Origin of the sequence: Acidisoma sp. S159, from assembly GCF_009766125.1 — a bacterium.
Taxonomy (GTDB): Bacteria; Pseudomonadota; Alphaproteobacteria; order Acetobacterales; family Acetobacteraceae; genus Acidisoma.
Genome location: NZ_LMUG01000096.1, coordinates 89,349 through 144,111 on the forward strand (window position 1 = coordinate 89,349; position 54,763 = coordinate 144,111).

56 protein-coding genes, 1 tRNA gene and 6 pseudogenes (2 of these 63 only partly in view) are annotated in these 54,763 nt (G+C 60.0%); 39 read left to right on the forward strand and 24 right to left on the reverse strand.

The features are described from left to right. Positions 1-446 carry the 5' end (the start) of a transcriptional regulator FtrA gene (gene ftrA / locus GSQ92_RS28760; protein WP_159014781.1) on the reverse strand. 556 nt of this gene lie to the left of the window's left edge, so 446 of the gene's 1,002 nt are visible here — the first part of the coding sequence; it begins with the start codon at positions 444-446; its stop codon lies beyond the left edge, outside the window. An 84-nt stretch (positions 447-530) separates the two neighbouring features. Here ftrA and GSQ92_RS28765 point away from each other — a divergent pair, with 84 nt between their 5' ends. From GSQ92_RS28765 to GSQ92_RS28785, 5 genes and pseudogenes are all read left to right on the forward strand, one after another. Then, on the forward strand, positions 531-938 hold the full coding sequence (locus tag GSQ92_RS28765; protein WP_159014782.1) for a rhodanese-like domain-containing protein: 408 nt from the start codon (positions 531-533) through the stop codon (positions 936-938). Then, positions 898-1,278 (forward strand): annotated as a pseudogene (locus GSQ92_RS32025) (N-acetyltransferase family protein); the annotation flags it as partial. The gene GSQ92_RS28765 and the pseudogene GSQ92_RS32025, both read left to right, overlap by 41 nt. A 31-nt stretch (positions 1,279-1,309) precedes the next feature. Continuing rightward, positions 1,310-1,663, forward strand: a pseudogene (locus GSQ92_RS31305) (HlyD family secretion protein); the annotation flags it as partial. Positions 1,664-1,670: 7 nt separating this feature from the next. Next, positions 1,671-2,333, forward strand: coding sequence for a maleylacetoacetate isomerase (gene maiA / locus GSQ92_RS28780; protein WP_159014785.1), 663 nt, complete (start codon positions 1,671-1,673; stop codon positions 2,331-2,333). 83 nt (positions 2,334-2,416) lie between these two features. After that, positions 2,417-2,758 (forward strand): cupin domain-containing protein, encoded by a 342-nt coding sequence (locus GSQ92_RS28785; protein WP_159014786.1) that lies wholly within the window; start codon positions 2,417-2,419, stop codon positions 2,756-2,758. Between the two features lie 59 nt (positions 2,759-2,817). On the opposite strand, the gene GSQ92_RS32030 is transcribed toward GSQ92_RS28785, so the two are convergent. The 3 genes from GSQ92_RS32030 to GSQ92_RS28795 all read right to left on the reverse strand — a co-directional run bounded on the left by GSQ92_RS32030 (position 2,818) and on the right by GSQ92_RS28795 (position 4,314). Continuing rightward, entirely contained in the window at positions 2,818-2,997 is a 180-nt protein-coding gene (locus GSQ92_RS32030; protein ID WP_371418616.1) for a hypothetical protein, read from the reverse strand. 90 nt (positions 2,998-3,087) lie between these two features. Further along, on the reverse strand, positions 3,088-3,246 hold the full coding sequence (locus GSQ92_RS30625; protein ID WP_216857017.1) for a hypothetical protein: 159 nt from the start codon (positions 3,244-3,246) through the stop codon (positions 3,088-3,090). Positions 3,247-3,423: 177 nt separating this feature from the next. Then, complete coding sequence (locus GSQ92_RS28795) at positions 3,424-4,314, reverse strand: LysR substrate-binding domain-containing protein (RefSeq protein WP_254066732.1); 891 nt, start codon at positions 4,312-4,314, stop codon at positions 3,424-3,426. Between the two features lie 95 nt (positions 4,315-4,409). On the opposite strand from GSQ92_RS28795, the gene GSQ92_RS28800 reads away from it, so the two are divergent. Next, positions 4,410-5,159 carry a sulfite exporter TauE/SafE family protein gene (locus GSQ92_RS28800; RefSeq protein WP_159014788.1) on the forward strand — a complete coding sequence of 250 codons (750 nt, stop codon included), beginning with the start codon at positions 4,410-4,412 and terminating at the stop codon, positions 5,157-5,159. 162 nt (positions 5,160-5,321) lie between these two features. Here GSQ92_RS28800 and GSQ92_RS28805 read toward each other — a convergent pair whose 3' ends face one another. Further along, positions 5,322-5,972 (reverse strand): CGNR zinc finger domain-containing protein, encoded by a 651-nt coding sequence (locus tag GSQ92_RS28805; RefSeq protein ID WP_159014789.1) that lies wholly within the window; start codon positions 5,970-5,972, stop codon positions 5,322-5,324. A 72-nt stretch (positions 5,973-6,044) separates the two neighbouring features. Between GSQ92_RS28805 and GSQ92_RS28810 the strand changes: the two genes are divergently transcribed. From GSQ92_RS28810 to GSQ92_RS28845, 8 genes are all read left to right on the forward strand, one after another. Beyond that, entirely contained in the window at positions 6,045-6,386 is a 342-nt protein-coding gene (locus GSQ92_RS28810; protein WP_216857018.1) for a hypothetical protein, read from the forward strand. A gap of 72 nt (positions 6,387-6,458) precedes the next feature. Further along, positions 6,459-6,959 carry a GNAT family N-acetyltransferase gene (locus tag GSQ92_RS28815; RefSeq protein WP_256367147.1) on the forward strand — a complete coding sequence of 167 codons (501 nt, stop codon included), beginning with the start codon at positions 6,459-6,461 and terminating at the stop codon, positions 6,957-6,959. Between the two features lie 56 nt (positions 6,960-7,015). Continuing rightward, positions 7,016-7,930, forward strand: a complete 915-nt coding sequence (locus tag GSQ92_RS28820; protein WP_159014791.1) for a PhzF family phenazine biosynthesis protein — start codon at positions 7,016-7,018, stop codon at positions 7,928-7,930. 20 nt (positions 7,931-7,950) lie between these two features. Continuing rightward, positions 7,951-8,337: a VOC family protein gene (locus tag GSQ92_RS28825; RefSeq protein ID WP_159014792.1), complete on the forward strand. Its 387-nt coding sequence runs from the start codon at positions 7,951-7,953 to the stop codon at positions 8,335-8,337. After that, a complete protein-coding gene (locus GSQ92_RS28830; protein ID WP_159014793.1) occupies positions 8,334-9,224 on the forward strand; it encodes an NAD(P)-dependent oxidoreductase in 891 nt (296 codons plus the stop codon). The genes GSQ92_RS28825 and GSQ92_RS28830 overlap by 4 nt, the downstream gene beginning before the upstream one ends. Positions 9,225-9,282: 58 nt before the next feature. After that, complete coding sequence (locus tag GSQ92_RS29905; protein ID WP_174247860.1) at positions 9,283-9,570, forward strand: pyridoxamine 5'-phosphate oxidase family protein; 288 nt, start codon at positions 9,283-9,285, stop codon at positions 9,568-9,570. 219 nt (positions 9,571-9,789) lie between these two features. Beyond that, on the forward strand, positions 9,790-10,698 hold the full coding sequence (locus tag GSQ92_RS28840) for an alpha/beta fold hydrolase (RefSeq protein WP_159014794.1): 909 nt from the start codon (positions 9,790-9,792) through the stop codon (positions 10,696-10,698). A gap of 79 nt (positions 10,699-10,777) precedes the next feature. Beyond that, positions 10,778-11,563, forward strand: coding sequence for an Asd/ArgC dimerization domain-containing protein (locus GSQ92_RS28845; protein ID WP_254066734.1), 786 nt, complete (start codon positions 10,778-10,780; stop codon positions 11,561-11,563). Positions 11,564-11,817: 254 nt separating this feature from the next. On the opposite strand, the gene GSQ92_RS30630 is transcribed toward GSQ92_RS28845, so the two are convergent. The 5 genes from GSQ92_RS30630 to GSQ92_RS32035 all read right to left on the reverse strand — a co-directional run bounded on the left by GSQ92_RS30630 (position 11,818) and on the right by GSQ92_RS32035 (position 14,385). Continuing rightward, the gene (locus tag GSQ92_RS30630) at positions 11,818-12,027 is read right to left on the reverse strand and encodes a glutathione S-transferase C-terminal domain-containing protein (protein WP_216857019.1); all 210 of its coding nucleotides are present in this window, start codon (positions 12,025-12,027) and stop codon (positions 11,818-11,820) included. Between the two features lie 32 nt (positions 12,028-12,059). Beyond that, positions 12,060-12,446: a glutathione S-transferase family protein gene (locus tag GSQ92_RS30635; RefSeq protein ID WP_216857020.1), complete on the reverse strand. Its 387-nt coding sequence runs from the start codon at positions 12,444-12,446 to the stop codon at positions 12,060-12,062. A 118-nt stretch (positions 12,447-12,564) separates the two neighbouring features. Next, entirely contained in the window at positions 12,565-13,302 is a 738-nt protein-coding gene (locus GSQ92_RS28855; protein ID WP_159014795.1) for an NAD(P)-dependent oxidoreductase, read from the reverse strand. 87 nt (positions 13,303-13,389) lie between these two features. Beyond that, positions 13,390-13,872: an acetyltransferase gene (locus tag GSQ92_RS28860; protein WP_159014830.1), complete on the reverse strand. Its 483-nt coding sequence runs from the start codon at positions 13,870-13,872 to the stop codon at positions 13,390-13,392. Between the two features lie 207 nt (positions 13,873-14,079). Further along, positions 14,080-14,385 (reverse strand): winged helix-turn-helix transcriptional regulator, encoded by a 306-nt coding sequence (locus GSQ92_RS32035; protein WP_159014796.1) that lies wholly within the window; start codon positions 14,383-14,385, stop codon positions 14,080-14,082. Between the two features lie 10 nt (positions 14,386-14,395). On the opposite strand from GSQ92_RS32035, the gene GSQ92_RS28870 reads away from it, so the two are divergent. Beyond that, positions 14,396-15,025, forward strand: a complete 630-nt coding sequence (locus GSQ92_RS28870) for a hypothetical protein (protein WP_159014797.1) — start codon at positions 14,396-14,398, stop codon at positions 15,023-15,025. A 612-nt stretch (positions 15,026-15,637) separates the two neighbouring features. Here the strand turns inward: GSQ92_RS28870 and GSQ92_RS28875 are convergent. After that, positions 15,638-16,546, reverse strand: coding sequence for an AraC family transcriptional regulator (locus GSQ92_RS28875; protein ID WP_159014798.1), 909 nt, complete (start codon positions 16,544-16,546; stop codon positions 15,638-15,640). A gap of 92 nt (positions 16,547-16,638) precedes the next feature. Between GSQ92_RS28875 and GSQ92_RS31310 the strand changes: the two genes are divergently transcribed. Both GSQ92_RS31310 and GSQ92_RS31315 read left to right on the forward strand, forming a co-directional pair. Beyond that, positions 16,639-17,115: an SDR family NAD(P)-dependent oxidoreductase gene (locus tag GSQ92_RS31310; protein WP_254066735.1), complete on the forward strand. Its 477-nt coding sequence runs from the start codon at positions 16,639-16,641 to the stop codon at positions 17,113-17,115. Then, a complete protein-coding gene (locus GSQ92_RS31315; RefSeq protein WP_254066736.1) occupies positions 17,078-17,419 on the forward strand; it encodes a hypothetical protein in 342 nt (113 codons plus the stop codon). Before GSQ92_RS31310 ends, GSQ92_RS31315 begins: the two co-directional genes overlap by 38 nt. 365 nt (positions 17,420-17,784) lie before the next feature. Here the strand turns inward: GSQ92_RS31315 and GSQ92_RS28885 are convergent, their stop codons facing one another. Next, positions 17,785-18,675, reverse strand: a complete 891-nt coding sequence (locus GSQ92_RS28885; RefSeq protein WP_159014799.1) for a LysR family transcriptional regulator — start codon at positions 18,673-18,675, stop codon at positions 17,785-17,787. A gap of 100 nt (positions 18,676-18,775) precedes the next feature. Between GSQ92_RS28885 and GSQ92_RS28890 the strand changes: the two genes are divergently transcribed. Then, the gene (locus GSQ92_RS28890; protein ID WP_159014800.1) at positions 18,776-19,570 is read left to right on the forward strand and encodes an SDR family NAD(P)-dependent oxidoreductase; all 795 of its coding nucleotides are present in this window, start codon (positions 18,776-18,778) and stop codon (positions 19,568-19,570) included. Between the two features lie 220 nt (positions 19,571-19,790). Continuing rightward, positions 19,791-20,024, forward strand: a complete 234-nt coding sequence (locus tag GSQ92_RS31320) for an NAD(P)-binding domain-containing protein (protein ID WP_254066744.1) — start codon at positions 19,791-19,793, stop codon at positions 20,022-20,024. A gap of 496 nt (positions 20,025-20,520) precedes the next feature. Here the strand turns inward: GSQ92_RS31320 and GSQ92_RS32040 are convergent, their stop codons facing one another. The 3 genes from GSQ92_RS32040 to GSQ92_RS28905 form a co-directional block, all read right to left on the reverse strand. Continuing rightward, positions 20,521-20,913, reverse strand: a complete 393-nt coding sequence (locus tag GSQ92_RS32040; RefSeq protein WP_371418617.1) for a DUF6429 family protein — start codon at positions 20,911-20,913, stop codon at positions 20,521-20,523. Between the two features lie 148 nt (positions 20,914-21,061). Continuing rightward, the gene (locus GSQ92_RS28900; RefSeq protein ID WP_159014801.1) at positions 21,062-21,472 is read right to left on the reverse strand and encodes an OmpA family protein; all 411 of its coding nucleotides are present in this window, start codon (positions 21,470-21,472) and stop codon (positions 21,062-21,064) included. 533 nt (positions 21,473-22,005) lie between these two features. Next, positions 22,006-24,216, reverse strand: coding sequence for an ATP-dependent RecD-like DNA helicase (locus GSQ92_RS28905; RefSeq protein ID WP_159014802.1), 2,211 nt, complete (start codon positions 24,214-24,216; stop codon positions 22,006-22,008). A 430-nt stretch (positions 24,217-24,646) separates the two neighbouring features. Between GSQ92_RS28905 and GSQ92_RS28910 the strand changes: the two genes are divergently transcribed. From GSQ92_RS28910 to GSQ92_RS28925, 4 genes are all read left to right on the forward strand, one after another. Then, entirely contained in the window at positions 24,647-24,925 is a 279-nt protein-coding gene (locus tag GSQ92_RS28910; protein ID WP_159014803.1) for a hypothetical protein, read from the forward strand. Positions 24,926-25,687: 762 nt separating this feature from the next. Continuing rightward, a complete protein-coding gene (locus tag GSQ92_RS28915; protein ID WP_159014804.1) occupies positions 25,688-26,140 on the forward strand; it encodes a (2Fe-2S)-binding protein in 453 nt (150 codons plus the stop codon). Between the two features lie 10 nt (positions 26,141-26,150). Then, complete coding sequence (locus GSQ92_RS28920) at positions 26,151-28,340, forward strand: molybdopterin cofactor-binding domain-containing protein (protein ID WP_371418618.1); 2,190 nt, start codon at positions 26,151-26,153, stop codon at positions 28,338-28,340. Further along, on the forward strand, positions 28,337-29,581 hold the full coding sequence (locus GSQ92_RS28925) for a cytochrome c (protein WP_159014805.1): 1,245 nt from the start codon (positions 28,337-28,339) through the stop codon (positions 29,579-29,581). Before GSQ92_RS28920 ends, GSQ92_RS28925 begins: the two co-directional genes overlap by 4 nt. Before the next feature lie 968 nt (positions 29,582-30,549). On the opposite strand, the gene GSQ92_RS28930 is transcribed toward GSQ92_RS28925, so the two are convergent. Then, positions 30,550-30,984 carry a hypothetical protein gene (locus tag GSQ92_RS28930; protein ID WP_159014806.1) on the reverse strand — a complete coding sequence of 145 codons (435 nt, stop codon included), beginning with the start codon at positions 30,982-30,984 and terminating at the stop codon, positions 30,550-30,552. A gap of 209 nt (positions 30,985-31,193) precedes the next feature. Further along, on the reverse strand, positions 31,194-32,177 hold the full coding sequence (locus tag GSQ92_RS28935) for a GlxA family transcriptional regulator (protein ID WP_159014832.1): 984 nt from the start codon (positions 32,175-32,177) through the stop codon (positions 31,194-31,196). A gap of 59 nt (positions 32,178-32,236) precedes the next feature. On the opposite strand from GSQ92_RS28935, the gene GSQ92_RS28940 reads away from it, so the two are divergent. The 4 genes from GSQ92_RS28940 to GSQ92_RS28955 all read left to right on the forward strand — a co-directional run bounded on the left by GSQ92_RS28940 (position 32,237) and on the right by GSQ92_RS28955 (position 36,742). After that, a complete protein-coding gene (locus GSQ92_RS28940; RefSeq protein ID WP_159014807.1) occupies positions 32,237-32,959 on the forward strand; it encodes a DJ-1/PfpI family protein in 723 nt (240 codons plus the stop codon). 34 nt (positions 32,960-32,993) lie between these two features. Next, positions 32,994-33,383, forward strand: a complete 390-nt coding sequence (locus tag GSQ92_RS28945; RefSeq protein WP_159014808.1) for a nuclear transport factor 2 family protein — start codon at positions 32,994-32,996, stop codon at positions 33,381-33,383. A 364-nt stretch (positions 33,384-33,747) separates the two neighbouring features. After that, positions 33,748-34,632 (forward strand): MBL fold metallo-hydrolase, encoded by an 885-nt coding sequence (locus tag GSQ92_RS28950; protein WP_159014809.1) that lies wholly within the window; start codon positions 33,748-33,750, stop codon positions 34,630-34,632. 790 nt (positions 34,633-35,422) lie between these two features. After that, positions 35,423-36,742 carry an MFS transporter gene (locus tag GSQ92_RS28955; protein ID WP_159014810.1) on the forward strand — a complete coding sequence of 440 codons (1,320 nt, stop codon included), beginning with the start codon at positions 35,423-35,425 and terminating at the stop codon, positions 36,740-36,742. A gap of 82 nt (positions 36,743-36,824) precedes the next feature. On the opposite strand, the gene GSQ92_RS28960 is transcribed toward GSQ92_RS28955, so the two are convergent. After that, positions 36,825-39,686 carry a winged helix-turn-helix domain-containing protein gene (locus GSQ92_RS28960; protein WP_159014811.1) on the reverse strand — a complete coding sequence of 954 codons (2,862 nt, stop codon included), beginning with the start codon at positions 39,684-39,686 and terminating at the stop codon, positions 36,825-36,827. Positions 39,687-40,361: 675 nt separating this feature from the next. Here GSQ92_RS28960 and GSQ92_RS28965 point away from each other — a divergent pair. The 10 genes and pseudogenes from GSQ92_RS28965 to GSQ92_RS29010 all read left to right on the forward strand — a co-directional run bounded on the left by GSQ92_RS28965 (position 40,362) and on the right by GSQ92_RS29010 (position 48,321). Further along, the gene (locus GSQ92_RS28965; protein ID WP_159014812.1) at positions 40,362-40,778 is read left to right on the forward strand and encodes an organic hydroperoxide resistance protein; all 417 of its coding nucleotides are present in this window, start codon (positions 40,362-40,364) and stop codon (positions 40,776-40,778) included. 92 nt (positions 40,779-40,870) lie between these two features. Next, positions 40,871-41,938: an alpha/beta fold hydrolase gene (locus GSQ92_RS28970; protein ID WP_159014813.1), complete on the forward strand. Its 1,068-nt coding sequence runs from the start codon at positions 40,871-40,873 to the stop codon at positions 41,936-41,938. Positions 41,939-42,084: 146 nt separating this feature from the next. Further along, positions 42,085-42,501: pseudogene (locus tag GSQ92_RS28975) on the forward strand (thiamine pyrophosphate-binding protein); the annotation flags it as partial. Between the two features lie 112 nt (positions 42,502-42,613). Then, a pseudogene (locus GSQ92_RS28980) lies at positions 42,614-42,895 on the forward strand (IS110 family transposase); the annotation flags it as partial. A gap of 61 nt (positions 42,896-42,956) precedes the next feature. Beyond that, the gene (locus tag GSQ92_RS28985; protein ID WP_159014816.1) at positions 42,957-44,486 is read left to right on the forward strand and encodes a DDE-type integrase/transposase/recombinase; all 1,530 of its coding nucleotides are present in this window, start codon (positions 42,957-42,959) and stop codon (positions 44,484-44,486) included. A 781-nt stretch (positions 44,487-45,267) separates the two neighbouring features. After that, positions 45,268-45,341, forward strand: a tRNA-Gly gene (locus tag GSQ92_RS28990). Between the two features lie 298 nt (positions 45,342-45,639). After that, positions 45,640-46,044 (forward strand): response regulator transcription factor, encoded by a 405-nt coding sequence (locus GSQ92_RS28995; protein WP_159014817.1) that lies wholly within the window; start codon positions 45,640-45,642, stop codon positions 46,042-46,044. Positions 46,045-46,641: 597 nt separating this feature from the next. After that, on the forward strand, positions 46,642-47,190 hold the full coding sequence (locus GSQ92_RS29000; RefSeq protein ID WP_159014818.1) for a carboxymuconolactone decarboxylase family protein: 549 nt from the start codon (positions 46,642-46,644) through the stop codon (positions 47,188-47,190). Positions 47,191-47,338: 148 nt separating this feature from the next. Then, the gene (locus GSQ92_RS29005) at positions 47,339-47,695 is read left to right on the forward strand and encodes an SDR family NAD(P)-dependent oxidoreductase (protein WP_159014819.1); all 357 of its coding nucleotides are present in this window, start codon (positions 47,339-47,341) and stop codon (positions 47,693-47,695) included. A gap of 356 nt (positions 47,696-48,051) precedes the next feature. Next, a complete protein-coding gene (locus GSQ92_RS29010) occupies positions 48,052-48,321 on the forward strand; it encodes a GFA family protein (RefSeq protein ID WP_216857021.1) in 270 nt (89 codons plus the stop codon). Positions 48,322-48,775: 454 nt separating this feature from the next. Here the strand turns inward: GSQ92_RS29010 and GSQ92_RS29015 are convergent, their stop codons facing one another. From GSQ92_RS29015 to GSQ92_RS29025, 4 genes and pseudogenes are all read right to left on the reverse strand, one after another. Further along, entirely contained in the window at positions 48,776-49,174 is a 399-nt protein-coding gene (locus GSQ92_RS29015; protein WP_305782237.1) for a winged helix-turn-helix domain-containing protein, read from the reverse strand. Next, positions 49,160-49,303: pseudogene (locus GSQ92_RS31515) on the reverse strand (response regulator); the annotation flags it as partial. The gene GSQ92_RS29015 and the pseudogene GSQ92_RS31515, both read right to left, overlap by 15 nt. A 106-nt stretch (positions 49,304-49,409) precedes the next feature. Beyond that, on the reverse strand, positions 49,410-50,747 hold the full coding sequence (locus GSQ92_RS29020) for an FAD-binding oxidoreductase (protein ID WP_159014820.1): 1,338 nt from the start codon (positions 50,745-50,747) through the stop codon (positions 49,410-49,412). 303 nt (positions 50,748-51,050) lie between these two features. Then, positions 51,051-51,797, reverse strand: a complete 747-nt coding sequence (locus GSQ92_RS29025; protein WP_158802861.1) for an SDR family NAD(P)-dependent oxidoreductase — start codon at positions 51,795-51,797, stop codon at positions 51,051-51,053. 196 nt (positions 51,798-51,993) lie between these two features. On the opposite strand from GSQ92_RS29025, the gene GSQ92_RS29030 reads away from it, so the two are divergent. Then, positions 51,994-52,629, forward strand: coding sequence for a TetR/AcrR family transcriptional regulator (locus GSQ92_RS29030; protein ID WP_158802860.1), 636 nt, complete (start codon positions 51,994-51,996; stop codon positions 52,627-52,629). A gap of 576 nt (positions 52,630-53,205) precedes the next feature. On the opposite strand, the gene GSQ92_RS29035 is transcribed toward GSQ92_RS29030, so the two are convergent. Next, positions 53,206-53,412, reverse strand: coding sequence for a hypothetical protein (locus GSQ92_RS29035; protein ID WP_159014821.1), 207 nt, complete (start codon positions 53,410-53,412; stop codon positions 53,206-53,208). Between the two features lie 178 nt (positions 53,413-53,590). Here GSQ92_RS29035 and GSQ92_RS29040 point away from each other — a divergent pair, with 178 nt between their 5' ends. Beyond that, a complete protein-coding gene (locus GSQ92_RS29040) occupies positions 53,591-54,418 on the forward strand; it encodes a helix-turn-helix domain-containing protein (protein WP_159014822.1) in 828 nt (275 codons plus the stop codon). A 149-nt stretch (positions 54,419-54,567) separates the two neighbouring features. Here the strand turns inward: GSQ92_RS29040 and GSQ92_RS29045 are convergent. Beyond that, a pseudogene (locus GSQ92_RS29045) lies at positions 54,568-54,763 on the reverse strand (SDR family oxidoreductase) (it continues 610 nt past the right edge of the window).

Here is a 54,763-nt window from a genome sequence, read left to right on the forward strand (position 1 = left end):
ACCGTCACGTTCGGATGAGCTGCTCCCAGCCGTTCCGCATAGCGCCAATGCGTAGTGGCGCGGCGGCCGTCCAGCAGCCCGATCGCCGCGAGCAGGAAGGCTCCCGAGCAGATCGACACCAGCCGCGCGCCGCGCGCGTGAGCGGAGAGCAAGGCGTCACGAACCGCGTCGGAAGGAACTGCGCCGTCCGAACGCCAGCCGGGTATGATGATCGTCCCGGCCTTATCCAGCGCATCAAGGCCCGCTTCCGCTTCGACCTTTAGTCCGACGTTGGTCGCGAGCGGTCCCTGATGCTCAGCGCAGGTTATGAACGTGTACCAGTCCGGTCCCATCTCAGGCCGCGAAAGACCGAAGACTTCTGCCGCAATACCGAACTCGAACGCGCACAGCCCTTCGTAAGCGAGCGCTGCGACGAGGCGATTGGGTGCGTGATCCGGATTTGGCATGATACTTTCGATATACGGCAATCCTGCCGATAGCGAGGGGGCAACGATGTAGGGCAACACAGTGGCACCAACAGGAGCCAGTCAATGCCCAATCCCGTCACCGATGTTCCCGCTGCAACCTCGCCCGAGGCAGAGGCCCATTTTGCCGCCAGCTTTGGCTTTGAAACGGATTGCTGGGATACCCACGAGGCGCTGTCGCTCCCCGATCCCGGTTTCGTGCTGCTCGACGTCCGCGGTCCAAATCAGTTCGCGAAAGGCCATGTACCAGGGGCGATCAACTTGCCGCATGGCAAAATCATCGCCTCCCGGATGGCGGCCTGGCCGGTGGACACACTGTTCGTCACATACTGTGCCGGGCCACATTGCAACGGCGCGGCACGGGGCGCCCTTCGGCTCGCGCGACTTTCCCGTCCGGTCAAGATCATGGCCGGCGGCGTGACCGGCTGGATAGATGAGGGGTTTTCGCTCGAAACCGGCCGCGTCAGTGGCTGAAGCCAGCCAGCCGGTTGTTTGTGGGAGAGACAGAATTCGCATCCGCGTCGCTTGCGGAGCGGACGCGGATACGTTGCTGCCGTTGATCCAAGCCCATGCCGGCTACGAGAAAGGCGAGGCGAGCACGAGCGCGGCTGCCCTGCAGGCCGCATTGGACGCGCCGCAACGTCGGCTATGGGCATGGATCGCTGAGCAGGCAGGCAGACCGATTGGCTACGCCACCGCCACGCAGGATTTCGCGACATGGACCGGCTTGCCATTCCTCCATCTCGACTGCCTGTTCGTACAGGACGATCAGCGAGGAAACGGAGCCGGGGCACGCCTGCTCGACGCCGTGCGCGATCATGCAATGGTGATCGGGGAATTATGTCCAGTCCGGCACGCCGCTCTCCGCCGTGGTGCCGGTGCGGCTGGCCTATGTCGAGGCACGTTACCGCGAGACGCAACTCGCCCGGATTCGGCCGGGGCAGCCGGCGAGCTTCCGCCTGGATGCCGCGCCGGACCTGACCTTCACCGGCCATGTCGAGAGCATAGCGCCCGCCTCGGGTGCCTCGTTCGCGGTCATCGCACCCGAGAATGCGACGGGTAATTTCACCAATATTACTCAGCGCCTCGCCGTCCGCATCGCCATCGACTCCGGGCAGGCCGGGCTCGACCGGCTGCGCGTGGGCATGTCGGTAGTCCCGACCGTGCGGACCGGGGTCGAAACAGGAAGCGAAAGGTAAGTCGACGATGATGCAGCTTTATGGCTTCTGGCGTTCGAACGCGGCATTTCGCGTTCGGGTCGCACTCGCGCTGAAGGCGATACCCTTTGAAGAAACAGAGGTGGATCTGCTTTCTGGAAGCCAATTCGATCCCGCTTATGTCATGATAAACCCCGAGTATGTCGTGCCGACGCTCGTCCATGACGGCCACCGCATTTCCCAATCCCTGGCGATCATCGAATATCTCGACGAGGTTCAGGCAAATCCGTCCCTCCTGCCGCGCGACGCCCGAGAGCGAGCCTATGCGCGCTCGCTCGCAATGATTCAGGCAGCAGACTCCCATCCCCTGACCGTACCGGGGGTCCGAGAGCATCTCAGAGAAGCCTTCGGCGCCGACCCGGACACAATTGAGGCATGTTGTCGGCACTGGACGGGCAAAGGGCTAGCGACTTACGAACGGTTGCTCGAACGGCGGCCGGCCTCGCCGTTCGCCCTGGGCGCGACAATTTCAATCGCTGACATAGGCATCGCCGGCCAAGTCGCCCTCGCCGACGTCTATCAGATGGATTGGTCCGAATTTCCCGAAGTGGCCCAGTTAGCGCGGCGGTGTTTCGACGTGCCGGCGTTCGCAGATGCCCACCCGTTCGCGCAGCCGGGCTATCGAACACGTCCAGCTCCTTTAAGCGTTTAGGAGATTGCGCTGAGGTAGTGCCGCAAGCGGGCGCGAACAGCAGACCCATCTGAAAAGCGGCTCAGGTTGACTGAAGGATAGAAATGAAGCGCGGTATCGACAATTCAGAGCATTACCGTTGGGGCGATGGGTGCGACGGATGGGTGCTCTCGCCTTCTCCAGACATGATGATCATCCAGGAGCGAATGCCACCCCGGACCGCGGAGAAGCGCCATTTCCATCTAACGGCGCGCCAGTTCTTCTATGTGCTCGCAGGCGAATTGACGATGGAATTGGAAGGAGAACATCATCTCCTTCCGCCCATGACAGGCATAGAGATTGTGCCGGGCGCGAGGCATCAAGCCCGGAATGACAGCGACAGCGACGTCCATTTCATTGTCGCGTCCAGCCCCAGCACGCGCGGAGATCGTACGGACATCGGCTGATCCGGCGATCGGGTTTGCTCGCGGACCGTATCGGGCGGCAGTCGTCGCGACAGTCATATTCAAGTCGTACTTATTGGGGCCCGAAGCCGAGAGTCATCAAGTGCTCCACGCGGCGTTTGAATGACGACCCGATATCCGTCAGGGTCTTCGTAGGTCCGGCCAAGCTGATCCCAGTAAGGATTGAAGGATGCAACCGCCGGGAACCCCCATCCTCCATCCGATCCACTGTTGCCTGCCACTCTGCGACGTCCGGCAGATAAAAGATTGTAAGATTATCCTGCGTCGGTGCTCGCCCGGCACAGTGTCCGAGTGCCTTCGTAAACTCGAAGTTATGGGGCACCCGCACGCCCGATCATGACGCCGTTAAAGCCGTCATGGTCCGCAAATCGATACAGCACGTCCAAACCGAGGCCCTCCCGATAAAACGGAAGCAGGGCCTCGATGTCGTCGGTGGGGCGGACGACGCGGACCGTCGGGAAGGTCGTCATGGTGGCAGACTAAGCCCAGGCCTCACCGGCCCGCAACCGTACCGTGCAGAGACATCTGCGGGTTTGTCGCATCTCGTGTGCCAGCTACGTTCGCCACCGCATTGCGCTGGCGTCGGTTGCCCAATTCGTACCGCCTCCAGGAGTGGACCTGCGGGCAGCTCGGCCTCTCCAGCAGGGTCAAACGAACCGGTGTGTCACCTGCTCCGCCTGCTTCTTGATGTGATCCACGAACAATCGCGCATGCCCGCTCAGCGCTGCGAAGTCCGGGGCGCAGATCAGCAACCTGCGGTTCGCCCAATCGTCGGCGAGTGGGACAATCCCGATGCCGCTCACGGCACATGTAGCAATGGCCGCCATCGGTAGTATGCCCAAACCAACGCCCGCCTCGACCAGCCGTGCAACGGCATCGAAGCTGCGCAATCGCACCCGATAGTTGATCCGGCGCCCAAGACGCGCGGCGTGATCGGCGAGGTGCGAATGGAGGGCGCCGGCACTCAGCCCGACGAACGGCTCACCGACGACCTCGGCAAAGCGGATGGCGTTGCGATGCGCCAAGGGGTGTGCGCAGGGCACTATCAGCACCAAGCGATCCATGGAGAGCGGGATAGTCGCCAATTCGCCCAGGTCTGTCGTGTTCGCGACTACGCCGAATTCGACCCGGCCATCCGCCACGGCCCGTACGATGTCCGTGCTGGTTCGCTCCTCGATATCGATGTCGACGTCCGGATGGGCAGCCAGGAACGCACGGAGCGCCATCGGCACCAAGTCGACCAGCCCGGCCGTGTTCGAGAGCATGCGGATTTCGCCCTTGAGGCCCGTAGCGAACCCGCGCAGGTCGCCGCGCATCTGCTCCACGGCGGCGCCGATCGAGCGCGCATGGTGGAGCAGCGCTCGGCCCGCGGCCGTCGGCACCACCCCGCGACGCCCGCGATCGAGCAGCGATACGCCGAGCGTCGCCTCCATTCCGCTGACCCGCGCGCTTGCCGAAGCGAGCGCCAGATGCGCCGCTTCCGCACCTTTGGAAATGCTGCCTGCTTCGACGATCGCCACGAACAGGCGTAAGTCCATTAAGTCGAACCGCATCGCCACCCTTCGGATCACACGAACGCTGAACTCGCATAATCCGCATTGTGAGCGATCACCAGCGGCGTCATTCCTAGCGGATGGACGAGCCTCTGTTTCTACTGATAGCGGGCCTGATCGCCGGAGCCATGAACGCGCTCGCCGGTGGTGGCTCTTTCGTCACGCTGCCGGCGCTCATCGCGACTGGCGTCCCTTCGGTTTCGGCGAACGCTACAAGCAGCGCGGCGCTCTATCCGGGCGGCGCGGCCAGTGCCTGGGTCTATCGCGACGGCCTCGGCACGGTTTGCGGAGTGCCGTTGGTGCCCACTCTTCTCGCCACGTTGCTGGGTGGCCTTGTTGGCAGCATGCTCCTGTTGGCGACGCCGAGCGCGCTGTTCGATCGCGCGATGCCGTGGCTGCTCCTGCTGGCAACGCTGACGTTGATGTTCGGACCGCGCGTCGGTGTCCTGCTGCGACCCCGGTTGGTGTTGGGCGCATCTGCGATCCTCACACTCCAGTTCCTGCTGGGCGTCTATGGCGGCTATTTCGGCGGTGCCGTCGGACTGATGATGATGGCGGCGTGGAGTCTTCTCGAGGGCGCCGATATCAAGGCGCTCAATGCGCCACGTACCCTGATGGTCACCGCCGCCAACACGGTCGCGATCCTCTGCTTCGCAGTCGCCCGCGCCATTCAATGGAAAGCGGCTCTCGTCGTTGGCCTGGGCGCGATTGCAGGAGGCTATGCGGGCGCGCATCTCGGGCGCCGTCTCAATCCGAAATTGGTACGAGGCGCGACGCTTATACTCTCTGCGGCGATAACCGTGCGCTTCTTCATCCTTGCCTACTTTTGAGCGACACCGATGCTCGCCTCCGACGACGCCGCGTCTCGCAGTATGCGCCGCCGGTGCAACCCTGCGTGATGGACACCGCAACTTGCGGGCTTGAGCGCCCCGAGGCGGTCGCCGGCAAGCAAGTACGTGGTGCAGGTTGCAAAGGAGTGCCGCGAAGAAAGCTCACTTCCCGGTCTTACGACGATAGTGACGCGTCGCCTTGGCGCGATTTCCGCATACCGTCATGTCGCACCAAATGCGATTCATGCGCCGACTATTATCTAGAAAGACCCAATCACAGTCCGCCGCTGCGCAGATACGGGTGCGCGCTCTCTTGTCACCGTCAACAAACAGCTCGATCGACGCCCTCGCAACAGCAAGTGAAATACTGTCCAGTGTTTCGAAATCGCTTGTATCCTGCCATTCGAGACCTTGATGACCGGCCGCAAGTCGGCGGCTCGATTGCACCCGTTCGAGCCAAGCGTTCCAGCGACCGACCACGCGTTCGGCGAGTGGAGAACGGCCGGCGGCGGCCTTTGCAGATTCAAAGATCAGCTCGCGCAAATCGATGGCCTCTTGGTGGGCCCGGCCCGCTTCGCCGGGGTTCTCCGATGAAGCCGCCTCCAGTTTGGCCACCTGTTGCTCGGTAAGCATGCCGGCCTGGGTCGTCCACCGGATCAACGCGCCATAATCCGGCAATCGTTCCCGGCCGCCTTTCGAACGCTCACTGATCGTGTTCGCAAACTCAAGCGGAAGAGCGCCGCCACTGAGTTCGAACAGGAACCCGTCTGGCGTGTCTTGGCCGCGGTAGCGGATTGCACGGGTATCGATCACGCTATAACCCGTATGAGTGGTCGAGTCGGTTATATAGCACCGTCCGCCAGAGCGCTAGGGAGACCGTTAACGATGGAAGCCGAGCCCTTGATTCTACGCCGCTGGTCGTCCCGCATTCGAACGGCGGATCGCGAGGAGTATGTCAGCTACATCAAGGGCACGGGCGTGGAGGACTATCTGGCCACGCCCGGCAATGTCGGGTGCGAGATGCTGTTGCGCGATTGTGGTGACGGGTCGACCGAGGTTTCGACCCTGAGCTGGTGGCGATCCATGGAGGCCATTCGCGCCTTTGCTAGCCACGACGTTGATCGCGCGCGCTACTATCCGCTGGATGACCGCTACCTCATCGAGAAGCCGGAGCATGTCGAGCATCATATCGTCGTTGTGGAAGGCCTTGGATTGCCACATGCCTAGCGCTCCGCCCTTCAAGATCGGGGCGAATAGAAGCTTTCGTTACGCCGCCACGTTCGAGCTGTGTGCAGTCTGATGGTCACAGAGCCCTTTGCCGCGCGCTCGACGAACAGGCTGCGATTGCGGTGCGTGACCGCGGATGACGCCTTGGCAACCTCACGGTTGATGACCCCGGCGGTCAGTCGCTGGCTCGCCTCATGGCCGATGCCGTTCACCTTGAAAATGGCCCAACAACGGATCGCCGACCTGCGCGAACAGGCCTATCGCGGGGATGCTTTGCCGTTCGCCATCGTCGCCAGGCTCAACGAGGAATTAGTCGGTTGGGCGACAATCGTGCGCAACGAACGGGATCGAGCGTCCGCGGCGTTGGGATTTTGGCTGGGGGAACACCACCACGGCAAAGGCTATATGCGCGAAATCGCGCCGATCGTCTTGGCTGCCGGCTTCGCGACCCTAGGCGTAAACGTCATTGAGGCGGGAGCGCAGATCGCGAATGCGGGGTCATTTGCCGTCATGAAGGCATGCGGCATGACGGCGGTAGGCGAACGAATGGTCTATGCCGCCGCACGCCGCTAGGACGAGCCTTGCTGCTTTTACGAGGTCAGGCGCCCATCATCACTCGGTGCGACACAATGATATCCAATGCTCCCGAAGCCGAATTCATTCTGGCCGACGTGTTCGGCACCGGACCGTATAGCGGCAACAGCCTCGCGGTCTTCCACGATACCGAGGGCCTCGATCCCGGCCAGCGACAGACGATCACCCAAGAGCTTCGTCATTTTGAATCCGTCTTCCTTCATGCGACCGACGATCGGACCCGCTATCGCGCATATATCCATACTCTGGAGGAGGAACTCGACTTTGCCGGTCATCCATTGATCGGTGCTGCCGCCGCTTTGCATGCGAGACTGGCTACACCCGATGAGCGTAGCTGCTGGACGTTCGATCTCAATCGCAAGCCCGTTACGGTCGTGACTGAACGGCGCGATGAGGGTTGGTGGGCGGAAATGGCCCAAGGTCGTCCCGAGTTCCTGGGCGCTGTTGCGCTATCCCGTCATGCCGAATTGCTGGCGGCGCTCAATTGCCGGGAGGATGATCTCTACGAAGATCTGCCGCTCGAAATTGTTTCGGTGGGATTGCCCTATCTCATTGTCCCGCTTCGACGCGGTCTTGAAAGCGCACGGATTGTCCGCAGCGATTTCGGAGCCTTGCTGAGCGTGGTGGGCGCGCAGTTCGTGCACGTGTTCGATGTCGGCGCTTCCGAGGGGCGCACCTGGGACAATGATGGCATTGTCGAAGATGTTGCGACGGGCAGCGCCGCGGGTCCGGTCGGCGCCTATCTGACGCGGCACGGTTACCTTGAGCCGGATCGGACCTTGACCATTCACCAGGGCCGCTTTGCCGGGCCGAGTGAGCTGCTGGTCCGGACCGCAGGATCGCCCGACGACATTCAGGGCGTATTCGTCGGGGGCAGCGTGTTCATCATTGGGGCCGGGGCATTGCACGTTTTGTACCACGCCCGTCCACAGATTCAGCTTGATTGCTGACGTACTGAATGGAGCCGGTCTTGCTTTCACACACCACCCTCGGGGTTGCCGATGTGCATGTCGCACGACGCTTCTACGGCCCGCTTCTCGAAGCGCTTGGGCTGACATTGAAATTTGCCGACGAGACATGGGCCGGTTGGAAGCACCCGTTCGCCGAAAGGCCTTTGTTCATCGTCATGACGCCTTGCAATGGCGAGGCGGCCTCGGCGGGTAACGGACAGATGACCGCTTTCCTGGCGAGCAGCCAATCGCTCGTCGATGAATGCCATGCGCTCGCGCTTGAACTCGGCGCTACAAGCGAAGGAGAGCCGGGCCTCCGGCCCGCTTATCATGCCGACTATTATGGCGCCTATTTCCGTGATCCTGACGGGAACAAGGTCTGCGTTTGTTGCCACGAGGCCGCGTGAGCGCCGCCCCGCCTTTGGGCTTCATTGGCCTCGGCACCATGGGTGAGCCCATGGCGCTCAATCTGCTGAAATCGGGCCAGCCTTTGATGGTCTGGAATCGCTCAGACGCGAAGCGCCACATATTGGGCGAAGCGGGCGCGTCCGTCGCGGAGAGCCCGGCAGAGGTCTTTGCGCAGTGTGATAGTATCATCCTCATGCTCACCGATGCGACCGCAACCGACGCGGTTCTTGGGCGTGGCAGCGGAGCCTTCGAAGACCGGGTCAGGTCGCGAACGATCATAAATATGGCGACGGTTGAACCCGGTTATTCCAAGGGGCTGGAGGTCGACATCCGCGCGGGAGGCGGCCGCTACGTCGAGGCGCCCGTTTCCGGCTCGCGCAAACCAGCCGAGGCGGCGGAACTCGTGGCGATGCTGGCGGGCGAAGCCGAAGACGTTGCGGCCGTTCGCCATTTGATCACACCAATGTGCAAGAGCACCGTTCCGTGCGGTCCTGTGCCCCAGGCGCTTCTCATGAAGCTCGCGGTCAACCTGTTCTTGATCACGATGGTGACGGGGCTCGCGGAAGCGATGCACTTCGCCAAACGCCAGGGCCTGAACGTGGCCCTCTTCGCTGACATTCTCAGTGTCGGTCCGATGGCGAGCGACGTATCACGGATCAAAACCGCTAAAATGGTCGATGGCGATTTTGCCCGGCAAGCCTCGATCACCGACGTCCTGAAGAATAACCGTCTGGTTGTCGAAGCCGCACGTGAGGCCGGCATTGCCTCGCCGCTTCTCGATGCGTGTTTCGCGCTTTACGGAGAAACCCAGATGCTGGGCCTTGGTGACGAGGACATGATCGCCGTGATCCGCGCGATCGAACATCGTACGTCCGCTGTCCTATGACCGAATTTGTACTTGTCAGCGTCCCGATCCTGGCCGCTCAGCATCGTCGGAGCCGGCGATGACGATCGATCCGGAGTTCAGGACAGAAGCGGAGGGTGCCGTCCTTTGCTGGCTTGCGACCGTTGACTCGACCGGCACGCCCAATGTCACCCCTAAAGAGATATTCGCCTTCTATGGAGATGAGCATCTGGTCATCGCGGATATCGCGTCATCCAATTCGGTCAGGAATATCCGCAGCCATCCGTCAGTCTGCGTGAGTTTTGTCGATGTTTTCCGGCAGCGGGGTTTCAAGCTGGTCGGCACGGGGACCATCGTGGGAAGGGAAGATGAGGACTTCCCCATTTAGGCGCCGAGCTGCTTCGCATGGCGGGAAGTAGCTTTCCAATCCGCCATGTGATTTCCGTGCGGATCGATCAGACTTCGCGAATCTGGGCACCGAGTTACCGACTGCTACCGGATCAGACGGAAGGCCAGCGGATGCGGCAGGCCTACCATGCCTATGGCGTTGAGCCTGTTGAAGGACCGAGAACGGATGAAAACTCCGCACGGTGAAAGGAAGGCAGCCATGAACGTGGCAAAGGCCAACGGCATCGAACTTGCCTGGGACAGTTTCTGCAATGCCGAAGCTGAGGCGATCCTGCTGATCTCCGGGCTTGGAACGCAGATGATCCGATGGACAAAGCCTTTTTGCGAGGCATTGGCCGCCAAGGGGTATCGCGTGATCCGCTTCGACAACCGGGATGCTGGTTGCTCGACGCATTTCAGCGCCTCGGCCGAGCCGGATTTTGGCGCGCTCGCAGCAGCGCTCATGGCCGGATGCCAGCCTGACGTGCCTTATACGCTTTACGACATGGCGGCCGACGCGATTGCCCTTCTTGATGCACTTGGGATCGAGCGGGCGCATGTCGTCGGGCGGTCAATGGGCGGCATGATCGCGCAAGTTCTGGCGAGCGATCACGCAGACCGGGTCCTCTCCCTGACGTCCATCATGTCCAGCACCGGGAATCCGGCACTGCCGCAGGCAGCACCGGACGTCATGGCGATGATGATGCGGCCTGCTCCTGATCCAGTTCTCGATCCGGAGGGTTTCTTGACAGCGCGTCTCGTACTCGCCCGCAGGATCGCAGGTACAGGCTATCCATTTGACGAGGAGAGCCATCGTTCCTTTCTCCTGGAAGAAGTGCGACGCTGCTATTATCCGGCAGGCGTGGCGCGGCAGATTGCCGCCATGGAGGTGGCAGGGGACCGGCGTGCGCGTCTAGCGACGATCAAAGCGCCGACGCTCGTCATCCATGGAACTGATGACGCGCTAATTCCACTTGGCTGCGGACAGGACACGGCTCTCTCGATCCCGAATGCGATCTACCTTCCGATCAAAGGCATGGGGCACGAAATGCCAAGTGAGCTCAATCGGACGGTTATTGAAGCGATTTGCGGAGTTGCGAAGGTACGATCACGTTTTACAGGAGCATGACCTTCGTCGCGTTCCTGAACCCCCGCAGCCCTCGGCTCCGGGGGTTTTATTTTGCCCGAACCCTAAAAAGGACAGCACCATGAGCATTCGAGTCGGCATTAGCGGTTTCGGCGGCGGCGAAGCGATGCGCTTGATCGCAAGCCATCCGTCTTTCGAATTGCTCTACGCTGCAGGCGAGAGCAGCGCCGGCAGCCGGTTGGTGGATCGCTTCCCCGGTGTGCCAGCTAAGCTGGCCGAATCGGTAATTGAGAAGTGGGACCCTGCAACCCTGCCGAAGCTCGACGTGCTGTTCGCGTCGCTCCCCACAGGTGCCTCGACCGACGCACTTGCTCGCGTCCCCAACGACGTGAAGGTCGTCGATATCGGCGGCGACCACCGCTACGCCGAGGGGTGGGCTTACGGCCTGGCGAACGTCTGGCCCGCCCGGATTGAAGGTCAGACCCGCGTTGCCAACCCCGGTTGCTTCCCCGCGGCGACGCTGACCGCGCTGGCGCCGCTGCTGGTCAACAAGCTGATCGAGCCGGCCAACATCGTGATCGACGTGAAGACAGGTATCTCTGGCGCCGGTCGGGGCGGCGCCGACAGCAAGTTCGGCTACGCCGAGAGCAACGAGAACCTGGTGCCCTACGGACTACTTGAGCACGTCCACATGCCCGAGATTGCCCGGACGATCGAGCGGTTAAATGACGGCAACGCGGACGGACTGGTATTCACGCCACACTTGGTGCCGATGACACGCGGCATACTCGCCACCATTTACTGCCGCGGCCGCGCCACCACGGGCCAGTGCGTGGACGCGGCCCGGCAGTTTTACGCCGGACGGTCGTTCGTCCGGGTGACCGAAAAGCCGCCGCAAACCAAATAGGCTACTGGCTCGAACCTCGCGTTCGTCAGCTATGCGGCCGATCCAGGGCGCAACTTGGTGATCGCGATGGCCGCGATCGACAATCTCGGCAAGGGAGCTGCCGGCCAGGCGGTGCAGAACGCGAACCTGATCTGCGGGCTGCCGGAAACCGCGGGGCTGGACGGTGTGCCTGTTTGGCCATGATGAGGGCGGCCTACCGGCCGCCATTCAAACCGCTTGTACGTCCGCTCACGGCCGGGAGCCAGCACGCGCTATCAGATCAGTTTGTCGCTGGCATGCTTAAGAAAGTGAGGTCGGGTTCGGAGGCGGTTGTAGTAAGTGGCGACGTTCTCCAACTCGGGGCGTTCCATTGGCGTTCCAAGCCATCGATGGACCGAAAGTCCCAGCACAATATCTGCCAAGGTAAAGGCGTCGCCCGTCGCGAATGGACCATTCTTTCCAAGGTGGGCGTCAAGAATTGTCATCTTGTTGTTCCAGGCTTCGCTGCTGGCCCGGATCAACATCGTATCGCTATACTCAACCTTCCTGCGCTGCAAGCCATAAAGGCATACCGCCACGAATCGTTGAGGTCAGTCGCCTGCCAGTCCATCCAGTGCTCGACCTCGGCCCGTGCGCGGTGGGCTTCGGGGAACAAGTCACCTCGGCCTGCTTTGGCGGTGACATACCGGCAGATTGAGTTAGACTCCCACAAAGGTCCTTCGGCCTCAACGAGGATCGGAAACATAGAATTGGGATTGAGCCGAGCCAATTCTTCGAGGCGGGAGGCCGAGGGATTTACCTCCCACTCGTCAAAGACATACGGGACGCCGACCTCATCCAGCGTCCATAACGCCTTGCGGACATTTATAGAGGGGGCTCGACCTAAAAGACGTATCTCGGTCATTTGAAGTTCCTCACGCATTCGTTCGAAATCGTTCGGATTTGAGACTGAAGGGACGTCAAGCCGACGCGTTCAGGCGTCAGCGCTGCCACCTTCGAGGGCGCGATGGTGCCTAAGTGGGCTATGCCTGATCATGCCGACGATAGTCACGCCGCCAGCCCAGTTCGCGGACCGCCCTGTCGATCGCGACTGCACCGCCCGGATCTGCGATATTGTAGGCTCCCGGCCGGCCATGATCGACTGCAAGGAACGCGGCATAGGCGGCAGCCTCGACGTGCACCGGCGCTGAGCCGTCAGGCTCTGCAGACCAGGTACCGGGTCCGTAAAGCTGCCCGTAGCGGAGCACGAAGCCTTCAAAGTCATTTTGATCAAGAACCGCGTTTTCGAGGGGCACGATACCGTCCAAAATCGAGATCGCGCGCGAACCAGTGGCGTTCACGTCGAGCGGATCACTTTCGATGAACGGCAGCGGCTTGGGCGCGTAGGCCCATGCGATACTTTGGGCGATCATTCGCTTCACCCCCGCAGTTCGGGCCGCCGCCACTACATTGGCGGTTCCTTCCCGACGAAGGTGGGCGTTTCGGCGTATCGCCTCTTCTGGCGCAGCGGGATCGATGCCGGCGGCCAGATCCGTGAGCTGGTGTATTAGAACGTCGGGTGCGGCCGCCGTGACGGCTGCTCTAAGAGCCTCGGCGTCAAAAACATTGATGATGACCGCGTCGATGCCCATCGCTTCCAACTTGGCTTTGCCCTCGCCGGATCGCGTCGTTCCGACCACGAAGTGGCCAGCACCTCGAAGAAGAGGGACAAGAGATTGGCCGATTATGCCGGTCCCCCCGGCCAGGAATATTCTGCTCAATGTATTTTACTCCAAAGGCCTGCGGCACGCCGGCAGCGCAGGCGGTCAAAGAATTTGTCTCTAAGTCCATCACGTTGAGCGATCGGATCACTGGCAGCTGCCCTCACGATCGCGCCGAATTTCCTCGGCGAGCACGGGTTCTTGGCGTCTTAGATGGAGGAGCGGGTAAGGGCGGCCCTGGCTGTCGCGATCTGATTGGCCGATCTCCACAAAACCGTGTCGCCAATAGAACTCTGCCGCTTGCGTATTCGCCTCGTTCACATCGACCGATATGATGCCATGCAAGCTCCACGCATGCGTCAGCAGACGACTCCCTATGCCCTGACGATGGTACGCTGGGTCTACGAAAAGGGCTTCCAGATGAGAGCCGTCCAGTAGCATAAAGCCGAGCCCGCGGTCATCGTCATCCGCCGCAATCCAAAGCGGAGCCTGAGGCAAGAAACTTCTAACCTCCTCTTCGATCGCGGATCTGTCCGATGGCGCAAGAAAGTCATGCGTGGCTTCCACGGCTCGCTGCCAGATTTCGATGACCCTTTCTGCGTCGTCGGGTCTGGAGGCTCGGATTGTCAGGCTCTTCTTCCGTCATTTTGCCCGGCGGAACCCGCCGAATAACCCCTATTGGCGCGTCGATCAGACGATCTGCGCGCGAGCCGCTCGATACGGGCTGTGCAAACGATGCTCATATCGCGACCGAGCGGACCATGCGCGCGGTACCGCCCGCGCACTAGACGTGCCGTCTCAAGGCGCGCTCGCTTTCGCCTCGCATCATCCGCCATTTCATCGACTCGTCCGCCCCGCGCCCGGCTCCGCGAGTATGTTGCACGCGTCGACCAACTCTCCGGTCCCAGCATCGACTGGCGAGAGACTAAGATCATGGCCCGTTTGAGAATGGAAAAAACGCAGCGGTCGTTCGCCGCCGCCATCCGCCCGCCATTTGTCGCCTATTTGGACCATGGCCAGCATCAGCAGTCCGATGTCCCGACCTTTTTCAGTTGGCACATATTCGTGTCGTTCGGGACGAAGCTGATACCGCCGACGTTCCAGCAAGCCCGCCTGCTCCAAAGCTTTGAGGCGGTCCGACAAAGTGGCGTTGGTGCATCCGGTCGAGCGGCGCAGGTCGGAAGAGGGGTGGGTTCATGATCTCGCGAGCGCCAGTGGTCGTCAGCGTCACGCCATAGTGGAGGCTGCGGCACTCGATCCGAGAGATGGTCTCGCTCTCTCAGAACTGGTCGGCCTTCAACTGAAGGATGGAAATTTTCCAGCGGCACGGCAAACGGTCGAGCTTGCCTTGGCGGCTGGCGCTAATCACGCCGATACTCTGGCTCTCACGGCTAAATACGTATCAACGTTTTTGGGCCGCCCCGACGAGGCGTTGAGCCTGATGCAGCGTGCCTTTGCACTCAACCCGCATGCCCCTTCATGGTACGCCCTTGGCGAAGTTTACGTCTGCTACTATTCGAGGCGGTTCGAGGCGGCAATTGAGGCCGCACCGCGTGCGACAGCAGGCAGAAGCCAAACATTCTGCAGCGTACTCTCGCTGGCTCAACTCGGCCGCGACGCGGAGATGGCGGCGGCGAGATCAGAGCTCTACGCCTTGGATCCTGAGCTTCAGATCGCTAACGACTTCGCCACTCTAGCTATCGCTCCCGCGGCCAAAGAATTATTGCACGAAGGCATGCTGAAGGCAGGCTTACTTAGCAACGCCGTGGTCTTGCCGCTCTAAGCAGCGGCGGTCGGCGTCGATGGACTAGAAAGAAAGGAACAACCCCGTCTGATGGCCGCAGGCGTGACACACAACTCGCCTTGGTGCTCCCGGCGAGCTATCAAGCCACGCTACCAAACGGCCTCCTCGAGCACGAGCGTCATGCGGCGCAGTGTAGCGGATATGCCCCGCATTCCCGGACTCAGCGATTTCAAAAGCTGAATGCGAAAACGAAACACTCAGTATTCAACACGCGAAGACTAACTGAGCGATGACCGACAGGTCCCAGGCTCAGCTCGGACCATCGAATAGCTCGCGCTGTATCAGACTTCCTCGCGGAACAAATAGCAGGTGAAGCTGAGCTGTGATGTCCTCGACAGTCTCTCCAGCAAGGTGGCGATGTTACCGGTTAGTGTCACGAGGGCTTGATCGGCGGGAGTGAAGTCCTCATCCACACCCTACCGATTGGCAAATAGGGAGTACGTCCATGAGCAACCAGACTCATCTTTTCCGGCGCAACTAAGCTCGCCGAACTGATCCGCATCAAGGAGGTCTTACCAGTCAGGTCGTGCAGGCGCACGCCGCTTGATTTGGAATATAGAATAGACACGTCTCCAGTGGAGACAGAGAGGCTCAAGCGCTCGCCGAACCTTCCCTTGCATACCGTGCCGGTGCCATCCCGACATGCCGCGCAAAGGCCACGCTGAAGGCGCTGGCAGAGCTATACCCGACCTTCTCCGCCACCTCCGCCACCGCGCCACCGCCGCGCCGCAGCAAGCCTTTCGCGAGAGCCATCCGCCAGGTCAGCAGATATGCCATCGGCGCCACACCTACCTGCCGGCCAAACCGCTCAAAGAACGCCGAGCGTGACAAGGCCGCCTCCCGCGCCAGTTCCGCCACGCTCCATCCCCGCCCCGGTGCCTCATGCATCCGCCTGATCGCGGCTGCTAACCGGTCATCCGCCAACCCGCGCAGCAGGCCCGGGGATGCGCCGAGGCTGGCCGCTGACCGAAGCGCCTCGATCAGCATCACCTCCAGAAGATGGGCCAACACCACCTCCTGCCCCGGTTTGGCCGTTCGGGCCTCCTCCCCAACGAATGCCACGAGCGTCGCCAGCCTCGCCTCACCCCGCACAAGCACCAGATCAGGCAGCAGTGAGACCAGGAGCGCAGCGTCGGGCGAGGCGAAGGCGCAATGCCCCACGAGATTCCGCACGTTGACGGGCCCTTCCAAATCCCCAAGCCTGAACTCGCCTGACGGCAGGCGCGTCGGTTCGGACAGCGCCATGCCCTCTGCCCCGGGGTGCAAACTGGTCATGATGAAATCCGCTGCTGCCGGGATGAGCACGAAATCATTGGCCTCTAGCGTCAGTGGCTCCCGCCCCTCCACCTGCAGCCGGCAACTGCCCTCGACCACCGCGCCATAGAACAGATGCCCATCCCCCTCCTTGCGCAGCCGCCACGGCCCTGCGCCGCTGGCGATCTTCGAGAACTTCATCCGGGGCCGGAGCAGCGTGACGATTTCGGCAAGAGGATCAGCCATCTGGACTCATTCGATAGGAATTAGGATTTCCTATCATAGTTCGTCCGATTCCGCCGGTCTATGCTGTCCGCTCACGCACAGGCAGGACCCTCATGCAATCCATCCTCATCACCGGTTGTTCCTCGGGCTTCGGCCTGGAAACCGCGAAATACTTCGCTGGCCGCGGTTGGCGCGTGATCGCGACCATGCGCACCCCGGACGCAAGCATCATTCCCACTGCCCCGAATCTGGAACTGCTGCAGCTGGACGTGGCGGACCCCGCCAGCATCGCCCAGGCCGTCGCGGCTGCCGGTGAGATCGACGTGCTGGTCAACAATGCCGGCATCGGGTGGTTGAATGCCCTGGAAGGCACACCGATGGACATGATCCGCCGCATCTTCGAAACCAATACCTTCGGCACCATGGCGATGATCCAGGCTGTTCTGCCGCAATTCCGCACCCGCAAGTCCGGCACCATCATCAACGTGACCTCAACTGTTACGCTGCGCCCGCTGCCCGCTGCTCTCAATCTACACGGCCAGCAAGGCTGCGGTGAACGCCTTCACCGAATCCTTTGCGCTGGAGCTTGAACCCTTCAACATCAAGATCAAACTCGTGCTGCCCGGTCTGGCCCCCGAGACCCGTTTTGGAGAGAACGCCCGCGCCTTGGCTCCGGGCGCATTCGACTTCCCCCCCTCCTATGCCCCGCTGGGACAGTCGGTCATCGCGGGCCTTATGGGTGAGCACGAGGAGATCACCCGGCCTTCGGATGTCGCGGAAGCCGTCTGGCGGGCTGTCACGGACAATGCCGCCCCGACCCGCATTCCTGCCGGTGCGGATGCCGTCACCTGGTTCAAGCAAGCCTCAGCGGCGGGACAGCGGACCGGGAGCTAATCACCACCTGCAGTCACCCTGGTCGCAGAGTCTGCCTCCGCGGACGTCTGCTGATTGAACGCGTTTAGGTGGCGCTCGCATGAGCCCGCCTCCCCGCCGTCAGCGAGGAGCCGGGGCGCTTGCGGCGGGGCTGGCCGCAAAAGAAGGCTGGCCGATAGCGGACCGGCTGCTGCAGAGCAGGAAATGCGGGAAAGCTGACATTGAGCAGGCAGTCGGGTCCGCCCTCTCTCGACAAGAGACCGTCGTTCGCAGGGTCGATCGCCGTTTTTGGAACCGGCTGTTCTCTGGAAGCGATCCAGACGCTAAACCGTAAGCTCGCGTGGTCGAGCCTAGGAGGCCGTTCAGACAATCGCTGAACATCTTTCTTAAGTTCGCCGCGCAATGGCCTCTGCGAAGAAATCAGTCACTTGGCGCACACGAGTCGGAACGAACCGGCGTTTGGGCCAGACGAGGCTAATATCCCTCACGTCGCTCATAAAATCATCAAGGATGGTGATGACATCGGGATGACCAAGTTCATCAGCAAGAGAAACCTTGGCGAACAGGCCAATTCCGACACCGGCCAGAACCGCAGCCCGTATCGTTTCGACACTGTTAGACGAGAGATTCCCCTGAACTCGCACGCTGAATCGACCTTCTCGCCCCAAGAAAGGCCAATTTGCCCCCTCTGTTATGCCGCCATACAGGAGGCAGTTGTGGTCAACGAGCTCTGCGGGGATCTTTGGTAACCCGTGGCGCTCGAAATAAAGACGGGACCCAACGCATACAAGCGGGGTAATCGCGACGCGCCTGACAACCGCGTCGGGTTCGTCGACGGGGCCCACGCGTATCGCCAAGTCGATCCGATCTTCCACCATATCGCGCACGATGTCTGAGAGAACGAGATCCACCCGAAGGCCAGGATTGAGTGACAGCAGGTCGGGGATAAGCGGCAAAACGTGAAGGCGGCCGAAAGTAGCAGATACGGCGACCCTAATTAGACCTGAAACACCCAGTGTAGTTTTGGTCAGTTCGCTATCAGCGTCCTGGATCTCGTCGATAAGTGGCTTTGTCCGATCATAGTATCTCCGCCCCTGATCCGTCAGGGTCACCCGGCGTGTGCTTCGGTTGAACAGCATCACGCCCAGGCGTTTCTCCAACGCACCGATGGCCTTGCTGATGGCGGACTGCGAATCCCCCGTTGTGCGCGCTGCGGCGGAGAAGCCGCCTGTTTCAACGACGGCTATGAAGGCATTCAACTCGTGAAACCGATCCAAGTTATTCCTCTGGGGACTTAATTATATGGCAGCTTAGGCCATTATCGTTGGTCCTGGCATCACCTACATCCGGTTCAGTCGCAAATTGAGGATTGGTGTCATGATTATCGATCTTACCGGCCGTACGGCGGTCGTCACTGGGTCAACGGCGGGTATCGGCCGAGCCATTGCAGAAGGGCTGGCGCGCGCAGGCGCCGCGGTCGTGATCAACGGCCGCACAGAGAAGCGCGTCTCCGCGGCGCTTCGGGAGCTTCGCGGCCTCTTGCCGAAGGCGGAGTTTACCGGCGTCGTCGCAGATCTAGCGACACCGGAAGGCGCGGCAGACTTGTTCGCGCAGGCGCCAGACGCGGACATTCTCGTGAACAATGTGGGCACAGGGCGCCCCAAGTCCTTCTTCGAAATCGAGGACAGCGAGTGGATCGATCTCTTCCAACTCAATGTCATGAGCGGTATTCGCGCCTCCCGCCACTATGTGCCGAAGATGGCGAAGCGCGGCTGGGGGCGCGTCGTCTTCATCAGCAGCGAGTCCGCGCTCGCCATCCCCAAGGACATGATCGACTACGCGATGACCAAGACTGCTCAGCTCGCCATTTCTAGGGGCTTGGCCGAGGGGCTCGGCGGAACGGGCGTCACCGTCAATTCGGTGCTTCCTGGGCCGACGAATTCGGAGATCATGGGTGGTTGGGCTCAGGCGAATGCAGAGGCGCAAGGCATTACGCGTGAGGAGGCCGAGCAGCAGTTCCTGAAGACGATGCGCCCGACCACGCTCCTCAATCGCTTCGCAACAACTGAAGAAGTCGCAAACCTCGTCGTCTATGTCTGCTCAGAGCAAGCGTCGGCGACAACAGGCAGTTCCTTGCGTGTCGATGGTGGCGTTGTTCGGACGATAGCGTAGGGGACGCTTCGAAGCGCGCATGACGCGGCTCCGCGAAGGGCAAGGCTTATTGGTTCCCTCGCGGGGTAGACTACAGCTCAAGTCGAGCGCGCCTGCGCTCACATAGGTATTTCCACGTTAGAAAGCGATCCGGAGGATTTCATGAGCTCTGCGATTATTGGTTTTGGCGCCATTGGCCAAGCGATTGCCCGCGCGTTCGCGCAAGAACCTTCAAGTCGCCGTGGCGGCCCGACGGCCACCAGAGGCTATCGCACCGCGAGCGACGGCTATCGGGCCGACGGTGACCGCGCATTCGCTGCAGGACGCGCTCAGGGCCGAGATTGTTATCTTGGCTGTCCCGTTCGGGTTGTACGATGAGCTCGCCCAGGCCCTGGACTGGCAAGGCAAGATCGTGATCGACGCCACCAACGCCTACCGCGTGTCGCTGGATGAACTCGGCGGTCTTCCGTCGTGAACGCCCAAGCTCTGATCGGTTCGAGACTGGTGAAGGCCGTCAACCATTTGCCGGCCCGGACCTTGCGCAGGACCCAGACGTAAACGGCGGCCGACGGGTCACTTTCCTGTCGAGCGACGACGACGGCGCTTGCCTTGCAAGTCGCAGCCTTGGTTGAACAACTCGGATTCGCGCCCGTTAACCTCGGCAAGCTCGCAGAGGGCGGTTTGCTCGTCCAAGCGCGCGGGTCCACTTGGGCTCATTTGATCTTCCAGGATTTGGTCAAGTTCACTTAGCGCCATCGCGCGGTAGCGTCACTTCCTGTCCGACCTGTCTGTTGAACAATGCCCGCTCCCGAGACGCTGATCAATCCATTTGAACGTTTTGGACTGGCGCAAAGCTGTCGTGCTCCCCGGTAAGCGAATGACCGCTTCCGAGTTTGGACGCCACGAAGCGCGCGATGAGCCCGCCGATCCGCGCCTCCCGCTCCCCTCTGAACCAAAATAGTAAAAGCAGTTTACTCTCCGAATAAATTGAAGCTAGCGCATTTTCTGAACGCCTCAGAGCGACAGGTCTTCGTCGCGTCACTACGCGAGAAGCTCCGTTCTCGCGCCCTAGCGAATACCGCCTCTGCGCTGCGTGTTGGACCGACGGGGTGATGCCGACACCTCCTAAAATAACCATTCGCTCGCAGCCAAGCTCTCATCCGTGAGCGCGACAGATTTTGCTTTCCCACTGGATCATAAATCATCTCCTTGCGGCGTAGACGGTGGAGCGCCCTCCAATCGTGGCCCTTCCATGCCCCAGCTCCGTCGTCTAACTTCAGATGCAGCAGCGCCAGCACCACGTTATCGATTTTGCCAGTCGATCTCCACCGCCAAACTTCAAGAGACTCTCCCCAGCGGATCATTGTCCGCTGGGGTTTACCGCGTCAACTGTGTCGATTGGCCGACGCTTAAATGCGCTCCGCCTGACCTCCAACTCCGACTTGTTTTCGGCTAGCGCTATCCGGGTGCCGAATGGGGATGACAACCCGACTATACATTCACCACTCCTCGTCATCTGCTTACATTGATCTCTACGCGTCGACTCGCGACACCAGGATCATTGCCGGTCTGTCCGTTTCCGTGCCGTGAGATGCGACTTGATGCCACACCATCGGCGACCAATGCATCTGCCACGTGCTGGGCGCGTTGCTGCGACAGCAGCACATCGGCTTGCGCACTCGCGGCGCTGTCCGTATACCCGCGCACTATTACGGCAGCATCAGGCATTGTCCTCGCCTTTGCTGCCGCGCGAGCAATAATCGCCGCGGCGGTAGGGTCGACAGTCACGGAATCTTGCTGGAAAAAGACTATGTAATCCGGCTTGGCAACAAGCCCTAGAATTGTGCAAGAAGACAAAAACATATTCCCAAGATGATGCAAGAATGGCGCACGGATAAAGCTCCTTATTTCTAAAGCCAGCATTCTCGAACAGTAGCTGGAAAGCTCTAAAGGCTGGGAGAAAGAAAGTTGTCGCGCTATGAACTCGCTGTGCAAAGCATGGATAGCGGAACGAATAATACGCGTTTTCGTAGCTCGGGGACACCAACTCTCGGTCCCGTCGGCCTGCCGTCAGCTCGCCGCATCGATCGCTCGCTGATAGGGATCAGTGGACTTCTTGGGCCCGGTCACACCCGCCTTCGGATTAGAAGACCGAATGTCACACGTCATTCTTGAAAGGATGCTTGCATCGCAGCACGGGCTATGACCTCATCGTCGGCCCGAACAAAAAAGACGACGCCTCATGGACGCTGCCAAGTTTAGGAAGGAAACGTCCGCAGCACGCGCCGACCGGCAGTGCTGCGACTGTTACCATTTCAGCGGGTTTAAGCAGGTCGCAAGTCTTTAATTGTGCGCCGCACAAATGGTTGATTTGCCTGCGGAGGGCTGCTGCCCTTTCAGCCGCGGACATCGGATCGCCACGCCGCGGATCTCAGCTGTGTAACATCACGTTTCGCTCACGGGGAAGTTCGACCCTTAATGCGATCCCCGGCCTCAAGCCAATCCCGCAGCTTGGACCAGCGGCGCCCCGCGCCTTCGTTTCGGACGGCAATGGCCAGCGCCTTACGTTGCCCCACCAGCACGACGAGCTGCTTTCCTCGAGTGACGCCGGTATAGAGAAGGTTGCGCGCCAACATTGTGTAGTGCTGCGTCGTCAGGGGGATCACGACGGCCGGATACTCCGAGCCCTGACTCTTGTGAATCGTCGTCGCATAGGCCAGCGACAGCTCGTCTAGCTCGCCGAACCTATACGTCACGTCTCGGCCGTCAAAGGTTGCCACCAATTCGCCCTGCTCGACGTCGATGCGAGCGACAATGCCGAGATCGCCGTTGAAGACATCGCGGTCGTAGTCGTTGACTACCTGCATGACCTTGTCGCCGGCCCCATAGGTCGACCCGAACCGCTCGACTTTCACCCCGCCCGGCGGGTTCAGCGCATCCTGCAGAGCAATGTTCAACGATCGCGCTCCGACGCCGCCGCGATTCATTGGGCACAGCACCTGGATGTCGCGAACCGCATCCAACCCGAAACGCGCCGGGATGCGATCGCGCACCACGGTCACCAGCTTGCGCGCGGCTTCCTCCGGATCGGCCGCATCCACGAAGTAGAAGTCGGACCCCTCGACAGCGGCCAGTTCCGGCATTTGTCCCCGGTTGATGCGATGCGCGTTAACGATCACCCGGCTGGTGGCTGCCTGACGAAAGACCTCGGTCAGCCGGACCACTGGCACCGCGTCCGAGGCGATGATGTCGCCCAAAACCTGTCCCGGGCCTACTGACGGAAGCTGATCGACGTCCCCGACGATCACAAGCGCCGCCTTGTCCGGCAGAGATGCGAGAAGCGAGCGCATCAGCATCACGTCCACCATGCTCGCCTCATCGATCACCAGCAGGTCGCAGTCGAGCGGATACTCCTTGCCCCTGCGAAAGCCTCCGTTCTTCGGATCGATTTCCAGCAGGCGATGGATGGTCTTTGCTTCGAGGCCCGTGCTCTCGCCCAGACGTTTGGCCGCCCGGCCAGTGGGTGCACAGAGGGCGACATTTACGCCTTTGGCTCGCAGTATCGTCAGGATTGAGTTGACCAGCGTCGTCTTGCCGACGCCCGGACCACCAGTAATTACCAGAACCTTCGACGCCACCGCCAACCGGAGAGCCTGCATTTGGCTCTCGGCGAGGCGCAGACCCGTCTTACGCTCGACCCACGGGATGGCCCTGGCTACGTCGATGAGCGGCCAGGATGGCCGGCCAGCGGATAGGGTGTGCAGACGGTCCGCGATACTCCGCTCGGCTCGGTAAAGGCCCGCGAGGAAGATACATCGTTGCCCGTCCAAAGTATCCGCGATGACATCTCCCCCCTGCAGCTCCAGATCGAGAGCGGGGCCGATCAACTCCCCGGGGACCTCAAGCAGTTTGACCGCGAGTGTCGTGAGTGCTTCTTGAGGGAGCCCGCAATGACCGTCACTTGTTGCCTCATAGAGGGCATAGCTGATCCCTGCCCTCACCCGGATGGTGGCCGTGAGCTCAATTCCGAGCTTCTGGGCGATGGCATCGGCAGTCCGGAAGCCGATACCGCGTATGTCCCGCGCGAGGCAATACGGATTTTCGCTGATGACCTGAACCGCATCGACGCCGTAGGTTTTGTAAATGCGAACCGCCCGAGAGGTGCCAACTTCGTTAGCGTGGAGGAACAGCATGATCTCGCGGATCACCTTCTGCTCCCTCCAGCCGGCAATGATCTTCTCGGCACGCTTGGGTCCGATCCCGGTCACCTCCCGCAAACGAGCCGGTCGCTGCTCGATCAAGTCGAACACTGTCGCGCCAAAAGCCCGCACCAGGTGCTTCGCATAGATCGGGCCGATGCCGCGGATCATGCCCGAGCCGAGATAACGCTCAATGCCTTCTAGCGTCGTAGGGGGACTCGCCTTGAGGAAGTGAGCTTTAAACTGCAAGCCATGGGTGCGATCGTTGACCCAGCTGCCGCTGATCTGCACCCACTCACCGGCCGCGATGGTGGCGGCATGCCCGGTCACCGTCACCAGATCGCGTTGTCCCCGAGCCTTCACGCGCAGGACGCAGAAGCCGGTGTCTTCGTTGTGGAACGTGACCCGCTCCACCAGCCCGGCTAGGGCCTCGGCCGGCTGGTGCGGGGGGACGACGCGGCCAATCATGTCGCAACCTACGCCGGCTGACGATATGAGGCGACGTCAAACGGATCTGTCGGTACTCGCGGCAGGAAGCATGAACCGGTCCATAGGCGCGGAAACTCCAAGCGATAGGCATCTCACCACCCGCGTCGCTGAGACGCTAATCAGGGTTGTCGAACTGCTGCGCTCGGTCAGTCTTCGGCTGGCGTCAACACGCGAGAGGGTTTTTTATTGCGTATTGACCTGTCGGATCATCTGAAAAATAGAATTAGAAGGTTTTATCTGGCCTGAGGTAGAAATTACGATGTCTTCCACCTCAAGCTCGCATCGGGGAGCATCAATGATCGGCGTTCAGCCGCGACGAATCCGGGTTGACCAGTGCGAAGCCAGCGTGACAATCTGCGCTCGTTTTGGACTGCGATCAGCGTTTGGCTACCTCGTGCTGTAGAAATTAATGAACTTTGCTGAGGCTGCAGAGCGGCACCCTGAGTTCGCGCGCGAGCTGCCGGCGTTTGTCGTCGCCGTCCGTGAGTTTTTCACATCATCCGAACTCCACGCTGAGTTTGCCAGATTGGAACTCGAGCCTGCTCAGCCCGGTTTTGACACCACAGCGACCCATTCAGATCTCGAAGACGATGTTTTTATAGACTCGCCTGAGGTAGTCCTCGACCAAGCGGCCCGCTTCGAGACAATCAGGCTGCTGCTTCTGGCCGACCACTTGGGTATCTCCTAACTAGCCGAGCGTCCCGAGCGATACGGTTCCGGGGTTAGGCCAGAGGTCCTTCATCTAAACTCACTCCACGACCGGCACTAGACGAAGCCTCGGACCGGATCTGCGGCAAGCGGTTGCGGCCATTGGTTCCGGTGATGCTCGAGGCGATGGAGAGCAATGGGCGTCTCGAACAGATCTCCGCAGGCGCACGGGTCTACTGGCAATGAGCGCTGCGACCATGGATCGCGCGTTACGCGAGGCTAAGGGGAAATCCGGAAGAATAATTACACGGGATAACGGTTCCGCACACCGCGGACCATTAGGTCACGAACCGAAGCTTCTCCGTGGAGCAGCCCACCTGCCAGATTCCTTTTGCCCTAATCTATCTGAGTTCGCAGTCGTTCGATCGCAGGTGAGGTTGAAGGTTTTCCTCACGTCCGCTCCGGGGGATCCGCCTCCGGAATTCTGAGCAAGTCGGTACGGCATGAGCAGCCTTAGTGTCTGTGCTTGGCTGCGGACTACTCCCGGATTCGCAATTGTGAACCAAGCACCACAACCTGAAAACCGTCTGTTCGTAGCGCAACGGCAAGTACAGCCGCTTTACGGTATGTCCAGAAACACATAACGCCGCAAGGCTTCCATGAGCCGCAAGTTCACGAGGATTAATTTCCGCATTTTCTAATTCCGTGAGCAGGAAGTGAGTTTCCCCTCGTCGGGAAGTGCGTGTAATGTCTGATGGCCGGCCCATTGCCATAAATGAGCCTAGCCAACGTGGAGAGCTCAATGACCAGCCTGCTCGTGAATGGTCACCGATATGATGTTGATGTTCCGGAAGACATGCCTCTGCTCTGGGTTCTTCGCGACGTTCTTGGAATGACCGGGACAAAGTTTGGCTGCGGTATCGCTCAATGCGGCGCGTGCACCGTTCATGTTGAGGGAGCGCCAGTACGGTCGTGCCTGCTGCCAGCGAGCAGCGTGGACGGAAGACACATCACGACCATCGAGGCAATCGGCGCCACCACTAACGGAGCCAAGATCCAGAAGGCCTGGCTTGATCACGAGGTCATTCAGTGTGGCTACTGCCAGTCCGGCCAGATCATGGCGGCAACGGCGCTCCTCGACACGACGGCGAAGCCGACTGACGCGGACATCGATATGGCGCTCTCCGGCAATATCTGCCGCTGCGGGACCTACGTCCGGATCCGCGAAGCTATCCACGCCGCCGCAGCAGCCTGAGGCCGGGACAGTGGGACACCAGGGCTTCTCCCGCCGCAGCCTGCTTAAGACAAGTCTCGCCGCGGGCGGCGGGCTGCTTATTGGCCTGTGGCTACCGAGCGCGGCTGAGGCTGGCCCGATGATCCAGGCGACGCCGATGACGCCCGACAACGTAAACGGCGACTTCGAACCTAACGCCTTCATCCGCATCGACCGGCAAGGTGGCGTGACCTTCATCATGAGGAACACCGAGGTCGGCCAAGGCGTCTACACCGCCGTTTCACAGCTCATCGCCGAAGAGCTGGAAGTCGGACTCGACCAGATCACTGTAGAAGCCGCGCCACCCAACCTGAAGCTCTACAGCGACCCGCTTCTTGGTGATCAAGCCACGGGCGGCTCGGCAACTATCCGGGGGAGCTGGATGCCGCTGCGGCAGGCAGGGGCAGCAGGCCGGATGATGCTGATAGCTGCGGCAGCCGATCAATGGGGTGTTGATCCGGCGAGCTGCAGCGCCGCGCGCGGTGTCATCACTCATGGTGCCACAGGCCGAAGCCAAGGCTACGGTGCGCTGGCCGAGGCCGCGGCGAAGCAGCCCGTGCCGACTCACGTGCCACTGAAACCCGCCAGCGCCTTCACGCTGATAGGGACGCCGGCCCGGCGGCTCGATACCCCAGCCAAGGTGAACGGCAGCTCGGTTTTCGGGATCGACATTAAAGTTCCAGGGATGAAGATTGGCACAGTCGCTGCCAGCCCCGTTAAGGGTGGCCGGCTGGTCCGGATTGACGAGGTAGCGGCCCGGCAGGTTCCGGGGGTCCGGGACATTGTGAAGCTTGATGACGTGGTCGCGGTTATTGGAGACCATATGTGGGCGGCCATGAAAGGTTTGCAGGCTGCGAACCCGGTCTGGGACGACGGACCGAATGCAGTCAGTGACACAGCTTCGATGATTGCCGACCTGGATCGCGATTCTCAACAGGAAGGATATGTCGCAGTCAGCCATGGCGATGCTGCCTCAGCCATCGCCGGCGCCGCGAAGCGGTTTGACGTTGTCTATCAGCTGCCTTTCCTAGCCCATGCTCCGATGGAGCCCATCAACACGACGATCCATGTCCGGCCCGATGGCGCCGATGTCTGGCTTGGCACCCAGGTCCCGGTGCGTGCGCAGAAGACTGTCGCCGAAGTAACTGGCCTGCCGCAGGAAAGCGTTCACGTCTTCAACCAGTTTATGGGCGGAGCTTTCGGGCGCCGTCTGGATATCGACAGCGTCACTCAGGCGGCACGCATCGCGAAGCATGTCCCTTATCCCGTAAAGCTCATCTGGACCCGCGAAGAGGACATCCAGCACGATCTTTACCGACCATACTATTATGACCGGATCTCGGCCGGCCTCGATGCCAGTGGCAATGTCACCGGCTGGTCGCATCGCGTGACGGGATCCTCCGTCATGGCGCGCTGGGCACCCCCGGGCATGAAAGGCGGCGGCAAGCTCGATCCCGATGCGGTGGAAGCGTCTGCCGACACGCCCTACGAGTTTCCAGCTCACAAAGTCGCCTATGTAAGGTCGGAACCTGATGCACTCACCACACTCTGGTGGCGTGGCGTCGGGCCCACGCACAATATTTTCGTTATCGAAAGTTTCATGGACGAACTTGCCGCGGCCGCCGGCCAGGATCCGGTGGCATTCCGACGCAAGCTGCTCGGAAAGAACCCACGTGCTCTTGGTGTTCTCGATCTCGCCGCGCAAAAATCTGGCTGGGGTGGCGCACTTCCGTCCGGGCAAGGACGCGGCGTTGCGCTGCAATTTGCTTTCGAGACCTATATGGCGACTGTTGTCGAGGTAAAGGTCAACAGCAGTGGCGAAGTTCAGCTGCTCAAGGCTGATGTTGCCGTCGACTGCGGGCCGGTGGTGAACCCGGATACGCTCGCGGCTCAGGTGCAAGGCGGGCTTATCTTTGGCCTCTCCATGGCCCTTTACAGCGAGATCACGATGACGAAAGGCCGCATCGATCAAAGCAACTTCCACGACTACCGTGTGATGCGCATAAACGAAGCTCCGCGAATCGCGGTGCATATCGTGCATAATCCAACGGCCCCTATCGGTGGCATCGGAGAGACGGGGACAGTCGCCGCTGCGCCAGCCCTCGCAAATGCGATATTCGCCGCCACAGGACGACGCTTGCGGCGTATCCCCTTCGGCACTGGCCAGCTTGCCTCTGTATGAAGAACTTCAGGCCCAATCTTGTGCTTCTTGCGGCGCTTGCCCTGGCCGCACCCTTTGCGGCCCATGCTCATGCATCGGAAAGCCTGGTAGAGCGTGGCGAATATCTCACCCGTGCCGCCGATTGCGCGGCCTGCCACTCGCTGCCGGACGGCACGCCCTTCACGGGCGGCCGTCAATTCAAACTGCCGTTCGGCGTGTTGTACTCGCCCAACATCACGCCAGATAAGGAGACGGGCATCGGTCTCTACACCGACGCGCAGTGGCTCCGCATGCTACGCCGCGGCATCGCGCGTGGAGGCAAGCATCTCTATCCCGCGATGCCTTATCCATCCTATACGCAGCTGAGCGACGCCGACGCGCTCGCGATAAAAAACTATCTCTTCAGCCTCAGTCCTGTGCATGCCGTACCGCCTGCCAATCGCATGGCTTTTCCGTACAGCCAGCGCTGGCTGATGGTTTTCTGGAACCTCTTTAACAATCCTGACGCAAGGCTACAGCCGGATCCGTCCAAGCCGGCGGATTGGAACCGGGGAGCTTATTTGGTCGAGGCACTCGGTCACTGCCAGGAATGCCATACGCCGCGTAACTTCATGCAAGGATTGAGTAGCCGTCGCTTCGCCGGGACCGTTCAGGTTGGATGGCTTGCCTACAACATTACCAGCGACCCGGACCACGGCCTCGGCGCCTGGTCTGAACCTGCGCTCGCTGAGTATCTGTCGACTGGGCAGGCGCCAGGACACGGTCCGGCTTCGGGCCCAATGGCAGAGGCGGTCGAATACAGCCTGCGATACATGACACCCGCAGACATCGACGCGATGGTGACCTACCTCCGTAGCATTCCGCCAAGGCAGGAAGGACCGAACACTGTCACCGCTCCGGTCAGGCCGGTCGAGACGGGAGAGCTAGGCGCCAGGATCTTCGCGCAGGCATGTGCGGGCTGCCACCTTCCGGACGGAGGGGGACGCCAATCGCCATGGGCAGCCCTAGGTGGTTCACAGACTGTCGGCGACGTGACAGGGACCAACCTCGTCGCGATATTAGCCTCCGGTAGCCAAATCAAGACGAGCCAAGGGCTCATGTTCATGCACCGCTTCACGGGTGCTTACACGGATCAGGAACTTGCCGCTGTCGCAAACTACGTCATCGGACAGATCGGAGGCCGCCAGGGTCAGGTAACAACGGAACAGATTTCCAAGGCTCGTCCCGGAAATGACAGAGCTACGGCCAAGGCAGGTAGCTAGCCTTACGACGTTCATCAATAGCCGATGGATCTGCGTCTCGCCGGGCCATCGCGCGGTTCCCGTTGCTTTGTGGGTCTTCGGGACATCATTTGCCTTCAGAAGCCCTCGGCTCTGAACGAGATTCATCATTGCTCAATCGCTCTGGTTAATGTTTCCTGTGCGCCCAGGTCTCAAGACGTGAGTAGGATTCAACACGCGTTAAAATTCGCTAGGTCCCCGGTTCCGAAAGAACTTCCTATGGTCGAATTTTGTGAAGAGCGGACATATGTTTGTTTATGCGGGCCTTCGGCGTCAATGCCAACCACCAACCTTAAAATTGTCGACCGATCTCGTCCCCGACCTCCAGCATCCTGACAATCCAGTTCCCTTGTTGCAGGCCCATCAAAGCCTCTAATCCGTGGACGCTGGCGGCGACCAATACTTGCGAAGCGCGAAAGAGGGCATGGTGTTGCCTCGCCCTCTTTTCTGGGTGCGCGTGCCGGGGGACTTGGCTTGGCCCTGCTCGCCGCGCCGCGGACTTACTAAGCCTGCAATGTTCACTGGAGCCGAGCAGTTGGCGGGACAGCCCCGGCAGTGCCCTCAGAACAGGACCGCTAGACAACCCGCAAGGAGATCATCACCGCAACGCCTGCGTCCTCAGCCGCAAGCCGGCGTTTCATGCTGGCCGTGCTCGCAGCTCTCCCCACCCTGCCCGCTCGGTTCGGCGTAAGCACGGCGCAAGCGGGGACCGCATCGCCACCTCCGACCAGGATCGCACGCGTGGGTGGAGCATTTGCTCTACGCACAGGCTTTTTTTGCGTTGGATCAAATGGTCCCGCTTCATCCTGAATGAAAGTCGCATAAGCCGTTCAAAGCGCTCCTCGCCAACGATCTGCCCGCGCTGGCGCATGAGGCGACGTCCCTCCTTTTGAAGTTGAACATATTCAGATCGCCCGGTCAGCCATCGAACGTCGAATGTTGTGGAAGATTTAAGATGCGGGTGCCTCCCTTGCCAGTAGGACTCGATGGATTTCTAAAGTCAGGTTGTTATTGATCTCAATGAGCTGATGGAGTTCATCTTGGACTCTCAAGAGCGCCTCGGCGTCTCTATACGTCTGAAGTGCCTGTTTGTCGGAGGCAGCTGCCGACACCTTTTGGCCAACCATAATCACTGACAGCAACACAAGCTGTAAAAATGTCTGGGCGATCCATGCAATGAGCGTTGCTGTCCCCCCTGTGATAGCCGCGGGCAAGCTCACGAGGGCAATCGCTGCAAAGACGTAGGCGCACCACATCGTACCAACGGCATCGGTGATGACGAGCGCAATTCGCCCATTCGGTCCTAAGCGCTCATCCTCCGTGAGGTGGGGCCCAGTTTTTTCGCGCTCTTTGAGTCGCAGATGGAGAAAATTTCTGGCTTCCATGGCTTGGATCACTTTGCAGATCAGGAGTTTGCTGGATGCCCGCTTTCCAGGCAGACCGCATCAAGCGTCCGCCGTGCGAGGCTAGACGGTCAACGCATGAACGACTAGTGGCTGGCGCGAAGACGTCGCGGGCGTGGGCCGCCTAACAACTACATGCGGTCTGAGTAGTCACCGAACCGGCGTCAACTTCCAGCCGTTGAGGCTAGCCATCAAGACCCGAACCGAGCGCGATATTCTTGCGGGGTTGCTGCGAGCAGCCGAAGGAAGCTGCGCCGCATCGTCTCTTCCGAGCCAAATCCGCAACGCCGTGCAACGCGTTTCACCGGCAACTGCGAGTCCAGCAGCAGGCCCTGCGCGGCCTCGACACGGAGGGTTTCGACGGCTCGTGCGGGTGTTCGCCCTGTGGCCTCCAGGTAGTGCCGACTAAAACTGCGCGCGCTCATTCCGGCTTGATCGGCCAGCATAGGGAGAGATAGATCGCCAGATAAGTGCGCGCCGATCCAGCTGTGCAGCGCATCGAACCTGCCTTCATCTTGCAGGGCCAGCGCAGCGCTGAACTGGGCTTGTCCACCGGGGCGCTTCAGAAACACCACCAGGTAGCGCGCCACGGCCAGCGCAATCGTCCGGCCGAGATCTTCCTCGACCAAAGCCAGGGCCAGGTCGATGCCGGCGGTGACCCCAGCTGACGTCCAAGCCGGGCCATCATGCACGAAGATCGGATCGGGCTGGACCCGCACTAACGGGAAGCGTTTGGCCAATTCAGCGCAGAGCGACCAGTGGGTCGCGGCCCGGCGACCATCTAGCAAGCCGGACATCGCCAAGAGGATCGCTCCGGTGCAAACGGACGCGAACCGGCGTGCTTGACCCGCACGTCCTCGCACCCAGTCGACGAGTGCTTCATCCGCAGCCGCGGCCTCGATCCCAGGGCCCCCGGCAATAATCAGCGTATCCAGTGTGGAATCGTGCGGTGGAAGCGCGTCGGCCAGCAACCCGACCCCCGAAGAGGAGGTGACCGCGCCGCCCGCCTGGGACACGACATGGATTGCGTAGGGCAGAATCTTGCCGCCCGCGATATCGTTCGCCGTAGCGAAAACCTGCAGCGGCCCGGTGACGTCCAGTATCTGGACCTCAGGAAAGGCGAGCAGCTCGATAAGCCTGGGCAGCTTTGGCTGAATTCGAGGGTAAATTGGCATGTTCGCCAATCCTGTCAGCCCTATCTTCCGTGTCAAGGCAACCAGGCACGAACGCAGCGATGATCCCGCCCGACACACATCTCGAGATTGGCTCCCTCCTGTTCGAGGGACTCGATCAGATCGACCTTACCGGGCCGTTCGAGGTGCTGTCGCGAATTCCGAACTCGACCTATCGCATCTACGGCAAGACGGCGGAGCCGGTTCGAGACCTGAAAGGGCTACGCTTGACGCCCGATGCGACGCTTGCCGACGCCCCGCAACTGGATGTGCTGCACGTGCCCGGCGGTTTCGGGCAGGAAACGCTGATGGAGGACGAGGCTGTTCTCGGCTGGATCCGCGAGCAGGCAACCGGCGCCCACAGTGTTTTCTCCGTCTGCACCGGTGCGCTGTTGTGCGGCGCCGCAGGACTGCTGAAGGGGCGCCGGGCAACCACCCATTGGGCGTCGCTCCATCTGTTGCCTTTCTTCGGGGCAATCCCCGTAAACGAACGGGTCGTCATCGACGGCAACTGGATTTTCGCGGCCGGCGTCACGGCAGGGATCGATGGCGCCCTGCGCCTTGCTGCTGAATTGCGCGGTGAAGCAGCGGCTCAGGCGATCCAGTTGTACATGGTTTATGCGCCCGAGCCGCCCTTCAACAGCGGCACGCCCGAGACCGCTCCTCCTGCAATTCTGGCGGAAGCTAGGCGGGCGGTGCAGCACATGACCACCCAGCGGGAGGCGACGGCTCGACGCATCGCTGGCCGGCTCGGTGTCCACGTCGCGGACGACGCGACCGTCTGATCGCCGATCACACTCGCACAACAAGGAACACAGCATGAGCACGATCACGTTTACCAAGACCGACCCGCCGGCCTGGCTGCTGGCCATGTGGAAAGAGATCGACGACAAGACCTTCGGAAAAGGCTTCGACTGTTTCGCCGATGACGCGGTATGCAACCTCGGCGTCGCCGACTGGCACGGCCGCGAAGCCATCCGGCAGAACCTGCGCGACTTCATCGATAAAGGCCTCACCGCCCACCACGACGTGGTCGAATACCTCGACAGCCCGCTGCTCAAGGTCTTCCATGGCAAGGTCCGAATGACCTTCGATGATCCGGCCACGCCTTCCGTCCGTCCTACGATGACCCACTTTTTCTACATGGACGACCAGGATCCTACGAAGGTGAGTCGCTGGATCGGCTCGGTCGGCCCGACCGGCTTTTGAACAAGCGGAGGATCGGACTTGCGACTGGGCGGTTCCCCGCCTGAAGCAACGAACAACCGGCGACGGTGTCGTCGCCGGTGGTCAGCAGGTCCAGCCGGCAAGCCAAAACGAAATCGGTCTGGCTCGGCAGGGGGCCAGGCGCGGTGCTTCACAACGCAGGCTACGACGTCGACGCGATCATGCCGGTCGGCAGCGCGTTTCTTGCCAGCATGGTGAAACAACGCACCGCTGTCAGAGAAGACTGGGAATCTGCCGTTGGGCAGGGCCACTCCTGGCTTGCCAACACATCTGCCGGACGAAGCAGCGGGCAAACAATCAGCATTCGCACGACCGCTCCCCGTTCGCGCGCAACTTGGAGCTTTCCATGATCAGAGCCAACGTAGGCACTTACTCGCGCCAAGTCGGCGATGTCACCGTGACCGCCCTGCTCGATGGCCAATTCGAGGGCACAACCTCAATGATCCTCGGCCCCTCTGAGGCGCAGTCCGAGCAGTGGCTGCGCGAGACATTTCGCCACGTCCCTCCTCGCCTTTCCATCTCGTGCTTTCTGTTGGAGTTCACCGACGGGTCCAAGGCGCTGGTCGACGGCGGCTGCGGTCACGCACTCGGCCCGGTTGCCGGCCTCGCCCCCAAGGCTCTCGCCTCTCTGGGAGTCAAGCCGGAGGAGATCGCCACGATCCTGTTGAGCCACGCGCACCCGGATCACGTCGGCGGCCTGATCGAGACGGACGGCAGCGCACGGTATCCGAACGCCGAGATGGCCATCACGGAGGTCGAGCACGCCTACTGGATGAGCGACGTCCACCGTGAGGACGCGGCCAAGCAATTCTTTGACGGCGCGCGCGCCGGCTTCACCGCGTACGCTGCTAAGACGCGCCACTTCAAGGACGGCGAGGAGGTAATGCCGGGGATCGAGGCAGTGTTCCTGCCCGGCCATACGCCCGGCCACACTGGTTTCATCCTGCGGTCAGGGTCGGACGCGCTGTTCCTATGGGCCGACGTCGTCCACGTACCCGCCATCCAATACGCACACCCGGAGGCCGCGGTCAGCTTCGACGTTGACCCGGCTGCGGCGCGCGAAAGCCGCAAGCGGGCGTTCGACCGGGTCAGCACCGATAAAATGCTGGTCGCCGGCTTCCACCACGACTTCCCACCGTTCGGCCGTCTGCGCGGCCATGGCCAGGCGTTCGTATGGGACGCGGAAGTTTGGTCGCCCATGGCGATCGGCCTAATCGGCTCGGAGGAGTAACCCGGTCGGCTTCTGTCGATGGTATGGCGACGTGGATTCTGAATCCCGTCCTATCGGAAGCCGCGCCGATACCATCATCGGCAATTACGTCATTCCTGGCAGCTGCAACACCGGCGGCCTGCTCTACAATTTGACGACCGGCGCCTGGACCGCCTTTCCGCAAACCGCCGCCAATGGCGTGTCCGATCCCGGCTCCGTCAGCTCCTCGCCCTACGGGCCGAACTTCGGCTCCCAGGGCGGCTTCCGAATGCCGTCGGTAGCTATAAGACGTCCGGATCGCCCTATGACCTCAGCTATATCTATAATGGCTCGGCCGCGCCCAGCGCCCAGCTCACGACCTCGCCTATCGGGCACGCCCGCAATCTTACGCTGGACACGATTGCCCACAGCACCTTCGGCGATCGGGTCGTCAGGCTATCGAGAGCCCAAGGATCCTATTAGTCCGAACGGCTTCCCGGGCTCTGCGTCCAACATCCAATTCTCATTGTTCTGACTTCAATTGGGAGATTGGGTGAAAATTTTGCTCTGCCAGGCACTTTTGGGAAGCTCGAGTGCTCCCTGGCACGGATGATGCTTGCCGCCACAGGCGACCCTGACGAGGGTGATGATGAGACATATCCGGCTGCTCGCCGTCGTTCCGATTGCTGGGATCTTCATCGGGCCGATCGTCTACAACAGCGTGACGCCCTTGTTGCTCAGAATGCCCTTCATCCTCGCTGGATCGTGCTCTGGATTCTTCCAAGCTTCTCAATCGCGGTAACTGGTTCGGCAGCTTCACGGGGACTAGGAAATGTCTGGAAGTTCAACGCCGGATTTGGCCGCAGCATTGTCGAGCGGCATACGAATGCGGCGCCGCGCTATACTGGGATGTTTGCTGGGTAACTTCCTGGAATTCTACGACTTCACGCTTTACGGTTTTTTCGCAATCTTCATTGGCCGGTCTTTTTTCCCTTCCAGCAACCCGACATTGTCTTTGCTCAGCAGCTTAGCCACCTTCGGCGTAGGTTTTGTCATGCGACCGGTCGGAGGACTGGTCATGGGCGCCTACGCCGATCGTTACGGGCGCAAAGGTGCTCTGATCCTGACCATGGCAATCATGGCCGTTGCAACGGGCGGCACGGGTCTAATCCCTAGCTTCAAGACGGCGGGCATTTGGGGGCCCGCGGTCTTGGTGGCCTGCCGACTCGCTCAGGGATTCTCAACCGGTGGCGAATGGGGCAGTGCGGTCGTGTTTATGGTTGAATACGCTACACCGGGGCGCCGTGGCTTCTACGCGAGTTGGATGCAAGTTGGGGTGGCTCTCGGGTCCTTGATCGGTTCAATTTGCGCGCTACTGCTGACGGTTTCTTTAGATGCTGCGAGCCTTAACTCCTGGGGCTGGCGTATTCCATTCGTGGCCGGCTTTCTTTTGCTACCGATCGGCCTCTACCTTCGAAAACATGTAGACGAAACGCCTGCCTTCGAACGTCTCGTCTCAAAGAACGAGGTCATCAAAACGCCCATATTTTACGCCTTCATGCTGCAGAAACTTGCCATTTGGCAGGTTTTCGGTACGTCGATCATCTGGAACGCCGGCAGCTATGTCATGTTAATTTACCTGCCTACTTTCGCAGCGCAAGTTTTGAAGGTTGACCTGAAGCTAGCGCTTGCCGCCACAGCCATCGGCACGGTCGTGCGGGCATTCCTCACTCCCGTTTTCGGATATTTGTCCGACCGGGTTCGCCGAAAACCGATCATTCAATCGCTGAATTTCGCTTTCTTGTTGTTGGCGTATCCCCTCTTCCTTTGGATGATGGACGACCCGGGGTTTGTGTCGCTGCTCGGAACCTCATTTATCGCGGGAATCTTGGCGGCAATGGTCGCTGGCGCCGGCCCGGTCATGCTGTCAGAAATGTTTCCTACAAGGCTGCGTTCTACGCCGATCGGAATTGGTTACAATTTGTCGGTCGCCATCTTCGGCGGATTTGGACCATTCATTTGTACCTATTTGATACGGCAGACAGGCCAATCTGTTGCGCCGGCCTACTTTTTATTGGTCTGCAGTCTTGTGAGCATGCTGTGTGTCGCGCAGCTGAAGGATCGCACAACTATTCCGTTGGACGAGCTTTGACAGTGTGCGTATACGGTCCATCCGCTCACGCATGTCAGCCTGAGCGCATAAACTTGCTATGATACGGTGATCGAGACATTCTTTATGGGTTCAAGGCGGCCAAGAGACGATCCGCAGCTCTGAGGTCCTCAGTCTCGAACCCTTCTTCGAAACGTTTGAATACGGGCTCTAGAAGGGCTCGGGCACTATCTTGTCGACCTTGTGCAGCAAGTAGGGATCCAAGGTCCACCGCGGTCCGCAACTCCCAAGATTTGGCGGACTGACCACGGCTCCATTCAAGCGACTGTCTGAGGCAAGCTTCGGCACGGACAACGTTGGGTTCAGGCGTCGACAGGATGGCAGCACCCTTCAGGCGAAGTAGCTCCGGCAGATAACAGAGATCTCCATTCGCCTCCACTCGTTCGATCATTTTGTTGACCAATGCGATGCTTTGGACGAACTGACCAGTTGCCGTGAGGCCCTGGATCAAGGAGATATTAAAGGGTGTCACAAGGAGTTCATGGCGCGCAATGCACAAGTCCTCCAGCGACTGTCGGAGAATATCAATTCCGTCCCTTACATTGCCTTCGCGGATTGCGATCTGTCCCCTGAAGCCGCGCCCTATCGCCAAATACGGGCCGAGAGAGTGAACTTCGGCGCGTGAGATAAACCAATCTATGTGCTGAACGGCGCTCTGGAGATCACCGGTCCAGAGGAAGACCGAGATCGCCCAAATCAAAGCGACCGACAATGTTACCGGATGGTCCGTCGACGCTGCGTCGGTAACGGTTTGCCGGGCACGGTCCAGTGCCTGAGCTGGATGGCCCTGCAACCAAAGCGTTCGCGCAAGAGCTCCTCCAACAAGGATATGGCCATTAAAGCCGAAATGCGTAGTACTGGTACCTTTTGAGCCCGGACCGTAGTTTAGGGCAGCCTCCAGTTCTTGCCGAGCGCCGCTCAGGTCGCCCGTAAAGTGAAGCGACATTCCCAGCAAGGAGTGACCTAATGCAAGAGCTGAAGGCTCCGCAATGACTACCGAGACGCCGACGCAGCGCTTGGCAATTCCCAAGGCCGTAAGAGAGTCACCGATACGACCATAATACATGTGCAACATACTGAGCACCTGAAGTTGCGTTCGGGCGTCCCCTCGCTCTTCGGCGATGGCAAGGCTTCTATTAAATGCCGCATGCACAGGGTCGCTACCACCGCGCGTGAGCATCATAGATATGCCCAGCGCCGCTTGGAGAAGCATCTCCGCGCTGCCGCCGCGCATGGTTTCGTCAAGGTCGAGAATCGCTCGTTCGGACCATCGATGGCATTCAATGGGCAATGACATCGCTAAGAAAACACCGGCGGCGGCGGCGGCTAGCTCAAATCCGATCTTTCTATTGCCGTTGACGCTAAAGCACCACTCGAGGGCCGCGCGGACATTCCCCAGGGCTGCGAGGTGTGGCAGCCGATCCGCAGCGCTCGATAGGCTAGGCCATTCGGGACCAATCTTTTCCAACCAAAGGCGATAAAACTCCGCATGCCGGACGGAAAGCCCTGCAAGCTCGCTTTCACCGATACTGATCTGGAGGGCGTATGCCCGTGTAGTATCGAGGAGCCGGTATCGCATCATCCCCCCGACTGGACGAGGTGCGACCATCGATTTCGCAAGAAGACTGTCGATTGAAGTAAAGATGAGGGCCTCGTCAATCGTCGCGCTTTTCAAGACCACCATCGCGGCCTCAATGGTGAAATATCCGACGAACACGGCGAGCCATCGGAGCACCACGCGCTCCAGCTCCGATAGGAGCCCGAAACTCCAATCGAGCGTTGCCTGCAGAGTCTTTTGCCGGGGAGGTGCGGTTCGCTGTCCCGGCCATAACAGGCTCAAGTGTTGGCCAAGAAGTCCGACCGTCTGCTGGAGGCCGTACGCCTCGACCCGTCCAGCAGCCAGCTCGATGGCGAGTGGTAGACCGTCCAGCTTCCTGCAAATGTCTGCGATGATCGTGACGTTGGCGTCGCTGAGGTCGAAATGCGCACCACGCGCGAGCGCCCGTTCTATAAATAGCTGCGTCGCGGGGAAGCTTAGAGCCACCGCTGCCGAGACACCTGGACCATCTGGTGGCGCGGCAAGCGGCCCAAGTCTGTAGACGTGTTCGCCCTCCACACGAAGGGGTTCGCGGCTCGTTGCCATTATATGAACCTGCGAACAAGCGAGGACGATACGCGACGTCATTTCGGCAACCGCCTCAACGAGATGCTCGCAAGTATCGAGCATCAGGAGAATCCGCTTGTCCCGGAGATAAGCGATCAAGCCTGGCAGAGGATCATCGACTTGACTTGATAGTCCTAACATCGAGGCGAGGGATGCGGCGACTATACTGGGTTCGCTCAGGGCGCTTAGATCAAAAAACAGCACGGCGCCTGAGAAAGCCTCAATCAAATCACTCCCGACCGCCTCTGCAACCGTCGTCTTGCCAACGCCACCTGCTCCTACAATTGTGACAAATCGCGCTGCGGTCAGTTGGGACGACAGCATCCGAATACCGTCGTCGCGTCCGATTATCTTAGTCAACCTGTTCGGCAAATTGGGCTGAAGAGGATAAGCAATTACCGGTGACGTCCTCTCATCCAAGAGAGTTGACCGCCTTATAGGCGCAACAAAGCAATAGCCACGTCCCGCCAGCGTCGTGATGTATCGCGCCCCGCCTTCTCCATCACCCAACGCCTTACGCAGGGTGGCGATATGAAACCGCAGACTACTTTCCTCGACGGTAACATCCGGCCAAATCCAAGATATCAAATCCTTCTTGCTGACGACCTCATTCGAGTGCGACACCAGGGCTATCAATGCATCAAGAGTCCGACCGCCAATTTGAACAGGAACGCCGTCTCTCAACAGCAATCTTTCGTTCGTTTTGAGAATGAACGGGCCGAAAGAGACTATCTGTTCCAGTAGCGCCGGTGGTTCTACCATAGTGTCTACCTCGAAATCCTGATCGGAATTGATTCTGCTCCGAAGATCTCTTCCGCCTCTTACTACACGACTGTCTGCGTTGATGGCTGATTGTTACTTTACGTTACGGTATTGCGTGCCCTCCAAGAGCATCAATGCCATGCAGCTTCTGTCTCCTGATCGGTAACTGGGCGCGGCACGGCGCGCGGAGATGAGCCCAGTTTTGGACGGTCCGCCGCTATCGGACACACACCAAAGCGGAAAGGCGCTGCCTACTTCCTTGATGGCCACCCTACTCGCAAAGGCTCGCAGGCACTCACAACTGCAAACGGGCGTTACCCTGGGTGTCAGTATATGCGGATGTCACCAGAGGAAAAGGAACCGCCCCCCGCTCACCGCTTACGTCCAAGTGACATCTCACCAGCGTTACCGCGAACCCTCTGAATTTTCTCGTCCCGCTTGCGGCGCGCTGCTGCTTTCAAGGAGTATGAGTTAGTTGCCATGCACTCATCCGCCCGCAGGAAGACAAGAAGAGAAGCCATCCCGCGGTGCGATTTTCTCGGCTCAGTCAGTGACTTCTCTTGTATTCAACCCGCTGCAGATCACCGAACGGACACCAGGAGCCAAAGTTCCCATCCGATAGCATCGTTTCAGTAGAGCCGCTACTTGCAGTAAATCTCGAATAGAGAGTCAAGCATGGTCCACCTCGAGAAATTAATCTACACGGGTAAGACGCATACGACAGGCGGCCGAAATGGTGTGTCACGCAGTTCTGACGGGCGCTTGGATATAAGGCTCTCGACGCCCGGCAGTAACACCGGCGGGACTAATCCGGAGCAGCTATTCGCCGCGGGTTGGTCAGCCTGTTTTCAAAGTGCCATGGAACTTGCGGCACGCACGATGAAGATCGCCCTTCCTCCCGGCTTCGCCGTTGACGCCGAGGTGGACTTGAACAAAGTCGATGATTCATTTTTTCTCCGGGCTCGCCTCAATGTGAGTTTGCCAGGCTTGGATCGTGAAGTTGCTCAAGCACTCGCCGATGCGGCGCATCGGACGTGTCCTTACTCCAAGGCCGTTCGCGGCAACGTCGACGTTATCATCAGCTTGCTCTGAAGAGCGTCCCTGATGCGCCCCGGCTAGCTGGAATCCCACCCTCCCATGCCGTCGCACCCGCGTTCGGCAATTCAAGATAAGGGAACTCGACCATGACGAATGTTAAACCCACGATAACCATCAACCAATCTCGACGCCGTATCTTGGGGGCAGCAGCCGTGTCGCTCGCCAGTACCCAGCTTCTTACGCGCGGGTCAGCTCCCGCATGGTCCGCTACGACAAAGTCGGGAAATACGACGATTGGCGAACCGGGAGGAAATACCGCTTTCACTTCGATAAAGCATGCGGATGCCGGGGTCCTCACCGTCGGATATGCCGACGTCGGACCTTCGAATGGCCCAGTAGTTATTCTTCTACACGGTTGGCCATATGACATACACAGCTTCGTTGATGTGGCGCCATTGCTGGCCTCAGCAGGTTATCGGGTGGTTGTTCCTTACCTACGCGGTCATGGCTCGACCCAATTCCTCTCGGCTAAGACGTTCCGGGATGGTCAGCAGGCGGCCACCGCCGTCGATTTGATCGCTTTTATGGATACTCTCAAAATCGACAAAGCCACTATCGGCGGCTTTGATTGGGGAGCGCGAACGGCTAATGTCGTCGCGGCGCTCTGGCCCACGCGCTGTAAGGCTATGGTGTCAGTGAGCGGTTATTTAATCGGTAGCCCCAACTCCAATAAGATACCCCTGCCTCCAGAAGCCGAGCTTCAATGGTGGTATCAATTTTACTTCGCAACGGACCGTGGTCGGATTGGCTACGACAAATATCGTCGCGACTTCGCAAAGCTTATCTGGCAGACGGCTTCCCCGAAATGGGACTTCAGCGACGCCATTTTTGATCGATCGGCAGTTGCGTTTCAAAACCCAGATCACGTTGCTATCGTGATCCACAATTACCGCTGGCGGCTCGGCTTAGCCGCTGGTGAATCGAGATACGATCATCTTGAGAGACAACTTGCTGAGGCACCTGTCATCTCAGTTCCGACAATTACGCTTGAGGGTGATGCCAACGGAGCACCCCACCCGCCCGAGGCAGCCTATCGCAAGAAGTTTTCTGGCCCTTATGCGCATCGTACCATTGCCGGTGGCATCGGCCATAACTTGCCGCAGGAAGCACCGCAGGCATTCGCTCAGGCCATCGTTGACGTCGATCGGAGTTGATGGTCCGCGAAAAAGCTGAGGCAAGCGGCCGCCGTTTCGCGCTACCACCTTCTCAGCGAGCCCCGCGCGCAGCAAGAAAAGAATGATGCGAGCCTCGCGCGTTCAAGATTTGCTGCATTCTTATCTTGAACAACCTGGAGATTGTCATGTCCACGACCGTAGCAGACATAATCGTTGCGGCTCTAAAGCAGGCCTGGCTGAAGCGCATCTACGGTGTAGTGGGTGACAGCCTGAATGGCATCACCGATGCCATCCGCCGCGATGGGAGCATTCGCTGGATCCATACTCGGCACGAGGAGGTCGCCGCTTTCGCCGCCAGTAGAGAGGCGGCTGTAACAGGATCGCTTGCGGTCTCCGCCGGGTCTTGCGGGCCGGGGAATATGCCCCTGATCAAAGGTCTGTTCGATGCCAATCGCGGCCGGGTTCCGGTGTTGGCGGTCGCAGCGCACATCCCAACTGCAGAAATTGGTTTTAGTTATTTCCAGGAGACGCACCCGAAATCACTGTTGAAGGACTGCAGTCGTTTCTGCGAGCTGCTCTCCAGCCCCGACCAGATGCCGCGCAAGCTAGACCAGATGTTCGCCTGAGAAGGGGTGACCCGTCTCGCAGTATGCAGGGTTTCGAGGGTTGTGCTGGATGACCTGGCACAGAGCCTCATGCATAGGGAGACGGGTCGTGGACGAGCTTATCAGCTACGTAGGCCTTGATGTTCATAAAGACATGATTGCGGTGGCAGTCGCCGAAGAGGGCAAGCGGGGAGAGGTACGAGAGCATGGCAAGATTGCCAACGGTGCTGCGAGTCTGACGAAGCTGGCGAGCAAGCTGTCTCGGGGCGGCCGGACATTGAAATTCTGCTATGAGGCAGGCCCCTGTGGCTACGGCATTCAGCGTCACCTGAGCGGGGCAGGGCACGACTGTGTCGTGGTCGCTCGCATTGCCTCACCTGAAATGTTACCGGGGTCCTACCCGTTGCCTCATCTGACATGCTCCCGACCGGGGTTCACCGGCGGGGACGAGCATGAGGCGGGTCAGCATGGCAACGCGTGACGAGTTAGTGGCGGCCCTTATTGAATGGTATGCTGGGTGCAACCGCACTGAACGGAGCCTCATTCTCGATGAATTCGTAGCGGTAACGAAGTTTCACCGGAAGCACGCAACGCGGCTGCTGCAGGGGGGAAGTCGCGGACGTCCTTCGGGGCCTCGCCCAGGTCGGCGCATCTATAATGACGCTGCGCGAGAGGCTTTGATCGTGCTTTGGGAAGCCTCGGACCGGATCTGCGGCAAACGGCTGCGGCCATTGGTTCCGATGATGCTCGAGGCGATGGAGCGCCATGGGCACCTCCAACTGATCTCCGAAGTGCGCACGGGTCTACTGGCAATGAGCGCCGCGACCATGGATCGCGCGTTACGCGAGGCCAAGGGGCAATCGGGAAGGAGGACTGGTCGGCGCGCACCACCCTCAGCCGCGGTACGACGGAGCGTACCGGTGAGGACATTCTCCGACTGGGGTGATCCAGCTCCTGGCTTCATTGAAGCGGACCTCGTCGCCCATGGCGGTCCGACCGCAGCCGGCAGCTTCGTTCAGACACTCGTCCTCACCGACATTGCGACGGGGTGGATAGAGTGTGCACCTCTCCTGTATCGCGAACAGAAGCTCCTGACCGAAGTGCTCGACGAGGTGCGCAAGCTGTTATACTTCCCTTTGCTTGGGTTCGACACCGACAATGACACGGTTTTTATGAACGAGACTGTGCGGGACTACTGCCGGGATTCCGGGATCGTATTCACGCGCTGCAGGCCCTATCAGAAGAACGATCAGGCGTGGGTCGAGCAAAAGAATGGTGCCGTCGTGCGCCGGATGGTCGGCTATCGACGGTTTGCGGGGCTGGAGGCGGCTGCTGCGCTCGCGCGGCTATACGGCTCGGTGCGATTGTTCGTGAACTTCTTCCAGCCTTCGTTCAAGTTGGCGGAGAAGTCACGGGAAGGCGCAAAGGTTCGAAAGAGCTATCATCCGCCGGCGACGCCATACCAGCGGCTGATGGCCGATGCGAGGACGACGCAGGAAACAAAGCGAAAGATCAGGACGCAGTATGAGACGCTCGATCCAGTACGTTTGCTCAACGAAATTCGTGCTGGGCAGAGGCAGCTGGTAGAAATCGCTGACGCACCGGAAGTCGCGTTCGCGATCGAGCAACCGACGCTCGAGCAATTCTTATCCAGTTTGCGGACGGCGTGGCAGGAGGGGGAAGCTCGGCCGACGGCTCGGCGGAAGGCGCGAGCGACAAAGAAAAAGCGCAATACCCCAGATCCATTCGCGCTGGCGGCGGACCAACTACGGGCCTGGTTTGAAGCTGAGCCTTGGCGGACGTCGGGCGAACTGTTTGCCCGGCTACAGATGGAGTACCCCGGCACTTATGCGATGGGTCAAATTCGGACGCTGCAGCGTCGCCTGAAGGAGTGGCGGCGAGAAATGGCGCAACTGATGGTATTCGGGAGGTCGTCGGCTGACGAAGCACTTGGAGAGGAATCAGCGATGGAAGTGCAGTAGATGGAGGCGGAACGATACCCCACGACAAGGGCGAAGTCTCTGGTAACATTTCTGGGTGAGGCAACAGGACCGGCCATCAGTCGTGTCGCGCTACAGCTATGTCAACCGCGTCCATCGGAAGACGCTTACGGCTTTTTACTCAAAACCTGGCGTGGTGGACTCGACGCCGGAAAGCCGAAGCTCTCACCGATCGCTCGGGGCCCGATGGAGCGAGGGCTGATGCGTTGATACCGGATCACGCGTTCCCCGATTACTCTTCACGACAGCAGGGTTGGCCGAGCTGCGGGCGATGATGACGGACCGCCGTTTCGCCGATCCGAAGAAGTTTGGGCACATTCGGCAGGAACTCGGCATCGATCCGAGTCCGGAAGCAGACAATCCCTCGGCCTGAAGTCAGCTGCGGGAACCGAACTTGGCGCCACCCGCTCCCGTAAGAAGGCTAAGATCATTCGCGCCCATGTTGTCGATCGGTCTGGCGCCGCGCAATACCATGATGGGAGGGCGAATTCCCTGACGGGACGGTCTCGAGCGCATTGGAGACGAGGGTGCCCGTCGTTCAGTTTCCGTGGTGGTCCTGAGCCGCGAGCGGAGGTAGTACGGTAGTACGCCGCTCACCCTCGTAGCTGAAGGCGTCGGCTTCCCTTGTGCGGGTTCGGACGCCGAAACCTCTTCCTCCCTAAAGGCCCAATTCGGGCAATCCTTACGAGGGACAGCCGTAGGGACAGTATCCCGAAGCACAACTTCCACACGCCAACCGATCGCGCAAAGGTCTGCCCACTGAGCGGGTTTAGCAAAGTGGTATTGCAATAGTCTTCCAAACTGAGAGCGTCGGTTCGATTCCGGCTGCCCGCTCCACTCATTAAGCGCCCTATCCTGGTCGCGCGTTCTACGCGGTGCCGTTGAACCTCATGCCGTGAACCTTCTAACTCTCACTCTCCCGTTACCTTACCTTCATGTTCGCAGCATCAGGCACTACGGGGCGCAGCTGCAATCGCGACGATCTTTAGTTCGCACAAAAGTGAATACCGGGCCTCAGTTCGTGAGCTTGTTCATTTGAGCCCTCGTGTTAGGGAACTGACAAGCATGGGGAATCCGGCTGCCTGTGCCTGGAAGTTTCGACGCCCTCATTGTCAATCCGGCAAGGAGCAATGTGGTGGCACCATCCGTCCTAGTCTTTGTCGTGGAAGATGAGGAACTTATACGGCATTTGTTGGAAGAAGCCCTGACCGATGGCGGCTTTGCCGTTGTCATGGCGGCCACCGGCGAAGAAGCAATGGCTCTGCTGAGTTCGGAAGGAGCTAAGTACAGCGCCTTGGTCACGGACGTAAATCTCCCCGGCAAGTTCTCAGGATGGGAAGTGGCCAGACATGCTCGTGAAATTAACGCGGCACTACCAGTCATCTACATGACCGGCGCTAGCGCTTACGAGTGGGCCTCGCAGGGAGTTCCAAATAGCCAACTGATACCTAAACCTTTCGCCGTAGCGCAGGTCGTCACTGCTGTTACACAGCTCATAAACGCTAGTGCGAACGGTGTCCCACCAGGGCCGCCTCAATAAGGTTCTTTCTGGACCTAAGCGGTGCTCGACGTCCTCATTGCCGTGTACCATCCAGCCCTTACGCAGCGAGCGCGCGAACATCTCAATCCACGGATGCCCGGATACATCGTCTCGATCATCTCTGCGATGACTTCAGGCTTTGCACTGTGCGGACCCGCCGGCTCTTCATGACCGATGAATATCGAGTGCCGGGTAGACGACCTCAAGGGGGTCACCGGCATCTGGCGCATCCATGCGATCGTGGAAGGCATGGTGGACCAGGGGCTGGTCGAGGTTCAGTTCGGCGCCCCGGCAAAATGGTGCGGGTGCCTCGGCGTCCATGGGGTGGGCGGGGTGGCTAGCTGTCTCTCGAGGACGCGAGGCCCACGTGTCAGTCCGCGGCGGCTCTCTCGTCCGGCTTCGCGTTCGTAGGGTTGCTCCCTGCTATTTCTTGTCGCGGTCTTCACTTCGATATCTAGCACGTCCCGCTCTTAATATGATTACCTCTGATGTAATTGAATCTATTCTTATGAGTGTCTATTCGGGCTGTCGAACGAGCAGTCACTGGGCGATGTGCCCATGATCCCGTTCACTTTCGTCTTTTGGAAGTAAACGCACATGACGAATTTTCCTGTCAATACCTTTGATACTGCACCCGAGCGCTCGAAGCCGGCTCTGAAACAGTTGCGGGCTACCTTCGGCATGATCCCGAATATTCTCGGTTCCATGTCGACATCTCCGGTTCTGATCAATAGCCTCGTCGGCTTATTTAAGAATGTTCATGGCGGCAGCTTCACCGAAGACCAGATACAGATACTTCTGCTGACCAATGCGGTGACCAATGAGTGTTCCTGGGCCGTCGCGTTCCATACGGCACTGGCACTCAAGGAAGGTGTAGATCCTGCTGACGTTGAGGCCATTCGGGAACGTCGCCGGCCCAAGGACAAGAAGCTGGCCGCTTTGTCGGCTCTAGCAAAGACATTGATCCAGAAGCGCGGTCGCCTCGACGACCCGGACATCGAGCTATTCATCGCCGCCGGGTTTAGCAAGGAACTCGTCCTCGAGGTGATCGCCGTGGTCGCCGCGTCCACGATCACAAACTATACCGCGAGCGTCACAAAAACGCCGCTGGAGGAACCCTTCCAGCCACACGCTTGGCAACCGTAAGGGCGACCAGTTCAGGGCGTCAGCTCGAAGGCCCGATTTGATAATCCTTGGATAATCCCGAGCCGGATCGGCCTTCACCTTGGAGTTGCAATATTCAGCTCCGCCACCTTCATGGCTGAGCAGCGCCGGCACTCAGGAAGTTTGAGCGATGATTGACCGGAACGCCGTCTGGCTCATCACCGGATGTTCGACAGGGCTGGGTCGAGCGCTTGCTCTACAAGTCTTGGAGCCCGGGTGCCGCGTCGTGGCGAACGCGCGGGGCCCCTCCGCTGTCGGTGACATAGTGGAGGACTATGCCGACGTCACATTCGCGGTGAAACTCGACGTCGACAAACTCGATCAGGTGAAGGTGGCGGTCGAGGCAGCTAAAGATCGCTTCGTCGGAGTCGACGTGCTGGTTAATAATGCCGGGTATGGGTACGCCGGTGCGTCTCCGGGCCACTCCAAACGGAGTTCTAGTCACTTGGCTTCGGCGCTACGCCAGCCAATTGCGCCGACCCCTTGATCAGTTCAGTTTGACCGTCCGCGCCCGCCGCAACGTAACGCATCACCATGACCTCAACAGCCGGCTCTATATCCGGCAGCGCAGGGCTCGATGAAGCCAGACTTCCCCATTTACAATCATGCCGCTGCTGAGCGTGGCTGGACCAAATACTAGCGCTCTTCGGCCGGAACCTGCACTAAGGTAGATGACCTTCGGCACTAGAAGTAGGCTTTTTAAATGAGAGGGTTTTTCATGATCCAAGGGCGGTGCCGCTGCGGTGGAATACAGTTCGAGATGCCGGACCAGGCAGTACTTAGTACAGTCTGTTATTGCAACGACTGTCGCAGGCAGTCTGGGCACCAATGTTGGCGTGGGCAATGGTTCCCGCGGTTTCAGTCACGATGCGCGGCGAGCCAAAGGTCTACGCCTCCTCGGAAAGCGGGCGCCGCTCCTTCTGTTGTGCTTGTGGCACCGGGCTGTTCTTCACAAACGCGCTCCTCGAACAGATGGGCATGGTGCAGGTGCGGATCGCGGTACTCGACGATCCCGATGCGATAGCTCCTAAGATGCAGGTGCAGACTGCTGATAGGATCGGCTGGATGAGATCAGCGCACACGCTACCAGCCTTCGAACGCTTCCCGACATAGATCTGGACGGCCGCTCTCTACCTTTTTCGCCCACGCATTGCAAACTGGCCTGGCCGGTGCCGGACCCTAGGGCAAGCAGCGGTGGCGCCGGGTCGGGTTCATCCTCGGTGGGGCATCAACGCCGCGAACCTGCGACGGGTCCCGGCAGCCTGGCGAAATGCGGCGCTCGAGGTTGCATGGCGCAGATCTCGTAGGCGATTCGGCTGACCCTGGTGCGCCCTGGGGCGTTGCACTCCATCGCTGATTCCTCTCCAAGTGCGTCATCCGCCGACGACTTCCCGAATACCATCAATTGCGCCATCATGGCCGCTAACTAGAACTTCTTGCCACACGTCGCACGCTGGAGGCGATAGACGGACCGCCGCGGGACCGCGAATGAGTCTCTTGCAGTAGTTCAATTGTCGCGTTGCCGGCAACCTCCAGAGGCGCTTCGCCTAGATGGACGATGCTCGCATTATAGCTTCCTGACCGGAAGGGCGAAGCGATAGCCGATGCCGCGCTCGGTCTGGATCGCGCGCGGTGCACTGGGGTCAGATTCCAGCTTACGCCGCAGCCGAAGCACCTGAACGTCGATGGTGCGGTCGAACACATCCTCATGTACGCGGGTCGCCTGTAACAGGTACTCGCGAGACAAGGACCGCCCAGGGGAAGCTAGAAAGGCCACTAGCAGCACGTACTCACCGTTTGTGAGAGAAACAGGCTCAGCCGCTGCGTTGACTAGCTTGCGCTCGCGGACATCGAGCTCCCAGCCGTCAAATCGGTAGCCGCCTGAAGACGGCTCGTCGCGCGACGGTCTGCGGCTGAATTCCTGACGTCGCAGAACCGCTCGAACGCGCGCCAGAAGCTCCCGCATACCGAAGGGTTTGGTGACATAGTCATCCGCGCCGAGCTCCAGGCCGACCATGCGGTCAATCTCGTCACGACGATGCCCAGTCACGACAATGACCGGCACGTCGGAGCGAGCTCGAATGTCCCGCAGAAGATCTAGCCCATCCTACAGCCGCTCCAGAACCTGCAACAGAACCCCCGCCTTCGCGAACGATTGCCGAAAAGCGACGGCCGCTTAGATGCGCGAGCCGGAAGCCGTCCTAAACTGGGAGGCCGAGTGCGGAGCTAAACAAACCGGCGGGGTCGAAGCGCCGCTTCGCGGCTGCCAGACGCTCGGCGTTCGGCCCGTATGCTCTTTGAACCCGAGGGTCGTCGCGCCGCGCCAGGTTCGGATAGGTCGCCGGAAAGGCCCAAGGCGTCAGCAGCGCTACCGTTTCCCGGGCCCATTCACGTTCACGCAAGCCGTCCCCGCCATCATACTGGGCGACGATGTCCAGCAGCACATGCCTGGTTCTCATTCCGAAGGCCGTAGCTCCGACCGGCACGCGCAGTGCAGCGCCGCGAAACTCATGGGTTAGGAGCGAGCAGCCGGGCCCAGGCCGGCGAGCGCCTTGCGATGCCAGAACCTCAGCGACCTCCCGCGAAATATCGGCAAGCCAGCAGCTTTCCATGAACACGTCATGCGTTTGCGTCATCGGCCCATCGAACATCGCCAGCGCTTCGGTGAACGAACGATACCGAACATCCGCGCCAAGCACTGTGCCGAGGCGATGCAGCGGTGCTATCTCAGCTTCAGCCTGCGCCGGATCGCCGCACCAGCCCGGAACCACGGCGGCCACTTCCTGCCCGTCGGGTGCCGAGATGAATCCAAGTTGAACCGTGAGCGCATCCGGCGCGTGGCGGCAAACGTCAGCCGCACGGGCGAACACCGCAGCTGCCTCGACTGCGGGATACATAATCGGTCCATAAGTTAGCCCGCGAATGCGGTGCAGCCGAAGCGACATGAGTGTCACGACTCCGAAATTCCCGCCACCGCCTCTGAGCGCCCACAACAGCTCCTCGTTAACCTCTTCGCTTACCGTTACGCCACTTCCATCAGCGAGCACCACTTCCGCAGCGACAAGGTTGTCCGAGGCCAGGCCAAACCGCGGGGTTAGGGGCCCGTAGCCGCCGCCAAGCGTCAGGCCACCGAGTCCGACCACGCCGACTGAGCCAGTCACCGCCGCCAGACCCAGCCTGTCGGTCTCAGGGGTAAGGTCGCGAGCGCGCGCCCCGCCGCCAACCTGCGCCAGGGTGCCGTCCGGTGAGATGAAAACGCCGCGCATCTCCGACAGGTCGATCACGATGCCGTCGCACAAGGCGCGCCCCGTCCAGTCGTGACCTCCAGCCTTGACGGAGAGCGGCAGCCCGGTCTGCCTGGCGGCGAGAACGGCGGCTTGAACATCTGCCGCACTGCGCGCCCTCACGAGCGCCAGCGGACGGGCCGAGGTGCGGACCCAGATCTCCTTCGCTGCGTCATATTCGAGATGTGATGGAAGGATCACCCTGCCTGCAAGTTTTGCACCGAGGTCCGCGATCAAATGTTTGGCTATACCCATATTTGTTCCTTCTTCGCACCGAGCTTCCCAGCATGGCCGCAAGCACGGGGCATTAACCATCGGCTGCGCACACACCAGCCGGAGATTTCTGCGTTTTAGGCAAACCCGGCAGCAAGCCGGTTCGCAACCCCACACATGCGCCGCTTCCAGCGGCACATATGGCTTTGTCGGCAGATCAGTCTCTGCCGCTATCGAAAGCCGCCAAACCGCGGCAAGGAATCCGCCCGTTCACAAGAGCGTCTCGGCATCGGTGGACTCAAAAACGCCATACCAGAGTCATTCATCCAAAAGTCTGCATGCGTGTCACCATGGAATGGTTTCGGAGAAGTGGAAGAAAGTCCCTGTTGGACCGTCGGCGCCCATCAGCGCCGCCGCAACACTCGTCTTAGCGCCTTCCGACGGTTCCATCGGCGCAAGATCCGTCCCACTCCTCGTCCTCACCCATCCTGGGTGAACAGAGTTCACCTTGATGTCTGTATCGTCCAACTCCTGGGCAAGCTGGATCGTGAAGAGATTGAGAGCAGCTTTCGACGCATTGTATGCAAAGCGCTTGTTATAGGACACAGCTTCGGCCTGCGTGGCGTGCAAGTTGAGCGATCCGAGGATACTGGAAACATTCACAATGCGGCCTCCGCCACTTTCTCTTAGCAGCGGGAGCACCTCACTGGTAAGTCGGAGCACCGCAAAGAGGTTCGTTTCGAATACAAGTTGGAGCTCTTCCTCCGTCGTGTTGATGGTGAGCCTCTCCATTAGGGTCCCTTGAGGCGCCGTCATACCTGCGTTGTTGACGAGTATGTCGAGACGTCCAAACTGCCTCTGGATAAGCTGCGCTGTAGCAGTGCGATCGGCGGCCTCCGTTACATCAAGCTTGACTGGCGAGACATTTACTAGGCCGTCAGTATGCAGTTTTGCCGCAGCTGACTCAGCGGCCGCGAGCGATCGACCTGCGAGTAGGACCGTCACACCTTTCTCAGCAAGTTGGCGGACGGTCTCGAATCCGATTCCCTGGTTGGCCCCGGTGACGAGGGCTATCTTTGCAATTTGTGGCATACGTTTCGCCCTCGACGGTTGCAGCATACGGGTGAGTTTGGTCGTTCGTCCCCTCGGTCTCATCGATTCAAAGCTCCAGTCCCCCTTCAAGTGCCCTTCCCCTAGACAGCCGTGAAGCTGCGGCTGTATCCTGGTCATGTTGAGTAAGTCGCTACCACGTTCACTATAGTTACACTATATCGGAGGCAAGCGGATTTTGGCAAGGGCCCGCGTCAAGGTCGTAGAGGCGAAGACTCGCCGACAGGAGTACGCGGAGCAAACGCGGGCCGCGATTGTTGCGGCAGCACGCCGGCTCTTCGCGGCGCAGGGCTACGCCCAAACCAAAGTCGAGGACATTGCGCGGGCCGCGCGGGTGGCTCCAATTACGATCTACACGACCGTAGGCGGCAAAGTCGGGCTGCTACGCATGCTGATGGAGATTTGGAGCACAGCACCCGGAAATGAGGCGGCGCTCAGCAGCATTCTCGCTCTTCGCAATCCTCTAGCAATCATCGAGAGCGTGGCGGGAGTTGTGCGGTCCATGCGGGAGGAGTTCGGCGACATCGCCTATTTCATGCACGACGCCGCCCCCCAGGACCAAGCGGTAGCCGAAAGTCTCGCTGTGGCCACGGCTCGTTACCGGAAGTGGTTCCTGGTTGTGGCTCAGCACCTCGCAAGCCTGAGAGGCCTCCGGTCTGGACTGACCTTGGAGGACGCCGCCGATCTGCTGTGGTTCTACTTTGGCTATTGGGGCTACTACACCCTGCATAATGAGAATGGATGGACCTATGAACGCGCAGAGCGTTGGTTAGTGAAGGCCGCTGCTCACTCGTTATTGAAGGAGAAGATGTAGCGGGGTTCGGGCCCAGGGTGGGTCAATGTTTTCAGTGCGGTCGCTCGCCGAAGGCAGGCGCTCGACGCTGTGCAGATCCCGTGCAGTAAACTCTTGCTGTTTGACGCCATCGAAGAGGTGGACCGCACCAACACCGCCGATCTCAGTGATGCGAAAAGCTCCGCGCCCTCGGCCCCTCATGGACGCCTCGCGCTCGCGCGAGCGACACCGATGGTCAAGGCGCCGACTGTCGCCATGCGCCCTTCTAAGGCTCGCCTCGAGTCTCGCCTGCTCCACTTCCAGGCGACCTTGGCTGACGGCATTTCCGATATTGTCGACTGCCATACGAAGCAGTCCCAGGTCCTCCAACCGCCACATGGCATGCTGGAAGCGGGCTGCCGCCAAAAGGTCGGCAGAATACGCCTTAGTGTGTCTTCTCCAGCCCGACAAGGATCAGGAGCAGTAGCAGCGAGACTTTATGCTTGGGCAGCCGGCGTCCCCGAATGGCCTGAACGTCAGCAGGCTCTTATCCTCCCTTGAGTGCCAGCGCTGTATGGAGCGCGATGGCCCAAGGACACTCATTGGTTACCGCGTTGGTCAGCAGCAATGTCTGTATTTGGTCTTCCGTGAGCTGCCGCCGTGGACCTTCTGGAACAGGCCGACGAGGCTATTGATCAGCACCGGAGATGTCGACATGGAACCGAGAATATTCGGGATCATGCCGAAGATGGCCTGCAACTGTACCAAGACCGGTCTCGAGCGCTCGGGCGCAGAGTCGATGGTACTAACGAGAAACTCTGTCATTTTCGCTTACCCTCCAAAAGGCGAAGTGAATGGACCATGGGCACATCACCCAGTGACCCGTTCGACAACTCAGATAGACCCTCGCAGAAATGGATCCAATTACATCAGAGGTAATCAGGTGCAGAAGAAAATGTGCTAGACTAGATGGCGAAGTAAGTCCGCGGTGAGGAACAGCAGGATGGAACCTAACGGACGCGAAGCCAGACGGCCGGAGAGCGGGCTGGGCAAACTGATGCGCTATTGGCGTGAGGCGCGCGCCAAGAGCCAATTTGATCTGGCGCTCGAAACTGGTGTCTCTCAAAGACATATTAGCTTCATCGAAAGCGGGCGCAGCATCCCGAGCCGGGAGAAACTCATGGACATCGCGGAGGGTCTCGACGTCCCACTGCGGGAACGCAATGGGTTCCTTCTGGCGGCTGGATATGCGCCCATTTACACGGACAATGCGTTGGATGCACCGGAGATGGAGAGCATCGTGAACGCTCTTGAGCGCGTCCTGCGTCAGCATGAACCATTCCCCGCCGTGGTCATGGACCGCTACTGGAACGTGGTCATGGCTAACGAAGCTGCACCCACGTTCTTCGGAAAATTCATCGATATGGATTCGCGCCCAAAGCCACGCAATCTACTGCATCTGATGTTTGACCCCAACGGGATGCGCCCCTCGATCTCTAATTGGGATGCGGTTTCAGAAAGCCTTCTCATGCGCGTTCACCGCGAAGCGATCGGACGTGTCGTTGATCAGAAGACCACAGAACTCATTCAAACGCTGCTCGACTATTCTGGCGGCCGAGTTGCAAGTGGTGTGAAAGTCAACTCCCTAGCACCAACCTTACCCATGATACCGATTGACTTTGTGAAGAACGGACGAACCTTGAGCTACTTCTCGATGATCACGACGGTTGGCACGCCTCAAACTATCACGGCTCAGGAACTACGGATTGAGTGCATGTACCCTGCGGATGACTCGACCGAACTTCAGCACTTAACTCTAATGGGACCGTAGTCTGGGATGTTGGGAAAGGGTTAGCGCCGTCCATACTTGATCACTCGATCGAAGCGAAAGTCACCGCTTTTTTATCGAAGATTGGACGGACGCGGAGGCGGGCATCAGGCTTGTACTTCCGGTGCTGCCTTCGAGGGACTGGTCTGAGACTAGCCCCTCTCCCGCGGGATAGATATAGGAAGAGCCATAGACCACGCTACCTCGCCACCATCCATACGGATAGCCGAACCAGTCATCCAGTGAGCCGCCGGTGACACGAGGTAGGCCATCAGGTCGGCGATCTCCTCCGGTCGGCCATACCGGTCGATGCCCGTCTCTTCGAGGAACTTTTCCTTTGCCTGCTCA

Excerpts from the sequence above, each read along its gene's own strand:
- GSQ92_RS28765 (WP_159014782.1), top strand. The coding sequence starts at position 531 with ATGCCCAATCCCGTCACCGATGTTCCCGCTGCAACCTCGCCCGAGGCA.
- maiA (WP_159014785.1), top strand. The coding sequence starts at position 1,671 with ATGATGCAGCTTTATGGCTTCTGGCGTTCGAACGCGGCATTTCGCGTT.
- GSQ92_RS28785 (WP_159014786.1), top strand. The coding sequence starts at position 2,417 with ATGAAGCGCGGTATCGACAATTCAGAGCATTACCGTTGGGGCGATGGG.
- GSQ92_RS30625 (WP_216857017.1), bottom strand. The coding sequence starts at position 3,246 with ATGACGACCTTCCCGACGGTCCGCGTCGTCCGCCCCACCGACGACATC.
- GSQ92_RS28795 (WP_254066732.1), bottom strand. The coding sequence starts at position 4,314 with ATGGACTTACGCCTGTTCGTGGCGATCGTCGAAGCAGGCAGCATTTCC.
- GSQ92_RS28800 (WP_159014788.1), top strand. The coding sequence starts at position 4,410 with ATGGACGAGCCTCTGTTTCTACTGATAGCGGGCCTGATCGCCGGAGCC.
- GSQ92_RS28810 (WP_216857018.1), top strand. The coding sequence starts at position 6,045 with ATGGAAGCCGAGCCCTTGATTCTACGCCGCTGGTCGTCCCGCATTCGA.
- GSQ92_RS28815 (WP_256367147.1), top strand. The coding sequence starts at position 6,459 with ATGGTCACAGAGCCCTTTGCCGCGCGCTCGACGAACAGGCTGCGATTG.
- GSQ92_RS28820 (WP_159014791.1), top strand. The coding sequence starts at position 7,016 with ATGATATCCAATGCTCCCGAAGCCGAATTCATTCTGGCCGACGTGTTC.
- GSQ92_RS29905 (WP_174247860.1), top strand. The coding sequence starts at position 9,283 with ATGACGATCGATCCGGAGTTCAGGACAGAAGCGGAGGGTGCCGTCCTT.
- GSQ92_RS28840 (WP_159014794.1), top strand. The coding sequence starts at position 9,790 with ATGAACGTGGCAAAGGCCAACGGCATCGAACTTGCCTGGGACAGTTTC.
- GSQ92_RS28845 (WP_254066734.1), top strand. The coding sequence starts at position 10,778 with ATGAGCATTCGAGTCGGCATTAGCGGTTTCGGCGGCGGCGAAGCGATG.
- GSQ92_RS30630 (WP_216857019.1), bottom strand. The coding sequence starts at position 12,027 with ATGACAATTCTTGACGCCCACCTTGGAAAGAATGGTCCATTCGCGACG.
- GSQ92_RS30635 (WP_216857020.1), bottom strand. The coding sequence starts at position 12,446 with ATGACCGAGATACGTCTTTTAGGTCGAGCCCCCTCTATAAATGTCCGC.
- GSQ92_RS28875 (WP_159014798.1), bottom strand. The coding sequence starts at position 16,546 with ATGGCTGATCCTCTTGCCGAAATCGTCACGCTGCTCCGGCCCCGGATG.
- GSQ92_RS31310 (WP_254066735.1), top strand. The coding sequence starts at position 16,639 with ATGCAATCCATCCTCATCACCGGTTGTTCCTCGGGCTTCGGCCTGGAA.
- GSQ92_RS28890 (WP_159014800.1), top strand. The coding sequence starts at position 18,776 with ATGATTATCGATCTTACCGGCCGTACGGCGGTCGTCACTGGGTCAACG.
- GSQ92_RS32040 (WP_371418617.1), bottom strand. The coding sequence starts at position 20,913 with ATGATCCGCTGGGGAGAGTCTCTTGAAGTTTGGCGGTGGAGATCGACT.
- GSQ92_RS28900 (WP_159014801.1), bottom strand. The coding sequence starts at position 21,472 with ATGCTGGCTTTAGAAATAAGGAGCTTTATCCGTGCGCCATTCTTGCAT.
- GSQ92_RS28905 (WP_159014802.1), bottom strand. The coding sequence starts at position 24,216 with ATGATTGGCCGCGTCGTCCCCCCGCACCAGCCGGCCGAGGCCCTAGCC.
- GSQ92_RS28910 (WP_159014803.1), top strand. The coding sequence starts at position 24,647 with ATGAACTTTGCTGAGGCTGCAGAGCGGCACCCTGAGTTCGCGCGCGAG.
- GSQ92_RS28915 (WP_159014804.1), top strand. The coding sequence starts at position 25,688 with ATGACCAGCCTGCTCGTGAATGGTCACCGATATGATGTTGATGTTCCG.
- GSQ92_RS28925 (WP_159014805.1), top strand. The coding sequence starts at position 28,337 with ATGAAGAACTTCAGGCCCAATCTTGTGCTTCTTGCGGCGCTTGCCCTG.
- GSQ92_RS28930 (WP_159014806.1), bottom strand. The coding sequence starts at position 30,984 with ATGGAAGCCAGAAATTTTCTCCATCTGCGACTCAAAGAGCGCGAAAAA.
- GSQ92_RS28935 (WP_159014832.1), bottom strand. The coding sequence starts at position 32,177 with ATGCCAATTTACCCTCGAATTCAGCCAAAGCTGCCCAGGCTTATCGAG.
- GSQ92_RS28940 (WP_159014807.1), top strand. The coding sequence starts at position 32,237 with ATGATCCCGCCCGACACACATCTCGAGATTGGCTCCCTCCTGTTCGAG.
- GSQ92_RS28945 (WP_159014808.1), top strand. The coding sequence starts at position 32,994 with ATGAGCACGATCACGTTTACCAAGACCGACCCGCCGGCCTGGCTGCTG.
- GSQ92_RS28950 (WP_159014809.1), top strand. The coding sequence starts at position 33,748 with ATGATCAGAGCCAACGTAGGCACTTACTCGCGCCAAGTCGGCGATGTC.
- GSQ92_RS28955 (WP_159014810.1), top strand. The coding sequence starts at position 35,423 with ATGTCTGGAAGTTCAACGCCGGATTTGGCCGCAGCATTGTCGAGCGGC.
- GSQ92_RS28960 (WP_159014811.1), bottom strand. The coding sequence starts at position 39,686 with ATGGTAGAACCACCGGCGCTACTGGAACAGATAGTCTCTTTCGGCCCG.
- GSQ92_RS28965 (WP_159014812.1), top strand. The coding sequence starts at position 40,362 with ATGGTCCACCTCGAGAAATTAATCTACACGGGTAAGACGCATACGACA.
- GSQ92_RS28970 (WP_159014813.1), top strand. The coding sequence starts at position 40,871 with ATGACGAATGTTAAACCCACGATAACCATCAACCAATCTCGACGCCGT.
- GSQ92_RS28985 (WP_159014816.1), top strand. The coding sequence starts at position 42,957 with ATGAGGCGGGTCAGCATGGCAACGCGTGACGAGTTAGTGGCGGCCCTT.
- GSQ92_RS29000 (WP_159014818.1), top strand. The coding sequence starts at position 46,642 with ATGACGAATTTTCCTGTCAATACCTTTGATACTGCACCCGAGCGCTCG.
- GSQ92_RS29005 (WP_159014819.1), top strand. The coding sequence starts at position 47,339 with ATGATTGACCGGAACGCCGTCTGGCTCATCACCGGATGTTCGACAGGG.
- GSQ92_RS29010 (WP_216857021.1), top strand. The coding sequence starts at position 48,052 with ATGGTTCCCGCGGTTTCAGTCACGATGCGCGGCGAGCCAAAGGTCTAC.
- GSQ92_RS29015 (WP_305782237.1), bottom strand. The coding sequence starts at position 49,174 with ATGCGGGAGCTTCTGGCGCGCGTTCGAGCGGTTCTGCGACGTCAGGAA.
- GSQ92_RS29020 (WP_159014820.1), bottom strand. The coding sequence starts at position 50,747 with ATGGGTATAGCCAAACATTTGATCGCGGACCTCGGTGCAAAACTTGCA.
- GSQ92_RS29025 (WP_158802861.1), bottom strand. The coding sequence starts at position 51,797 with ATGCCACAAATTGCAAAGATAGCCCTCGTCACCGGGGCCAACCAGGGA.
- GSQ92_RS29035 (WP_159014821.1), bottom strand. The coding sequence starts at position 53,412 with ATGACAGAGTTTCTCGTTAGTACCATCGACTCTGCGCCCGAGCGCTCG.
- GSQ92_RS29040 (WP_159014822.1), top strand. The coding sequence starts at position 53,591 with ATGGAACCTAACGGACGCGAAGCCAGACGGCCGGAGAGCGGGCTGGGC.